This is a genomic window from Photobacterium toruni, from assembly GCF_024529955.1.
Classification (GTDB): Bacteria; Pseudomonadota; Gammaproteobacteria; order Enterobacterales; family Vibrionaceae; genus Photobacterium; species Photobacterium toruni.
In genome coordinates this window covers 518,829-576,499 of record NZ_AP024855.1, presented here as the reverse complement: position 1 = coordinate 576,499, position 57,671 = coordinate 518,829, and the positions used below count along the sequence as shown (strand labels likewise).

General features: G+C 39.4%; 12 protein-coding genes (1 of these 12 only partly in view). 11 read left to right on the top strand and 1 reads right to left on the bottom strand.

What is annotated here, in order from left to right; translation table 11 throughout:
• Positions 1–199 precede the first annotated feature (199 nt).
• Both OC457_RS16765 and OC457_RS16760 read left to right on the top strand, forming a co-directional pair.
• Entirely contained in the window at positions 200–877 is a 678-nt protein-coding gene (locus OC457_RS16765) for an ABC transporter ATP-binding protein (RefSeq protein WP_080174567.1), read from the top strand.
• On the top strand, positions 874–1,653 hold the full coding sequence (locus tag OC457_RS16760) for an ABC transporter permease (RefSeq protein WP_096777835.1): 780 nt from the start codon (positions 874–876) through the stop codon (positions 1,651–1,653). The genes OC457_RS16765 and OC457_RS16760 overlap by 4 nt, the downstream gene beginning before the upstream one ends.
• Positions 1,654–1,719: 66 nt before the next feature.
• Here the strand turns inward: OC457_RS16760 and pdxY are convergent, their stop codons facing one another.
• Positions 1,720–2,577, bottom strand: coding sequence for a pyridoxal kinase PdxY (gene pdxY, locus OC457_RS16755; protein WP_080174566.1), 858 nt, complete (start codon positions 2,575–2,577; stop codon positions 1,720–1,722).
• 622 nt (positions 2,578–3,199) lie between these two features.
• Here pdxY and OC457_RS16750 point away from each other — a divergent pair.
• The 9 genes from OC457_RS16750 to OC457_RS16710 form a co-directional block, all read left to right on the top strand.
• The gene (locus OC457_RS16750; protein WP_080174565.1) at positions 3,200–3,400 is read left to right on the top strand and encodes a hypothetical protein; all 201 of its coding nucleotides are present in this window, start codon (positions 3,200–3,202) and stop codon (positions 3,398–3,400) included.
• A 218-nt stretch (positions 3,401–3,618) separates the two neighbouring features.
• Positions 3,619–4,266 (top strand): helix-turn-helix transcriptional regulator, encoded by a 648-nt coding sequence (locus OC457_RS16745; RefSeq protein WP_080174564.1) that lies wholly within the window; start codon positions 3,619–3,621, stop codon positions 4,264–4,266.
• 245 nt (positions 4,267–4,511) lie between these two features.
• Positions 4,512–27,311, top strand: a complete 22,800-nt coding sequence (locus OC457_RS16740; RefSeq protein ID WP_144379590.1) for a GEVED domain-containing protein — start codon at positions 4,512–4,514, stop codon at positions 27,309–27,311.
• Positions 27,312–27,438: 127 nt separating this feature from the next.
• Positions 27,439–32,265, top strand: coding sequence for a right-handed parallel beta-helix repeat-containing protein (locus OC457_RS16735; RefSeq protein WP_080174562.1), 4,827 nt, complete (start codon positions 27,439–27,441; stop codon positions 32,263–32,265).
• Between the two features lie 329 nt (positions 32,266–32,594).
• Positions 32,595–42,065 (top strand): GEVED domain-containing protein, encoded by a 9,471-nt coding sequence (locus tag OC457_RS16730; RefSeq protein ID WP_262054087.1) that lies wholly within the window; start codon positions 32,595–32,597, stop codon positions 42,063–42,065.
• Positions 42,066–42,224: 159 nt separating this feature from the next.
• Positions 42,225–51,128 carry a GEVED domain-containing protein gene (locus OC457_RS16725; protein WP_262054086.1) on the top strand — a complete coding sequence of 2,968 codons (8,904 nt, stop codon included), beginning with the start codon at positions 42,225–42,227 and terminating at the stop codon, positions 51,126–51,128.
• Between the two features lie 472 nt (positions 51,129–51,600).
• Entirely contained in the window at positions 51,601–52,083 is a 483-nt protein-coding gene (locus tag OC457_RS16720) for a DUF11 domain-containing protein (protein ID WP_080176101.1), read from the top strand.
• Positions 52,084–52,174: 91 nt separating this feature from the next.
• Positions 52,175–55,441: a beta strand repeat-containing protein gene (locus OC457_RS16715; RefSeq protein ID WP_235866991.1), complete on the top strand. Its 3,267-nt coding sequence runs from the start codon at positions 52,175–52,177 to the stop codon at positions 55,439–55,441.
• A 241-nt stretch (positions 55,442–55,682) separates the two neighbouring features.
• Positions 55,683–57,671, top strand: partial view of a hypothetical protein gene (locus OC457_RS16710; protein WP_235866992.1) — the beginning only. It continues 4,500 nt past the right edge of the window; the window shows 1,989 of its 6,489 coding nt (coding positions 1–1,989); it begins with the start codon at positions 55,683–55,685; the stop codon falls past the right edge of the window.

Below are 57,671 nucleotides of genomic sequence, written 5' to 3'. Positions count from 1 at the left end.
GTTGAAAGTTTGTAAAATGCCGACATTATGTCGGTATTTTTTTATTTGTATTTTACGCATCAAATGTAATTCTCCCATCTATATTATTGATACTGCCTTGTATCGATCTGATTCATAGCGATTATTAAATTAAACTATTTGAGTAAATTTTTATTTTTTATACACTTATCATCTTCAATCGTTATTGGTGTTAATTGCCATGATAAATTCATCTTCAAAACCGTCCGCTATATTCTGCGATACTTTACGCTTTTTTCAATTACGATCAGGTTTTGAAAATGTACAAGTAGAGCCATTAACGGTTGATTTATTACCTGGGCAGCATTTAGCGTTATCAGGTGCATCTGGCTGTGGAAAAAGTAGCTTATTACAAGTTATTGCCGGACTTAAAGCGCCACAAAAAGGCTCTTTTAATTATCAGCAACAAGTTATAGATAGTGGATCATTACCATTTTGGCGTCAACAACTATGCTATTTACCTCAGCAACCTATAATGGGTGCTGATACGGTATTAGATGTTTTGTTATTACCTTGGTATATGAAAGCGATTCGATCCCCTCATACTAAACCTACAATACAACATTGCTTACAAGCATTAGCTGATGCTGGATTAGTCGTCGAACTTGATAAAAATGTTGCGTTATTATCTGGTGGCGAAAAACAACGACTAGCGATTGCACGAGCAGTGTTGATGCAACGTTCGGTGTGGTTAATGGATGAGCCTACGTCAGCATTAGATCCTGTGGCAAGAGATAAGATTATTTCATTAGTGAAAGCATTACATGTTATTTGTATTTCAGTTTCTCATGATCCAGTATGGCTCGCGACAGCCAATCAGGTCCACAATATGGATATAACATCAGGAATAGACCAATGACCGTAGGCATTAATCATACTATCGATTTGCATTGGTCAGCTATGGCGGGTTTTTATCTGTTACTACTGATTCCATTAATTCTATTTCAGCGGTGGCAGTTAGGGTTAAGTCGCACGTTGATCATGTCTGTATTGCGCATGACGTTACAGTTATCTGTGGTCGGTATTTATTTACATACATTATTTGGTTGGCAAAACCTGAGTCTTAACGTGGTTTGGTTAACCGTTATGGCTCTTTTCGCCAGTTATACTATTTGTAAGCGTTCTGATGTTAATCTATTTCGAGTGATACCAGCGGTTATTTGCGGACAAGTTATTGCATTATCAGTGGCATTGCCAGCGGTTTTAGCGGGAGTTATTCAAGTTTCACCGTGGTGGCAAGCACAATATATGATCCCTATTGCAGGGATGTTATTAGGTAATAGTTTAACAGCGAATGTGTTGGCATTATCGCGTTGGGGAAGTTTACTGAAAGATAATCATCAAGAATATCAATATTATCTAACAATGGGAGCTCCTGATCCCGCTCAACCTTTTATTCGTACTGCTTTTAAGGCTGCATTAGCACCGCAATTAGCTTCGATGGCAACACTTGGTATTGTAAGCTTACCGGGCATGATGACAGGACAAATTTTAGGTGGGGCAATGCCATTAGTTGCTGTTAAATATCAGTTAGTGATTATGGTAGCGATATTTGTATCCGGTGTGCTTTCTGTTGCAACAACACTGACACTTGTAAAACGTCGTTCATTTGATGCTTATGGCAATGTATTGTAATTTAAAGAGTAAAAACAAAAAAGCAGCGTTCTAAGCTGCTTTTTTATAATGAGGTGAGGCTGCCGTTTATTTGATTTCTGAAATTGGGAAAATTTCAGTTGGTGCGACAATTTCATCTTGAGCTGCGATTGTTTGTAGCTCCCATTCACCACGGCGGTGGGTTTCTTTTAATACGGCATAACACGCATTATGAGCATGTTCAAACGCTTGTTCTGCTGACCAACCTTTCAATAAACCAGCAGTAAATAAAGAAGAAATTAAATCACCCACGCCGACAGGCTGGTTATCAAATGCTAGATGTGGACGTTGTGCTAGGTAGCAGCCGTCTTTTGTCGCTAGCATCATTGAGAATTTATTCGCAGATAAACTATGCAGATGTTTTACTAACACCATTTTAGGACCAAGTGTTAATGCATGCTGACAAGCTTTAACTGCATCTTCTAATGTATTGATTGTCATGCCAACAAACTGGCTTAACTCAAATTGATTAGGAACGATAACATCAGCCAGTGGCATTACATCATTAATAAGGTGCTCAGAGATACCATCTGCGACGATACAACCTTTTTCAGGATCGCCCATTACAGGATCACAAATATAAATAGCATCAGGATTTTGTTGTTTAACAAGTTTTACCGTATCAATAATGGCTAAACATTGATCAGCACTACCTTGGTATCCGGTAAGAACTGCTTCACAGTTTTTAAGCTGATCAATGTTGTTGATGCCTTTAACAAGATCAATCAAATCTGATGCTGGAAAAGCTTTACCAGTCCAACCTTGTTTGTATTGAGTATGGTTAGAAAACTGTACGGTATGTAATGGCCAAACTTCAAATCCCATACGTTGAAGAGGGAATACAGCAGAACTGTTACCTGCGTGACCATAAACAACATGTGACTGTATTGATAGAATACCTTTCATTGAGGTTCCTTATAACTATCGTATATATAGGTACACTTTACATGTGCTGATATCAGAAACCTAGTCATTTTATATCGTAATTATTCCTTGCAAAAATGTAGACTACTTATTGTTCGATAAATAATGATAAGTGTGTTGTTTTTGAGTTAAAGAGGAAAAGAATTTAATTGAAATATGTTTTATTACTTTTTTGTTTATTTTTTAAGCGTTAATTGTGTTTTTATGTATTTTTTTAAATGTGATTTTTATTTTTATAATCATGATGTTATGTTTTTGTTCAGTGGTTATCCACAAATTATTATCTATTTTAATAAAAAAAATATTTACACCATCAAAAATAGACGTTAATGTTCGATTCGTCTGTTACTCAGACCTAATGTGTTTTAAATAAACCACAATGTCATTTCTAATCATTGTTATCCGTTTATGTTGCAAACGTAGTAGCAGTGCCAAGCTATAAGAAGGGTGATCTTATAGTCAAGAAGTAGTAGGTCAATGAGTAAAGCTCTATACCAAGATAAAATAAATTATTTGGTATAAAACTATTTAAACTCAAATTGATAGCCTCAAATATATATGCTAACTATAAAAGCAATATTTGGGCGTAAAGGAAATATAAACTATGACTTCACAAACAGGTATTATTCGTAGCTTCAACCCAGTTGAAAAAATTGGTTTAATTACTAGCGATCTTGGTGGCGATATTCGTTTTGATGCGTCTCAAGTATGCAGTCATTCACAACCTTCATCTGGTAGTATGGTTGAATTTACATTAGATGATTCAAGTAATAAGCTAAAAGCGGTTAAAATCCGTTTTATTTAAATAATGAGTTGAATGTTTATTAGAAATATAAGTATTCATCCATAATTAAATAAGAAATCCCGGCCTTGGTCGGGATTTTTTTATTGTAGTTATCATAATATTAATATACCAAATGAAAAATACAGATATAGTAATCATTGATATTATGTAAGCTTAAATCTTGATAAGATAATAAAGCTACTTATAAAGTGGTTTTATGCTTAGAAAAGGTAGAAAAAATGCATGAATTGACAGAAAGTGATTATGATATTCTTCACGCGATGGAAAATATTGTTGATGGTATCGCAGCAATGTGGGGTGAACATACTGAAGTCTTATTGCATTGTTTAGATTCTCGTCATCCGTCAATCATTAAAATTGCTAATGGGTATATTACTGGACGTGAAGTTGGTGCGCCGATCACTAATATTGCCTTAGTTAAATTAAATGAAGGTAACGATGTATCAGAGGCTTATATTACTAAAGCGCCTGATGGTAAAATGTTACGCTCGTTAACAACGGTGATTCGTAATAAGCAACAGCAAGCTATTGGTTTACTTTGTATCAATTTTAATTTAGACGCGCCATTTCAATCGATGATTCATAGTTTAATGCCAACAATTGGTACTTATTGTGATCATGGTGTTACTGCAGAAACGTTTGCTCGTAATAATGATGAAATGATGCATAGCTCCATTGAAAATGTTCGAGAGCAGGTTACCAGTGATACTTCTATTCCGCCTTCAAAGAAAAGCCGAGAAATTGTGACGCGTTTACATGATTTGGGTATTTTTGATTTAAAAGATAGTGCTCAAATTGCAGCTAAAGGATTAGATATTTCTATTCATACTATTTATCGCTATTTGCGAGAAATACGTGCAAATTAAATATGTAATTAAACAATGACATTATTTCATCGGATAGTGTCATTGTTTCTTATTATAAAGAATCGATAACGTTTTTATTTAAAAAAAACATATTTTTTTATATTTTTCATGATGTTTCTTTAATTGATACTCTGCTTATTTTAGACCTTCCGCTACTCATTAATCCCCATCAATAAACGTACTTAAATAACAGGCGTGGTTTTTGCATTCTTTTTCGTTCCCTGATTAACTACGTTGGTTGAGTTATGGAAAAGATGAAAATTATCCGTAGAGTATTAATGCTTGTTTGTTTTTGTGGTGGGTTGTTATTTAACAGCGCTATTGCTCAAGCTCAACAGTGTTCTCAAAGCTATGCCTCACCGACAACGTCAGGCGGACAATATTATTTTGATGGTGATGGCGGTAATGGCTGGGGAACTCGAAATATCGGGGTTTATAATACTAATTTAACCGGCGGTACTGGCTCTGGTGGTCGAATAATTATTAGTGCCAATTGGGGGTGGAACAACGGTAATCAGTGGACGGGGCGCGGGGACTACACTGAATCTATTACCATTCGATTAAAAGTTAATGGCACAACGGTAGCTCAATTAGTTACGCCAAATGACAGTCAAAATACGGCCAATTTATCTGCTCAGGGCGGCGCTTCAATGCAGAGTGGTGGTGGTAATGTTGGCGTAACAAGTTTTGGTCAATATCCTCATGGTTCGCAAATATTATTACCTTCTTGGATGACATCAATTACCAGTATTCAGATAGAAGGAACCCAAACACCAGCCTCTGGTGGTTCATCAAGCGGAGCGGGTGATGATGGTGGTGTAAGAGTAAATACTTCAGGTTATGCGTGTAACTTTGAAGCAACAGATGCACCAAGTAGTTATGGTGTTGCTCGTCATAATGTCGATCTAACTGGTCTCAATTTGCGTTTTGGGACGAATGTTAGTTTTGAAACTGCAAATCGCAATAGTGCATTAGCAAATTCCGATTCTTTTGATGATGGTATAACAGGTTTTCCTCAATCTGAAATTGATGTCGGCACAGGGGCCGTTTCAGTTTCTGCTAGTGTTTACAACAATACCGGCTCGCCGCGTACCTTTGTTGGTTGGGTTGATTGGGATCAAGATAATACCTTTCAAGCTGATGAGGGGGTTGCGATAACGGTTCCTGCTGCGGGCTCTTCTAATGCTGATTGTACTAATATATCAGGGGCGAACTTTACATGTAATGTAGATTATATTGTTGATGCTGCAGATCGAAGTAATACCGGATATTTCTTTTCTCGGTTTAGAATCTCAAATGCAGCGTTAACGACGGCAACAATTTCAACTACGGTTGATAGTGGTGAAGTGGAAGATTACCGTTTTTGTATTGGTTGTTTTGATATTAGCGGTACGGTTTATTTAGATGAAAATGGTGATAGTGATATTTCCTCTGACAGCGTAACGCCCAATGAGGTAATCGTTAGACTTTATCGTGATGATGATAATGATGGCGTTCCTAGTGCGGGGGATACTTATCTCCAGCAAGTAACCACATCAAGTGGTGCTTATTCTTTTACTGAACTACCGATTGATACGTATTTTGTTGCAACTGCGCCACCGACGAACAGTACTGCTATTTCAGAACAAACTTATGCGGCCAGTAATACCTATACCAATGCTTTTTGTGACAGTAATGGTGATGCAACCTCAGGCGATACACCATTAACGGCATCTGGTGCGTGTTATGGTGGTATTGATGGCGATCGCGCTGATGTCACCACCAACTCAACTACGCGCGAACACATATCAAAAGTTGATTTATCATTTACATCAACAAATCAGACCAATGTTGATTTTGGTTTCTCGTATAACGTCGTTACTAATACTAATACCTCTGCGCAAGGTTCTTTAAATCAATTTATTATTAATGCCAATAGAATTGTTGGTGCTAATGAAATGCGTTTTGTACCTACCGTTCCTGTCAATGATACAGATCCCTCTGGCGATTGGTGGGTTGTTTCTCCAACGACCTCTTTAACGACAATAACTGGAACAAATGGTGCGAATACTATTATAGATGGTACGGCGTACAGTAATACTGACGGCACAACGGTCATCGATTCAAACGCTGGTAATTATTCAGAAGCACAAACCGTCGGTAGCTCTGATGGATGTAGTGTTGAAACCATTCCTGCATTAGCAAAACCTGAACTTCAAATTGATATGCCAACGAATGCTAGTGCTTATGCCGCAGAGTTATTAATTATTAATGCGGATAATACCACGGTACGTAATGTCTCTCTTACTGGCGGTTCTTTAGGTATTAATATTTATTCAGCGGGAATTACTGATACGGTAATTGAACAAAACCTAATTGGTATTGATCCTGCTGGTAATGATGCGGTTATTGGACAAGAAACCTGTGGTACATCATTAGGGTGTGCTGGTATTGCGATTGCAAATGCAGGTAATGGTTCACTCAATGGTGACAGTGGTATTATTCGTAACAACGCAGTAAAAACAGCACATAATAATATCACCTTAAATAATTTAAATAGCCAAACCAATGTTGTTAATTGGCAAGTAATACAAAACCAATTATTGGGTTCTACTTCTACCACAGCAACACCGTATCACAATGTTTATATTCGTTACGGTGTGCCTGCTTATCTTAATATTGCTGGTAATATAATGCGTGATGCAACCAGCGATGCCATTTATCAACGTAATACATCAAATGTAGATTTATTCCAAACCATCACCAGTAATGATATTCAAAATGCAGACGATAATGGGGTTCATTTCCAAAGTGGTCAACTATCTGTCATTGAATGTAATATTATTCATAATAATGGTGACTCAGGTGTTGCTATTGATGGCAATACCAATATTGAAGGTTATTTAATTACTAAAAATAGTTTTGAAGGTAATACTGATAATGCTATTGACCTTCATAATGTCGCAACGGGTGAAGGCGTTTCATTAAATACTGATTTATGTAATAACGATACTGGAACGGGGGCTAATAATAATTTAGCTCGCCCACAAATTACTTATGCTTTTTTAGAAGGTGCAAATTTACGTGTTATTGGTGATATGTGTGCCACGGGTGAATTTACTTTTGAAGTATATAAAGCCAGTGTTGGTACGGGTGAATTAGGTAGTGATGGGTTAAATGCTGGTGAAGGATTAACGTATTTAGGTAATATTACGGGTCAATCAGGCTCAACGTTTGATAGTTCATTTGCAGTTGCCGGTATTAACGTTGGTGATGAAATTACCGTAATAGCACAACGAACTACGACGGGGGGTTTAGGTGAGTTGCAGGATACGTCTGAATTTAGTGCCAATATTATTGTTGATGTTGATAACAAAGACTGGGGTGATGCACCTGATACATCGATGTCAACCGCAATGGGTGATTACCAAACATTAAGAGCTAATGATGGTGCCAACCATATTGTTATTGATGGTGATACTGATAATAATCCAGATCTGTTTTTAGGGGTGTTATTAGATACTGATATTGATGGACAACCTACTAGTATCGCCGATGGTGATAATTTAGTTGATCTTGCTGATGAAGATGGCGTAGCGGCAAACGGTATTTATGTACTCAATCGTGACCGCGATATTGAGGTCACAATTGGTAAGGATCCTGATTATGCTGGAACATCTTTTCATCTTTATGGCTGGATTGACTGGAACCGAGACGGTGATTGGGATGATGCAAACGAACAGGTAATTAGCAATACAACGGCACCAGTGGGTATGACAACTTACACCATAACGACTCCTGTGAATGCTATTTTAGGCGACACCTATGCACGCTTCCGGTTGTGTTCATCTGGTGATTGTAATACGCCTAATGGCTCAAGTATTGACGGTGAGGTCGAAGATTATGGCGAAGTTATCATCAGTATTGATTTTGGTGATGCACCAGATACAGGTGTTGGAATTGGTACTGGTAATTATCGAACCACGTTAGCTGATGATGGTCCTCGTCACTCTATTGATGATGATTTATTTTTAGGTGCAAACGCAACCGATACTGAAGTTGATGGCTTACAAAATACCACCGCATCAGGTGATAATGCTGACGGTATTGATGATGAAGACAGTTTATTAATTCAACCGTTAACCAGTGGTGCAACGGCTTATAATACTCAAACAACAGTGACCAATACTTCAGGTGCTGATGCTTACTTATATGCATGGTTAGATGTGAACCGTGATGGTGAATTTGATCGTGATGAGTTTATTTCAAATGGTGCGGGACCTGGTGGTGCAATAATTGTTGCAAATGGTGCAAGTGCAACCACTATGCCGTTGTCTTGGGGGACAATTACACCACCAACGAATAATACTACGGTCTATTTACGTACCCGTTTATCACCAGTAGCCTTGACCGACGCAGTAGCAGGCGCGGTTGAAGATCCACGTTCTTATGGTTATGTTGATGGCGGTGAAGTTGAAGATTATGCACTGCAAGTTGCCGATCAAGATTTTGGTGATTTACCCGATAGCTTTGATACGCTAGGGCTTAGCGGTGGGCCTTATCATGGCTTGAGTAATATTAGTAATATTTATATCGGTAGCACAACGATTGATAGTGATGGCGATGGTCAACCAACGCCAAATGCAGATGGTGATGATGTTACTGGCAGTGATGATGAAGATGCCTTTAGTACTCCAACTCCTATTTTACCATTAACCGCTAATAGTTATTCTGTTCAAGTACCTGTTCATAATAACACTGGTGTTGATGCTTATCTCTATGGCTGGTTGGATTGGAATCAAAATAACCAGTTTGAAGCGGCAGAATATGTCGTAGTAACGGTACCAACAGGTACAACGGTGTCATCTCCTATTACCTTAACGTTTACAGGTATTACAGGGCAAAGTGACGGTAATGCAGCACTACGTTTACGTTATACCACTGCTGGATTAGCTAATACGGGTTGGGGTGGTGCTGCACCTGATGGCGAAGTTGAAGATCATTATGTGCTTGTTGGTAGCTACGACTTTGGTGATGCGCCAGATACTAGTATTGGTGTTTCAGTTAATAATCAACGTACATTATTGAGTGATAATGGTCCTCGTCATGGTGTCAATAGTCAACTATTCTTTGGTGCTTCAATTGATGCTGAGCAAGATGCCAATAATCCTGCTAGTGGTGCTGATGGTGATGATCTTGATACTAATGGTGATGATGAAGATGGCGCACTGTTAATTCCGCTTCATTCAAGTGCAACGTCATATGATTTACCCGTTACGGTTACTAATAACACCGGCAGTGATGCTTATATTTATGCATGGATTGATTTTGACCGTACTAGTGGTTTTGATCGTGATGAGTTTGCAGGTGGTGCGGCGGGAGTACCAATCACTGTTCCAACAGGTACCAATAATGGTAACGTCACTATTTCATGGAATAGTTTCCCAGGCATTGTTGTTAATAGTGATGTCTATATTCGTTTACGTTTAACCTCTGATATATTAACTGATTCAGCGACAGGCACTGCTGAAGATCCGCGTTCATTTGGTATTGCTACTGATGGTGAAGTTGAAGATTACTACTTACGAATAGATATTTATGATGGTGGTGATGCGCCAGATAGTTACGACACCTTATATACCAGTAATGGTCCATCACATACTCAAAGTAATACAAACCTTTATATTCGTGATGCGACTCATGATAATAGTCATGATACCGATGGGCAGCCTACACCTAATGGTGATGGTGATGATAACGACGGTACTGATGATGAAAATGTAGATTCTTTAATGCGTATTCCATTATTAGGCGTATTAGATACTACCTATACCTTGGGTGTGCCACTTTATAATTGGACCGGTGCTGATGCTCATCTTTATGCGTGGATTGATTTTAACCAAGATGGTGATTTTGCTGACGTTGGTGAATTTACCTCATTAGAAAATATTAGTCAGGGTACCAATACATCAAATCAAACAACGCCGACAACCGAGCTTAATTGGACCGGTATTTCAGGATTAACTCAAGGCAGCACATTTGTTCGCCTTCGTTTAACCAGTGATATTTTAACAGCCAATGATTGGGGAGGTATCGCTGTAAATGGTGAAGTAGAAGATCATCAGATATTTATTGGTGATTTTGATTTTGGTGATGCGCCAGACACTGCAAATGGAGTAAGTGCGAATAATTATCGTACTAACTTTAATGATCAAGGTGCTTACCATGGCTTAGATACAAATGTTTATTTAGGTGCTGCTGCGCCAGATACTGAAAATAATGCCAATACACCTGCTGTATTGGCATTAGGTGATGATCAAGATGCTAATGGTGATGATGAAGATGGTGTCTTTATCTTGCCTCTGCACAATTCAACGACAACTTATACACTTCCAGTGACAGCAACGAATAATAGTGGTGCTGATGCTTATATTTATGCATGGATTGATTTCGACCGTAATGGACGATTTGATCGTGATGAATTTATAGGTGGTGCTGCGGGCTCTCCGATTACTATCTCAACGGGTACAACGACGAGTTCATTTGATGCAATATGGGATAGTTTCCCTGGTATTGCGGTGAATACTGATGTCTATGCACGATTCCGTATTACCACTGACTTATTATCTGATTCTGCAACGGGAACAATAGAAGATCCTCGCTCTTATGGTGGTGTTACCGATGGTGAAGTTGAAGATTATTATATTCGTGTTGATACCTATGATGGTGGTGATGCGCCAGATACATATGACACCTTATATCTAAGTGATGGACCTGCGCATTATCATGTGAATGCCAATCTTTACATTCGCAGTGCAACCCATGATGATGCCCATGATACCGATGGTTTACCAACTGTTGGTGCTGATGGTGATGATAATGATGGTGTTGATGATGAAGATGTTGATTCATTAACAAAGATCCCACTACTTGGAGTTTCAGATACAACCTATACATTAGGGGTTCCGCTTTATAATGGAACCGGCGTGAATGCTAATCTTTATGCATGGATTGATTTTAACCAAGATGGTGATTTTGCGGATGCTGGTGAATTTACGGCATTAGAAAATATTGTTAATGGTACTAATACCTTAAATCAGGCTACACCAACGACACAATTATCTTGGAGCGGTATTGGTGGCTTAGCACAGGGCAGCACTTATGTCCGTATTCGTTTAACTAATGATGCATTGACCGCCAATGATTGGGGTGGCTTCGCCCTTAATGGTGAAGTAGAAGATCATCAAATATTTATTGGTAATTATGATTTTGGTGATGCACCCGATACCACTAATGGCGTTGCGGCAAATAATTATCGAACCACGTTAAATGACGGTGGTCCATATCATGGCTTGAATAATAATTTGTATTTAGGTGCAGCTGCACCAGATACAGAAAATGATGCCAATACACCCGCCATATTGGCACTGGGTGATGATGAAGATGCAAATGGTGATGATGAAGATGGTGTCTTTATTATGCCATTACATAATTCTGTGATTAATTATGGTGTTCGCTCGGTTGTTACTAATAATACTGGTAGTGATGCCTATATTTATGCATGGATAGATTTTGATCGTAATGGTCGTTTCGATCGAGATGAATTTGCTGGTGGTGCAGCGGGCGCGCCGATAGTTGTTAATTCTGGTGTGTCTAATTTTGTCGCCAATATTAATTGGAATAGCTTCCCTGGTATTGCTAATAATACTGATGTTTATGTTCGTGTACGTTTAACCAGTGAATTATTAAGTGATGCAGTTACAGGAACAACGGAAGATCCACGTTCATTTGGTGGTGCAGTTGATGGTGAAGTTGAAGACTATTATTTACGCGTAGATACCTATGATGGTGGTGATTTACCTGAAAGCTACCAAACATCATACAGTAACGGTGGACCTGCTCATTATCATACCAATGCGAATTTATATATTCGAGATGCAACCCATGATAATAATCATGATGAAGATGGACAACCAACGACTGCTGCAAATGGTGATGATAACGATGGCACTGATGATGAAAATGCGGACAGTTTAGTTCCACTTCCTATTTTAACATTGACGGATACCAGTTATACCGTAGGGGTTCCGCTTTATAACGCAACAGGGGCTGACGCAAATCTTTATGCTTGGTTAGATTTAAATCAAGATGGTGATTTTGATGATGCTGGCGAGTTTGCTTTACTTGAAGGGCTTGTTAATGGAACTAATACTTCAGCACAAACAGCCCCAACGACTCAGTTAACATGGGCTGGTATCAGTGGGCAAACAACAGGTAATATGGCGTTACGCCTTCGTTTAACATCTGATATTTTAACCGCCACTGATTGGGGTGGAATTGCCAAAAATGGTGAAGTTGAGGATCATTATGTTTATGTAGGTGATCCTGATTTTGGTGATGCGCCAGATACCTCTTCAGCAACAGCTGCAAATAACTATCAAACACTCTATAACTATTTTGGTCCTTACCACTTATTCGTTAATGGTTTATATATTGGTAATACGGCGCCTGATATTGATGATGGAACATTACAAGATATAACTGCAACTGCCGATGATCTTGATGCAACCGATGATGAAGGACCAATTACATTACCGCCATTATTTAATGGTATGGATTCATACAAGATTACCGTACCAGTTACAAATACGACGGGTAATATTGCCACCTTGGCTGTGTGGATTGATTTCAATCGAAATGGTCAATTTGATGATAGTGAAGGACAAATTGCAGTTGTGCCAACGGGGTCAAGTAATACGCCAGTAGAGCTTGAGTGGGCGACGATTCCTGCCGTTACCAATAACACAACCTCATTTGTGCGTTTACGATTAACTAACCGTTTAGTTGGGCAAATTAGTGATATTTCATCATTAGGCGGTGAAGCGGGTGGTGAAGTTGAAGATCATAGTATTTTCTTTGGCCTACAAGATTTAGGTGATGCGCCTGCAAGTTATTTAGTTGATCCACTGCTTGGTGGCCCACACCATATTATTACCAATAACACTAACTTGTATTTAGGTACTTCAACCATTGATGGTGATGAAATTGTATTAGCGTCTGTTGATGCTCTTGGTGATGATAATAATGGTAGTGATGATGAAAATGGTACCAGCCAACCATTAACTTCAATTCCGATTAACGGTTCAAGCCATAGCTTAGAGCTCACAGTACGTAATACAACAGGTAATGATGCCTATCTGGCGGGTTGGATTGACAGTAACCGTAATGGTATTTTTGATGAAATTGAAGGTCGAGTTGATATTATTCCTACGGCTCAGAATGGTGTTTATACCTATTCTTTCGATTCAAATCAGATGCAAAACCTTTCTGTTGGTAATACCTTTATTCGTTTCCGTTTAACGACCGATCCATTAACAGCAACTGATACTGGTGGTCGTGCATCTGATGGTGAAGTCGAAGACTTTATGATTCAAATCGGTGGTCAAGATTTAGGTGATTTACCCGATACTTCTTCAGCAACGGCGGCAAATAATTATCAAACGAATCTAACCTTTGGTGGGCCTTATCATAATGTTGCCGCTGAGCCTAATTTATACCTAGGCACGGTAGCTCCTGATGTTGATGGCGCAACCCCTCAGAGTACAGATGCGACAGGTGATAATATCACGGGGATTGATGATGAAAATGCCTTAGCAGATATTGCGTTACCTGATTTAGATGCTGGTGATAATTACGACACCAATATTACGGTGACAAATAGTTCAACTTCTATCGCATATTTATATGCATGGATTGATTGGGATCGTGATGGTAATTTTGAAAGTGATGAAATAGCTCAAGCATCTATTAATAGCAGTGGTTCAACGCAAGCGGTGAGTAATGGCGTGATAACCATTCCAGCCAGTACGGGTACAGAGACTTATACCGTTACCTTTACTACAGATACTGCATTAGTGGATGCAAGAACTTATGGGGTACGATTACGATTAACAACAGAGTTACTCTCTGATGGTGATGCAACAGCAACCGTTGATGAGCGTTCGTTAGGCGCCGCTCAAGACGGTGAAGTTGAAGATTTCTTTGTCACGGCTGAAAATACTGATCTAGGTGACTTACCTGATTCATACTTAACTTTACCTGTTAGTGGTGGCCCCGCGCATTACTATGTGAGTAACCTGTATCTAGGTGCTAATAATATTGATGATGACGATCAAGCATACCCAGATGCAGCGGCATTAGGTGATGATAATACGGGTGTTGATGATGAGACTGGATTGGTTGAGCCATTAACTACCGTTGCTACCAGTATTACTAGCTACAGTGTTGATCTTGCGGTTTACAATTACTCTGGCTCTAATGCAACGTTAGTGGCTTGGTTAGATACAGATCAAGATGGTAGCTTCAGTGCCGATGAAGTTGTTGATGATTTAAATGTCGTTGCAACCGGAACACCGTTTAGTAACTCAACCTTTGCGTCTGATAATTTACCAACCAGCAGTAATAACTTAACCAATAAAGTAACGCTGACGTGGAATGGTATTTCAGGTTTAACGCAAGGTTCAATGGGACTGCGTATTCGGGTTGCTAATACCAGTTTAACCGCCAACGATTGGGGTGGTATTGCTCAAGGCGGTGAAGTTGAAGATTACGTTGTTTATGTTGGGCAGTTTGACTTTGGTGATGCCATTGATAGTGCGGCTAACATAGGTGTTAATAACTACCGTACCACTTTGAGTGATAACGGTGCTTATCATGGTATCGATAATACGATATTGATGGGTGCTTTACTCGATAGTGAAAATGACGCTAACGATCCAACCACGGCCTTTGCTCAAGGCGATAATATTACGGGCAGTAATGATGAAGATGGCGCGTTTATTCCACCATTAAACAACACCAATACGACCTACAACATTCCTGTGACGGTAACCAATAATAGTGGCAGTAAAGGGTATCTGTATGCTTGGATTGATTTTGATCGCAATGGTCGATTTGATCGTGATGAATTCTTTGGTGGAAATACAGCAGCGCCGCGAGAAATTAATACTGGTAATACTAATACCACAACCAATCTAGGCTGGAATTCATTCCCTGGTATCGCGACAGGTACTGATGTTTATATTCGTATTCGTTTTACTACCGATTTATTAGCTGATACAAAAAATGGCACCATAGTTGAAGATCCACGTTCTTATGGTGGCGCGGGTGATGGTGAAGTTGAAGATTATTATGTTCGAGTAGAAACCTATGACGGTGGTGATGCCCCTGATTCTTATGACACCTTGTATACCAGTGGTGGACCTTACCATCGTCATAATACCGCTAACCTATATATCAGAAGTAATAATCATGATAACGGACATGATCAAGATGGTCAGCCATCTAATGGTGCGGTAGGGGATGATACTGACGGTATTGATGATGAAAATGCCGATGATCTTACGCCATTCCCAATTTTAGCTACTACTGATACCTCTTATACCGTTGGTGTTCCTCTCTATAATGCGACAGGCAGTGATGCTCATTTATATGGTTGGATTGATTTTAACCAAGATGGTGACTTTGCTGATGCTGGCGAGTTTACTGAATTAACCTCGATTGTAAATGCAACCAATACCAGTACCAGTGCAACGCCAACAACCCAATTAACGTGGACTGGAATAAGTGGATTAACCGCAGGCAGTACTTATATGCGCCTACGTCTAACGAACTCTGTTCTAACCGCTAATGATTGGGGTGGCGAAGCCATTAATGGCGAAGTGGAAGATCACCAAATATATATCGGGGCGCTAGATTTCGGTGATGCTGAAGATGGATCTGTCGGAACTGCAGCAGGATCAGGTGATTATCGTTCTCGTTTAGCTGATGATGGTCCATATCATGTTATTGATGCTGATATATATATTGGTAATAGTGTCCCTGATAGCGAAGCAGATGCGAATCCAAGTAGCGGACCAATTAAAGCTGATGGAGATGATACAACTGGAAGTGATGATGAAGATGGCGTGACATTACGTGCGTTAGATAATTCGCCTGTCCCTAGCAGTTATACTGCTGCGGTTAATGTGACTAATAATACCGGACAAGATGCGACATTGTATGGCTGGATTGATTGGGATCGTAATGGTCAATTTGGCTCTGATGAAGTGGCTGAAGTTGTTGTACCAACAGGAACCAGTGGCTCTATTGATATTACATGGAACAGTTTCACTGGTCTTACTTCTGGCTTTACATTAACCCGCTTCCGTTTAACCACTAATGAGTTAGTTAATCTCAATACGGGTACATTAGAAGATACTCGTTCGCTATTTGGTGCCAGTGATGGTGAGGTGGAAGATCATTTAATCTATATCGGTGATCAAGATATGGGTGATGCGCCTGACACGTATCAAACCTTAAGTGCCAGTGATGGTCCATTCCACGGACGTAGTAATAGTGCTTCGGTTTATTTAGGTACTGCAACGATTGATGCAGAAACCGATGGTCAACCAAGCAGTGATGCATCAGGGGATGATAACAATGGCAGTGATGATGAGAATGGTTTATCGCAACCATTAGCGAATATCGCTATTGCGGCTACCTCTTATAGTGTGCCAGTTACCTTACGGAACTCTGAACTTGCCAGTAATCCGGCAACGTTAGTCGCATGGCTTGATACTAATCAAGATGGTGAGTTTAGTGCTGCTGAAGTTGTTTCAACCGTTAATTATGATACGACAGGTGATGCGCCATTTAGCACTGATAATATTCCATACTTTAATGGCGTTAAAACCGCAGTATTAACATGGAATGGCATTTCAGGCTTAACAAATGGCTCGATGGCATTACGTATTCGAATTAGCTATCTGACAGATCTCACCGCGAATGATTGGGCAGGCCAAGCATTAGATGGTGAAGTTGAAGATTACATGGTCTTTGTGGGTGAGTTTGATTACGGTGATGCGCCTGATGAGGCTGCAAATGTCGGAGCGAATAATTATCGAACAACCCAATCAGATAGTGGTCCATTCCATGGTGTTGATAGCAATCTGTTTATGGGTACAGTGCCAGATGCAGATAATGATGCTCAAACACCAACCATAGCACTTCAAGCATCAGGCGATGATATTGCAGCTAGTGATGATGAAGATGGCTTAATTTTACCACCATTAACAACAACCCAAGGTAGCTATAGCGCAAATGCTATGGTGACCAATAATACTGGCAGTGATGCTTATATTTATGCTTGGATTGATTTCGATGGTAATGGTCGTTTTGATCGTGATGAATTTGTTGATAATGGCACAGGTACTGGTGGTGCAATTGTTACCTCAACAGGCTTAACAAATAGTTCTGTAGAGTTGGATTGGACGGCAACAACAGGATTAGCCGCTGGTCAAAACCGCTATATGCGTGTGCGTATTACCTCTGAATTATTAGCCGATAGTGCAACAGGCGTTAATGAAGATCCTCGCTCTTATGGTGGCGTATCAAATGGTGAAATAGAAGATCACTATTTATTAAGTGATAGCGTTCGATATGATGGTGGTGATGCCCCTGATTCATACCTTGTTCGTTTTGCTGACGGTGGACCAATTCATCCGATTAGTACTACGCTACGTTTAGGTACATCAGCTACTGATGGTGAAGATGCTGATGGAAGTAGTGATGCGTTACTTGATGATATTACAGCAACTGCTGATGAAGATGGTATTGCATTACCAACATTAGTTTTAGGCGCAACCAGTTATACATTGGATGCAAATGTACTGAATAATACAGGTGCAAATGCGGATCTTATTGTATGGATTGATTGGAATCAAAATGGCGTATTTGATGCTGCTGAAGGGCAAGTTATTAGTGCTACTTCAACAGGTATAAATACTGCTTATAACCCAAGTTGGAATAGTCTAACGCCTGTGACGGCGGGCTATTATTTTGGACGAGCACGTTTAGCGCCAAATAGTGATGGTTTAACCGCGACTGATGCTGGTGGCATCGCGACATCGGGTGAGGTTGAAGACTTTAGAATCTCAGTGTTAACAGCTCAAGATTGGGGTGATGCACCTGATGCTTATCATACTTTAGCAACAAATAATGGTGCCAATCATGCACCTTCAGCAAACCTTTATATAGGTACGACAGCGGCTGATGCCGATGTTGATGGTCAACCAAGTGTGGCAGCTGATGGTGATGATAATAATGCTACGGCTGATGAAACTGTCCCTACTTTCCCTGTGCTTTCTCCGTCAATGACAACATGGTCATTTGATACCACAGTAACAAATAACACTGGCGGTGCTGCAACATTGCATGCATGGGTTGATCATGACTTGGATGGTGAATTCCAACTTGATGAGTATACCAGCGTTGCGGTTGCTGATGGCGTAACGGATCTTCCAATTAGTGTCGCTTGGACTAATTTATCAAATGCTGAAGGTGGTAATGTTGGTGATAGTTATGTTCGTTTACGTTTAACAACCGATACCTTAGTTGATGATGGTGCTACTACGATTGATGAACGATCACAAGGTGCGGCGACCGATGGTGAGATAGAAGATCATTACCATAAAGTCACCTTCCACATGTTAATTCAGCAAGATTCAGGTGCGATTGAATATACGCTACCAAATACGGCAAATAATACTGTCGCTCTTATGGAAAATAATTATGGGGTTGGTTATGTAACTTACGATCTTCTTGTGCCAGCAGATAATATTACCACTGATTTCACCTTGCGTGATTATCAATTCATTCTTTACCAATCAGATTTAGCAGGCGGAACTAGCCCTGATACAACCGCTGAAATTGATGCGTTACTTGATTACCGAAATCAAGGTGGTGTACTGCTGTCTCTTGTTGAAGGTGATACGTTCGCTGATGCAACCACCACGCGTATTAATGCATACATGGGACAACAAGTAGGGTTCCCTGGTACAAGTGCTACGGGTTTTGCAGGGTATGCAGGACCAACAACACTACCTCGTTTCCACCCATCTGATGGTCCTGGCGCATTATCAACCCAAGCAACAGTAGCAACCACGGGTACGCTATCAACCATTACAGGTATTGATCATCGTAGTGTGATTTATACGCTACCAACGGTAACGGGTTCTTGTAATAACGTTGATGCGATGGCGTGGTTGATTCCATACGATCCAACCACAACCGGTGGTTATGGATATCCTCGAACGCATACAGGTCCATGGGTTGGTTCTGGTGAGCGTCAGTTCTATTTCACGCCAAATTATTATTCAAGTAATCTTACACCTTACCAAGATTTAATGAATTTCGTGTATGACTACTACGAAGATCAAAGTGCATTCTTAGCGCGTAATAATTGGTTAGCTGATGATGCCAATGTGAATGGAAATTGTTCAAATGTAGAGCTTGACTTTGATGATTTACCAGATTCAGGGGCCGGTACTGCGACAGGTGATTATGTAACAGCATTCCAATTTGATGGTCCTCGTCATCAACTTGGTGCCAATATCTTTATAGGTACGGCACCTGACGGTGAAACTGATGCGTATGCAACGGTTGCAGCCAATGGTGATACTGATGATGGTGTCGAGATATTACCGTTATCGAGTACCGCTACTCAATATTCAGTGCGTGTTACTACCACCAATACTACGGGTACTGATGGTAATGTATATGCGTGGGCTGATTGGAATAAAGATGGTGATCTAGAAGCGTCTGAAATGCAGACTATTGCTGTTGCTGATGGCGAAATTGATACTGTAAAAGTGCTGACATGGCCAATTACCACCGCGATCACTAACGGTGATACTGTTTATGTTCGCGTGAGAATTTGTAATACCACTACCGACTGTAGTACCGCGATTGGTGAAGCGACCAATGGTGAAGTTGAAGGGTATGCGATTTCTGTGTCAGACAATGTTGATTTTGGTGATGCCCCTGATACGTATTTAACCTTAGCGGGAAGCGGTGGTCCATTCCATTATGGTGATACATCGTTATTCCTTGGCGATCAAGCCAGTGATGGTGAGCCTGATGGTATACCAACACTTACCGCAGATGGTGATGATACTAATGCTTCTCCTGATGATGAAGATGGCGTTAATGTCATTTCACCGATTAACGTTAATGCGAGTGACTATAGCCTTACCGTTGAAGCGTCAAATACTTCAGGATCAGTTGCTTACCTCGCGGTTTGGATTGACTTTGACCAAAGTGGCACCTTTGAGGTTGGCGAAGGGCAAATTCAAATCGTACCTGATGCTTCTTCAGAAGTGCAATATGTATTTAATTGGACAGGGTTAACAGGATTAACGGCAGGAGTTACCTATTCACGTATTCGTATTACTAATGATATGTTAACAACATCGTCTATCGGTGGAATCGCCACTAATGGTGAAGTTGAAGATCATCTTATTGTCATGGGTACATTTGATTTAGGTGATGCGCCAGATACCTATGGAACCGATCGTACTAATGCCAGTGGTGAGGGTATCGGCCCAATGCATATTCCTAGTGCAACCATTTTCCTTGGTACAAATGCAACGGATGCTGAAGCTAACGGCTTTGTAGATGGTATCGATGATAATGGTCTTGCTCAAGATGATGATTTAGCGGGTGTTAATGACGAAGATGGTGTGACTATTCCGGCTGTCATGTCGGCAGAGCCAGGTAGTACAGAAACCCTCACAGTACGAGTACATACTGATGTTGATGCCACTGTTTATGCATGGTTAGACTTTGATCGTGATGGTGCGTTTGATGTGACGACTGAAGCGGCAACGCCCGTGAGTATTAATGCGACGAATGATGATACTGACGTTATATTGAGCTTTACGACACCTGATGATGTACTTGATGGCGGTAGTTATGTGCGTGTTCGTGTTTGTTCAACTGCAACAGTATGTTCAACGCCTCATGGTGTCGCTAACGATGGTGAAATTGAAGATCATCGTATCATTCTTGATGTTGCTTATGATTATGGTGATGCCCCTGAAACCCTAGGATACAACACCTTATTTACCAGTAACGGTGCGCGTCATCGTCTTGGTAATACGACGTTAAGCTTGGGTTCTATTGTTGGTGACGGTGATAGTGACGGCTTCGGCGATGGTATTGATGATAATGGTAATGCAACCGATGATGATACGCTAAATATTGATGATGAAGATGGTATATCGACGGTTGGTTTCTTATCTCAAGGTGCTACGAGCTTTACTCAAGATGTGATCTGTAACGATCATAACGGCACGGTTGATATTGGTGCAAATGTCTATGCGTGGGTTGATTTCAATGCTGATGGTGATTTTGCTGACAGTGGCGAATTTGCTCAAGCCGCGTGTAATGATGCTGATGCAGCGACAGACGGTAGTGCGTCATTAAGTTTCCCTTCAATAAATACCACAACTGTTGCAACTGAAACCTATATGCGTCTGCGTATCACATCAGAAACATTAACCGTAAATGATTACAACGGTACGGCGATTAATGGTGAAGTTGAAGATCACCAAATTCCAATCTTGAAAGGGCCTATTCAACCAATAACGCCAGCTGTTGTAGTCGCGCAATGTTTAAATTCAGGCAATATTGAAGGCGTTTCAGGTACTCCTGTTGATATTACGGGTGTGGTTAATACTTATTACCCCGCAACGGCAAATGCATTAACGGGCACGAATAGTATTACGCTTGGTACGGCAACGGGTAATACAACAGAAACCTTAAATCCGGGTGATCGAGTAATGATTATTCAGATGCAAAATGCCTCAATTGATACCACTAATACCGATAGTTATGGTAATGGCGTTGCCGGTGGGTATGGCAGTGGTTGGGTTGATTACGGCACAACGGGTCAATATGAATTTGCGACAGTGGCTAGCTTCACTGATCCTACGTTGTTATTAAGTGAAAATCTGATAAATAGTTTTACAGCAGATGGAAGTGGTTCTTTCCAAGTTGTTCGTATTCCAATGTATGAAGACGCACGTTTAACTGGCGCTGTTACGGCTGCTGACTGGAATGGTTCTAGTGGTGGTATTGTGTCGCTTTATGTCAATGGTACTCTAGATCTTAATGGCAATATTATTGATGTAAATGGTAAAGGTTTCCGCGGTGGTACGCTAAATACAGGAAATGGTATTGCAACTGGGCTTAATTATGTGATGTCAGCAACCAATATCGATGGTGGTAAAGGTGAGGGTATTGCCGGAACGCCAGTTAGCCTTGGTGGCTTAGGTTACACCAATGGGGATTATGGTATTGGTGCGCCAGCAAATGCTGGTGGTGGTGGTAATTATAATTCTGGTGGTGGTGGCGGTGGTAATGTTGGCCCTGGTGGTAGAGGCGGTAACTATGCAAGTTCAACCAGTTTTTATCCGGGAGAACCAGGAACAGGTATTGGGCTGGCTGATCCTACTCGCTTAACCCTTGGTGGCGGTGGTGGTGCAGGTCAAGAAAATAATGGTGTCGGTCGAGATGGTGCTGATGGTGGTGGTATTGTGTATATCAGTGCTAATACAGTAACAGGAACGGGTACGATTAATGCCAATGGTAATACCTCCCCAAATGCTGGTGGTGATAGCCCTGGTGGTGGTGGTGCGGGTGGTTCAGTATTGCTATACAATACTGATGGTGCATCTCTATCAACACTTACTGTTAATGCTGTCGGTGGTAATGGCGCCAGTTCATCTGGTGGCCATGGACGTTCTGCTGGTGGTGGTGGTGGTGCTGCTATATTTAATAGTTCAGGTGCTACTGCCAATGTTAGTGCCGGTACTGCAACGTGTTCTGGACAGTTATTGTGTGGCGATGATGGTGGTGATGGTCAAGTGATCAATACTGCGACATTACCAACCGCGCCTGCCGTATGTAGTTTTGAATTGTCTGGTTTTGTGTTTGATGACAGCAGTACTGCACCGTCAGTTAATGGTATTAAAGATGTAGGTGAAGCTGGTCTTGGTATAGCCGTTCCGGTGATTGCTTATAACACTACAACCAGTGAGTGTTTTGTCGCAACGGCAGATGCAACAACGGGTGCTTATTCAATGACCATTCCTGGTGGCAACTATGAAGTTTATGAAGCAGCGCTTGAAACTGATTTAGTTAACCCAACCTGTCCACCAACCATTGGAACACTAGATCCAAATGCTGGTGGTTATGCTGGTGCGACAATTGGTGATCCAATCAATGTCCATTCTAGCTCACCTAATATTCAATCAGTTGCGTTAACAGCGGATGTGAGTGATGTTAACTTTGCTGATTTTACCATTGTGACGTTCCCAACTTGTAGTAGTGATGGTTATCTGTTGCGTAATAGCCCAACTGATATTACTAGTATTAATTTAGCTATGGGTACAGTAACACCGTTATATGATGATGTTCTGCCAACAGGCACAGGTGTCTTTGGTGGTACGGGGTATAACTTTATTACTAACACCTTGATTGGTGATAATACTCAAGATACTGATACTGTTTTAATGGTTGATGGCGCAGGCTCTGCTTTTGTATTACCAATATCGGGTAGCACCATGGTACTTGCAAATATTAATAGTGGTGATATTGATGATAATGGTGTGCTGTTACTCATAAATAGTACTGGTACTAGTATGTATCGTATTGATGTTAATCCAAATAGCAGCACTTACTTACAGCAAATCGGTGAGGTTACAGTATCGGCTCCTGTGATGGCTGATATGGCGATTAATCCTATCGATAATATGCTTTATACCTTAACGCCTTCGGGAAATTTAGTGAAGTTTGATCCCATTACAGGAACTCGAACGAATCTAGGTTCTGTTGGTACTAATGGTATAACTACTGTTGGATGGGGTGCGGTTTACTTTGATGATCAAGGCTTTTTCTACGCTTCTCAAAATCCAAATCCTGGCCGTATTGTTCGAATTGATATTTCAGACCCAAGCCTTCCCTCAGGTAGTTACAATGCAGTCAACTTCACTCAGATGAATGCGGCAACCAGCCAAAATGATGGTGCGCGTTGTCGTTTTGCACCATTACCGTTAGATTTTGGAGATGCACCTGAAACTTCAGGTTATCCGACAACATTGGCTAATAATGGCCCTCGTCATTTAACTGAAGAAACAGGGTTATATATTGGTACTGTTGCGGCGGATAATGAAAATGATGGTCAACCTGATGCTGATTATGCAGGTGATGATAATAACGGTACTGCTCCTGATGATGAAGATGTATTAAGTGCTCTTATTACAGCAGATGTATCAAGTCCTACCGTGACGCAAACAGTACCAGTGGTCAATACAACAGGCAGTGATGCGTATTTATCAGGCTGGATTGATTTTGATAATAGCGGCTCATTTGATGATGATGAAAGTGCATGGATTATGATTCCAAGTGGAACAACATCAGCAACATTGACATGGAATAATGTGGGTACTTCTGGGGCAAATATTAGTAACAGTGTGGTGGGTTATCGTTTACGTATTAGTTCTGATTTTAATACGACAACAAATACACCATTAGACGCTGATGGTAATACCTTCCCTGATCCAATAGGGCCGGCACCTGATGGTGAGATTGAAGATTATCGTGTGCTTGTTTCAAATCTCAATGGAGATAATACGTGTGACATTATTGTTGAAACCAAAGGCGATAATACCAGTGGTTATGATTTTGCGGAATTTGATCCAACCACCAATCCTGCCCAATTAAATAATATTGTGAGTCCTATTGTTATTAATGGTTATCCAAATGCTGAAAATATTAATGCTATTGGTTTTAATCGCCTAAATGGTTTGTTTTACGGTACTTTTATTGATGGAAGCTCTACTAATGACGATGTAATTTTATTTGTAACGGATCGTGATGGCACAGAGTTTGTTTCTCTTGGCACGATTAGAGCGGATGGTTCTCAAACATTAACTCATTCCGTTAATGGTTCTGCGACCTTTAACAATAATCAAATTTTCTCTCGTTTAGGTAGCGGTACTAGCCTCGGATTCCCTGTTCGAGGTGATGTATCTCCTGATGGTCAGTATCTCTATATCATGAATGGTAATTGGGATTCATTAGTTCGAATTGATTTAAATACCCAGACCTTTACTACTATTGCGTTGTCTTCAACACCGACTATGGGGGGCGATTTCTCCTTCAGCTCGAATGACGGTATGTTATATGGTGTTGACCTACCAGGTGGTAACTATATTCAAATCAATCCAACAACAGGAGCGGTGACAATAAATCCTGTGAACTTCAACGGGTTACTTCCTGTGACGAATACCGGTAGTGCTGGGGCGGGGGGAACCATTATGGATGATGGGATTATGCTTTACGCCTTTGCTAATGGTGGTGATCACGATACCGATGGTGATAATGCTCATGATTTGATTGATAAGACGGCGGTTTATCAACTGAATGTGATTACCGGTGAGTTGATGTTTGTAACCGAAGGTATTGATATCTCAGTTCAAGGTAATGATGCTGCTGGTTGTTATTACGCTCGTGATTATGGTGATGCATCTGTCTCTTACGGTGATGCTTTCCACAATTATTCTGATACGGGTAATGATGGAGATCCAGCCCTAGATGGTGACCAAGACCTTACGTTAGGTACTAATTGGGACAGTGAGTTTGTTAGCCAGTTCTCCGCTGATGCAACAGGCGATGATCTTCAAGCTTCTGACGATGAAGATGGCGTAACTCTTCCTGCTAGTATCACGGTCGCAACATCAACATCTGTCACCGTATCAGTGCCACAAGCTGCGGGTTTCTTAAATGTATTTATTGATCTCAATGGCGATGGTGATTTTGCTGATAGTGGCGAGATGATTATTGAAGACCAATTGATTACAGCAGCCACAACGAATCTTGATTTCAATTTAGATGCAGGACTGACCGCAGGTTATAACGGTGATACCTTTGTTCGTTTCCGTTTATGTAGCACCGCTGCAACGTGTAATTCACCAACAGGTGAAGCCGCTGATGGTGAAGTAGAAGATTACCAATTTGAGTTAATTAATCAGATTGTACTAAGTGGCTTTGTCTTTGAAGATAATGGAGTGGGAGGTGCAACAGCAGCCCATGATGGCGTCTTTGATGGCAGTGAAGAAGGTATTGGTAATGTGGTGGTTCGAGCTATCTATAATGGAACGGGTGCAGGTGGGTATGCTACTGGTGATGTAGTTGCGACAACAGTGACATCAGGTGATGGTGGTTATCTATTAGTTGTCCCTGTATCACTTGCCAATGAAAATCTTGTACTTGAGGTGGTGAAACAAGCAGATTGGATCGATATTAGTGAGGCGAATGTGTCAGCGCTTACTCAAGTCACCAATACCAGTGTTATTGATAGTCAGATGTTAATTAATGCTGCCGCAGGAGATTACTTAACAGGCTTAAACTTCGGTAAAGTGAAAGAGCCGCGGATGGAACCTGATAACTTCACTGAAACTGAGCCGGGTAAAGGAGTGCTCTTTAGCCATAAATTTACAGCTGAAACCGCAGGTAGCGTTAGCTTTACCATTATAAATATCTCTACGGAGCCAGCAAATGATGGTTGGAGCGCAATACTGTATCAAGATAATGATTGTAATGGTTCAATTGATGGCGCTGATAGTCAGATAATTAACCCTGTCGCTGTAAGTGGTGATAGTAGTGTTTGTTTAATCAGTAAAGTATTTGTTCCTGCTGATGCACCATTAAATGCACTTTATCATTATGATATTCAAGCGGATATGACGTTTGAGGATAGTATTGCAACCGGGCATGGAATTACTCGTCAAGTGATAGATACTGATACAGTTCGTGCTACTTTCTCAGGTGCTGGTGAGTTGAAACTTAATAAAACAGTGGAAAATATTACTCAAGCGACAGGCGTAAGTACCAGTAATGACGGTAAACCGGGTGATATTTTAGAATATTCTATTGAGTTTACCAATGTGGGTAGTGGTCCAATAACAGAAGTCACAATATTTGATACTACGCCTGCTTATACGGATTTAAATCTAGCGATTGATTGTACATCTGGTGTTCTACCTGTTGGTTTAACTTGTAATGCATTAACACCAAATGGTGCAAATGCTGCGGGTTATGAAGGTGAGGTACGCTGGGAAATGACCGGTTCACTCAATCCAAGTGAAAGCGGTACCGTGGTATATCAAGTGGAGATTAAATAAAAAGAGTAAAATGGTAAGTAATTCTTAGCATTGATAATCTTTTTATTTTACACCTCAATAGACTTACATAAAGAGGGTGTGGCAGGTTATTTCTTGTCACTGCCTATATATGAGATAAGGACTATTTATGAACAGAACTCGATGTCGCTTATTTTGTTTTAAACGGTTTTTGGCTCTGTTGTTGGTCTTTTCTTTTTCTGTCGTTGCAGAGCAACCTTATGTTGTAAGTAATTCGGGTTTTTCTCAGGGGCAGTTTCAATCATGTGCGCCTCAAGGGCAATATGCTTGTTTTCGTGTTTTTGCTGGGCGTTACGGCGATAATTATATTGGTGGTACTTGTGCTATTCACAATGCATCATCGACGTATAATTTAGGCGATGTACAGGTTGCTTATGCCATTGTGAGAGAGTTAGCAGCGGATGATCATGCTGATTTTTGGTTTAATGGGCGTCAATTTCAAGTCGCAGGAGGAACAGGTGCAAGGCCTTGTGAATTAGGGCGTACAACGTACAGTTATCCCAATACCAATATAGGAGCGGTACCGAATCAGTTTACTATAAGTGCACGAATTTTAGTGAGTGGTATGGGGGAAGCATGGGGAACAATGGATATTTACTATATTCCCTATTTTGAAGATTTTGGTGATGCGCCGGATCCCTCAAATGGTACTGGATTAAATAATTATCGAACGAGACGTAGCGATAATGGACCCTCTCATCGTGCTATTCGAAATAGTTTTAATGTATATCTTGGCGATTCAATACCTGATGATGATGGTAATGGTTTGCAAAATGCAACAGCAACGGCTGATGATCTGAATGCGGGGAGCAGTTTTTACGGCATTGCCGCCGATGATGAAAATGGTGTAATTCTTCCCAGTATGAAGTTTTCTGATCCAGATTACACGGCAACAGCTAATGTGACCAATACCTCTGGCTCTAATGCTTACTTATATGCGTGGATTGATTTCGATAATAGCGGAACCTTTGATGTTGATGAGATGGTGACCAATGGTAGCGGAACGGGAGGAGCTATTGTTATTAATTCAGGCCTATCTAATAGTGCTCAAAGTCTATATTGGGGCTCGCTCACTGATCTCACCGCTAACGGCTATTATTTTTCCCGCATTCGTATTAGTTCATCACTCCTAACTACAACAGCAACCGGCAGTAATGAAGATAGCCGTTCTATGGGCTCTATTAATGCCGCGGGTGAAATTGAGGATTACCAAACTTGTGTCGGCTGTGTAGATGTTTTGGGTCATATATATGAGGATGTAAACGGCGACAGTGTGTTAACGGATAGTGTAGGTCTCAGCGGTATTCCTGTTTATCTTTATACTGATGATGGTGATGGGATTCCTAATGCTGCAGATGGTACGCCAACATATACCACGACAACCGATGCTAATGGTTATTACTATTTTCTTCAAATTCCAGGAGTGACTTATTTTGTCTCTCCTAATGCACCTTCATCGGGATCGATACTTTCAGAACAAACCTATACTCGAACGCTCAATGATACGGTTAATAATACTTATGTTGCTGGTTTTTGTGATGCTAATGGTGATGGAGTGGCAGATCTTAACCCTACCGCTGTTACTGGGAGTTGTTTTGGTGGCTGGGATGGCGATCAAGCAACAAATAATAGTAATGCTAATTTAGCGTTAAGGGAGCATATTTCTCGCATTGAATTTTCAGCGGATTCTGCTTCTGTTACCGCTGTAGATTTTGCATTTTCTTATAATGTCGTAACGAACACTAATAATAATGGGCAAGGATCTTTATCGCAATTTATCACTAATGCTAATGGCATTAGTGGCGCAAATAATATGCGGTTCGTACCTAGTGTGGTAGCGAATGATAGTGATCCCAGTAGTGATTGGTGGGTTGTTTCTCCAGCTACAACATTAGTAACGATTACGGGTGCCAATGGCGCTTCAACAACTATAGATGGTACCGCGTATAGCTTTAGTGATGGTATTACAGTTAGAGATACGAATGCTGGCAATGTAATGACAGCGCAAACGGTGGGTAGTAGCAATGGCTGTACGGCTGAATCAATGCCAGCGATTGAAAAACCTGAATTACAAATAGATATGCCAGTAACTGCTAGTCCTTATGCTGCCGAATTATTAATTATAAATGCTGACAATACGACAGTTCGAAATATTTCTTTTACTGGTGGATCGCTGGGGATAAATATTTATTCCGCAGGTATTACTGATACGTTAATAGAAAATAATATATTAGGTATCGATCCTGCTGGTAATGATGATTTAATTGGTGTTGATACCTGTGGTGCATCAATGGGTTGTGCAGGGATTGCGATTGCTCATCCAAGTAATAGTTCTTTAAATGGTGATACAGGTATTATTCGTAACAATGTAATTAAAACCGCTCATAATAATATTACTCTCAATAATTTAAATGGTCAGAATATAAGTCTATATTGGCAAATTATACATAATCATTTATTAGGCACAGTATCCTCTTCTGCTACTGCTTATAATAATCTATCTATTCGTTATGGTGTGCCTCGTTATTTGCAAGTCACTGGTAATATATTACGTAGTGCAACGGGAGATGCGATATATCAACGTAATACTTCAAATGTGGCCTTATTCCAGCAAGTTACTAGTAATGATATTCAAACGGCTGAAATTAATGGTATTCATATTCAAAGTGGTAACAGTTCACAGATCGAATGTAATCTTATTCATGATAATGGCGACTCTGGTGTATCCATTGACGGTAATACTAATGTTGATGGTTATTTGATTACTAAAAATAGTTTTGAAAATAATGAAAGTAATGCAGTGGACTTACATAATGGCGCAACAGGAGAGGGGGTTTCTCTCAATTCCACTTTATGTAATAACGATACAGGAACTGGGGCAAATAATAACTTAGCTCGGCCACAAATTAATCGAGCTTTTCTTGATGGTACTATTTTACGATTATTTGGTGATTATTGTGCAACGGGCGATTTTACTTTTGAAGTTTATAGCGCAAGTAGTGGAAACGGCGATTTAGGCTCTGATGGTTTAAATGCTGGTGAAGGGGTTTTATATCTTAATAGTGTTACTGCCGTGAGTGGTACTGATTTTGATCGAACCTTAACCGTTACTGGACTTACTGAAGGTGATTTTATTACTGCTTTAGCACAAAGAACTACAACTGGTGGGCTTGGTTTATTACAAGATAGTTCAGAGTTTAGTGCTAACGTTGAAATTGAAATTAATAATAAAGATTGGGGAGATGCTCCTGAATCTCTAGGGTATAACACGTTATATAGTAGTAATGGGCCAAGACATACCGTAACCAGTGATCCTATTTATCTTGGTAATATAGCACCGGACATAGAATTTGATGGTTTTGGTAATGGTATTGATAATAACGACAATGCAACTGATGATGAATCAACCAATATTGCTGACGAAGATGGTGTTAATGGCCCCGCTTACCTTAACGTGACCAATGCAAAAGTGACCTTAAATGTGGTTTGTAATGATCATAATGGCACTACTGATCTTGGTGGCATTGTTTACGCTTGGATGGATTTTAATAGTGATGGTGATTTTGTTGATAATGGCGAATTCGCAAAAGCTGGCTGTGATGATATGGATAATCTTAGTGATGGTAATACAACAATTTTATTTTCTGGAGTTCAAAATCCAGCTTCAATAAACACTAATATTTATACTCGATTACGAATCACTAATCAAAATTTAACAAGCAATGATTTTAATGGTGTGATTAGTAATGGTGAAATAGAAGATCATTATATTAAAGTCGAGTTATTATTTAGATTAAGTGGTTTTGTCTTTGAAGATAATGGGTTAGGTGCAGCTATTGCTCATGATGGTATTTTTGATAATAGTGAATCAGGGCTTGGTAATAAAACAGTTCGAGTGATATATAACGGTTCTGGCATTGGTAATTATGTTACTGGTGACATTATAACGAGTACCATAACTTCTGGTGATGGTAGCTATACCATTACTATTCCAGTTGAGCTCGCTGGTGAAGATCTTATTTTAGACGTTCTAAAAGAAGCAGCTTGGATTGATAGTAGTGAAGCTAATGTTACTGCAATGCCACAAGTGAATAATGTAAGCGTTACAGATAGTCAAATGAAAATAAATGCCGCAGCAGGAGATGATCTCGTTGGGCTGAATTTTGGTAAAGTTCGTGAACCGGTAATGGAGCCAGATAATTTTAGTTATATAGAGCCGGGTAAAGGGGTTTTACTTCAGCACAAATTCAAATCATACACACAAGGTATTATTGCGGTATCGACTATTAATGTTAATGAAGAGCCTAATACCAATAGTTGGAGTAAAGTTATATATAGAGATAATAATTGTAATGGTAAAATTGAAACAAATGAGAGACAAATTACGAATAATATTACTGTTTCAGAACAACAAGAAATTTGTTTATTAAGTAAAATATTTGTAAATATAGATGTACCTAATAACGCATTATATAAATATGATCTCATTGTTAATATGGTTTTAGATGATCATATCGGAACTGGACATAATATAACTCGACAACTTATTGATACTGATAATATTAAGACTTCATTTTTAAAAGCAGGAGAGTTGAAACTTACTAAAACAGTTAAAAATATCACACAAAACACGGCAGTTGCTGTAAGTAATGAAGCACAACCTGGTGATACTCTTGAATATAAAATTAAATTTGAAAATATTACGACAGGAACGATCAATGATATAAAGATAACTGACTCTATTCCTGAATATACTTTATTAAGTCAGCCAATAACGTGTGCAGATGGCAATATTCCTAATGGGCTATCTTGTTCTGTTATAACAAATAATGGAAGTAATTTGGCTGGTTTTAAAGGTGATTTTTATTGGGCTATATCAGATGGATTACGACCAGGTATGAGTGGGGAAGTCGTTTATTTTGTTGAAATAGAATAGATAAAATAATATTTTATCTTGTTGTTTTTGACTGTTTGGTTTTTAAATTGCGAAGAGTGAGGTTAAAACTAATACCAAAAAGCTAGCTGTTCTTCAATAAATTGAAGTCTTGATTACCATTACTTAATTCTTTCTTCTCGTGTTACTTTCTTGTTATACAAAAAATAGTCTAAAAATGAAAACCATTTTGAAATAATCATCATATGTTGCTTGTTTTATAATGATTTTTTTTTGGCATGAATGATGCTTTGTTATAGGCATGAGTTACAGAGGAAGTACATATGATAAATCGGTATTTATAAATAATATACAGGAAGTAAGGATATAGCATGTTTTATAAAAACGTAAAAAAAACAAGTCTAAATAGATTGTTGATTAGTGTTCTATTTATAACTTCAGTATTGTTTATTTATAAAAACATTTTTCATAAAAATGAAATAGAAAGAATTGTTTTAGTTGATGTTAACGTTAAAAATAAGGAATATTTTACTTTATCTGGTATAGAATATTTTGAAATAGATAGTCTTAAATTGATTAATGACAAATTAAAAGATAATAAATATGATGTGATTGATCTTGTTTCTCATGGCGAAAATGGTCAAATTATATTAGATGAAGAGATACTAACACTTGATAATATTGATAATCATAAGAAACAATTAAATTTTATTGGTGAGAAGTTATCTGCTTCTGGTCATATTAATATCTTGGGTTGTGATGTGGCAAAAAATGAGGATGGTAAAGCCTTAATTGATAAAATTGCAGAATATACAGGGGCATCTGTTGCCGCTTCAATTAATCCGACAGGAAATAAAATTAAAGGCGGTGATTGGGATTTAGAATATATTACACATCAAAAATCAAAACACTTATCCTCTCTTCCGACTATTTATGAAAATTACTCTGGCATTCTTTATGATCCGGCAACTTATGATCCATTAACTGTCGATACCGATCTTGATGGTGTTATGGATGCTGTTGATATTGATGATGATAATGATGGGATTTTAGATACAGAGGAAGGATTTAGTTGCGCTACTGTATTTAGTGAGTCATTTGAAGGTGCAAAAAGCGTTGCTTGGTTTGAAAGTGATCAAGGCAGTTTGAATAGTACGACAGGAGGTTCAGGATGGAATCAACTTGTGGGTACAGCAGATACATGGCAAGGCTCGTTTTCATTAAATGGTAGTGGTTATTGGCTTGGAGCTTTAAATGGCGTTCCCGCAACGTCAGATGGAGAGGTTTTCATGGCAATATATAATGGTTTTGTTGATGAATCAATTATTACGGAAGTCCCTGTATCTGAAGGTATTAATATTGGTGATAGTGTTGAAGTGAGCTTTATCCAAGTATTTGGTGGAGTTTTTGGCATAACCCCCATCAATACTCAAGCTCGTTTTCGTTGGACGATAGATGGAGTGCAATATTTATCTGATATATTAACTTATAATGGTAATAATTTAAAAGAATGGGAATCTGATTCATTTACATTTATTGCCACAACAACATCACCTAGTATTATATTAGATATCGTACCATTAGCTGCTACGGAAGGTAATTATTTAGCAATTGATGGGTTTGCTATAACAAATATAACTCAACCATGTATTAGTATAACGACAGATACTGATAATGATAGTATCCCTAATCATTTAGACTTAGATTCTGATGGCGATGGTATTCCTGATAATATCGAAGCGCAGACAACCACGAGTTATATTTCTCCTAATAATGATAATCTTGTAAATTACACAGCAAATAATGGTTTAAATACAGCTTATACTTCAACAAATGGGTTAACACCTGTTAATACAGATACAACAGATGAACCTGATTATTTAGATCTTGATTCAGATAATCAAGGTGGAAATGATACTGCCGAAGCGGGATTAACCTTATCTGGTACCGTAGGGACAAATGGCCTCGATAATAATTATGATAATGGCGATGATTTTGCAGATGTAAATGGTAGTTTTGATAATACCCAAGCTGATAATTTCCCTGATCTTGATGGGGATGTGAGCTCTGGAGGGGATGTAGATTGGCGGGATGCTTCAGTATTAGCTGATTATGGTGATGCTCCGGATGTTGGTGTTAGCGTGGGGGGAGGTGATTATCGGACTATCGCTAGTGATAACGGTCCATTCCATAGCGTAGTTTCAGGGGCAATTTTTATCGGTACGACTGCACCTGATGGTGAATTGGATGGAGCACAATCAACCAGTGCTGATGGCGATGACTTAGACGGAACTGATGACGAAGATTCTCTAGGCGTTACTCAACTCTATGAAACCAGTACAACTTTTTCTTATAACCAGTTAGTGAATAATTCATCAGGCTCTGATGCCTATTTATATGCATGGGTGGATTGGGACAATAGCGGTACGTTTGATAAAGATGAGTTTGTTGAAGGTGGTGTAAGTACAGGTGATCCAATCGTTATTCCGACTGGAAGTTCCAATGTTGGAACCTCTATGTTGTGGAGTACCTTACCTGCATTATCATCAATGGATGAATATTATTTACGTGTTCGAATCAGTGATCAAATTTTAACAGATAGTGCGACAGGAAGTGATGAAGATCCTCGTTCCTTTGGTAATGGTGGTGCGGGTGAAGTAGAAGATCAGATTTTAATCGCTGAAATTGAACCTACGCTTCCACAAGTTTATTGTGCGGTATCAAGTAATGCTGAAACGGGTGAGCAAATAACTCAGCTTGATGGTTATAACGATAACCCTGCTGATGGATTCTCGGGAACCAGTATTGTCGGTGACGAACTGTATTCGCAAGCAGGTAGCGGTCAACCATCGAAACGATTTGAATTGGAAATTTTAGCGCCTAACCAACAAATTACTTATCCAATTGGCATTGAGATAGAAATGCGACTCAGAAACCTAAATTCAGGGGATGGAGATGCACTATTTTGGATTACTGATCATACCAATATGAACGGAATATTGATCGGTGATAATGCGGTCTATTTAGGTGTAGATGCTCTTTGGAATGGATCTAATTCCACTGTTGCCAGTTATAGCCAATCACCTGTGACCGTGATGGGAAATTCTGCTGGTTTTATGACAACATCTTATAAACGTTATCGCTTAAAGATGTTTGTTCAAAGCGATAATAGCGTCACCATGCAAGCTATTACGATGAACGATGATGGTTCTATCATTGAAACATCGCCTGTTATTACTGGTGATCAAACCTTTGACCCGAATAATGGTATTTATTTTACGCATACTGGGCATAACAATGATCCCGCTTCTCAGCGACATATTTTTGGTGAAATAACTGTTGTTGCAACTAATGGATTAGCTTGTGACTATGGTGATGCACCTGATGCTAATGTGGGTACAACGCTAGGTGATTATAAAACCCGAGCTGCATCAAATGGACCATCTCACGCTATTGATGGCACAATTTATTTAGGAAGTACGGGTCCTGACAGTGAATCTGATGCCTTTGGTGATGGGACTGATACCAGCTTTGATGGTTCTGGTGATGATACGAAAGGGACAGTACCTGATGATGAAGATGCGATAGCGGGAACATTGAGTTTATCAGGCAGTGATTTAAGTTTTAATATTGCCTGTAATGATTTTAGTAGCGGCAGTGGTGATTTAGGCGCAACGGTTCATGCATGGGTTGATGCTAACAGTAATGGTGATTTTGAAGTTTCTGAATATACCTCAAGCACTTGTAATGATACATCAGCGACTGCAAATGGTACGGCATCACTCAGTTGGACGGGATTACAACGTGTCTCGGGTGACAGTTATATTCGTTTGAGAATTACTAATCACACCTTAACCGATGCTGATAACTTAGGCAGTGATGATCGCGCTTATGATTCGGTATCTAATGGTGAAGTAGAAGACCATCCAATTACGATTAATCCATTTATCTCTGGTTTTGTCTTTAATGATGATGGTAGTGGTGGCGGCACTATTACTAATGGTATACGTGATGGGACGGAAACGGGGCTAGGAGTTGCGGTTCCGATTATTGCTTATAATACGGCAACGACTGCTTGTTATGTGACGACATCAGATCCTACAACAGGCGCATATTTTATTGATTTACCGTCAGTTGGTACTTATAAAGTCTATGAAGCCGCAAATGAAATAGATTTGGTCTCTCCAACTTGTCCACCAATACCTGGTACACTAGATTCTGCGACCGGTACTTATATTAATGCCACTATCGGAGATCCAGCAACTTATGTATCAAGTTCAGCTAATATTGTCGAAGTTGTTGTTACCGCAGGATCTTCATCAACGGTCGATTTTGGCGATTTCGTTGTTAATTCGTTTGACACATGTTCGACATCAGCATATCTATCACAATCTGGCGAGTTAAATGCCGTAAACTTGGCTACTGGAGATGTTACGTTACTTGACCCTTCAGTGAGTCAAGGATCAACGCTGGGATATTCGATGCATTCTAATACATTAGCCGCAGTGCAAGGAACCAATACCCTAACAATTTTAGACAACGCTTATAATGTGTATTCATTACCAATATCAAATTCGACGATGCCAAGCCAAGCAAATAATGGTGATATTGATGATAATGGTATTCTGTATGCGCATAATGGCGGTAATTTCTATTTATTTGATACCAATCCAAACAGTGAAACCTATTTAACTCAAGTCGGAACCTTACCGACGACAAGTTTGAACTATGCTGACATCGCCTTTAATCCGCTCGATGGTCAGATATATGCCGTTTCGACTGCTAGTAATACGTTGTATCGTTTTGATCCTACAACAGGTACGAGAACCTCGTTAGGGGCACTTGCTGGTATTCCATCTGGACCATTTGGAGCGATGTATTTTGATGACCAAGGGTATTTTTATCTCTCAGAAAATCCAGTCCCTGGCCGCATTTATCGAGTTGATGTGTTAGATGGGTCAAAACCTGCGGGTAGTTATACTGCAACACTCTTTTCTCAAACAGGAAATGCTACTGTTGGCAATGATGGTGCCCGTTGCCGTTATGCACCGGTGCCATTAGATTGGGCTGACGCACCGACCTCAGATGGCTATTTCACTGAATTGGTAGAAGATGGACCTCGACATCAAACCGATATTGGTTTGCCATATTTAGGGGTAAATACTCCTGATAATGAGAATGATGGTCAGCCGACAGATGCTGCTGATGGTGATGATAATAATGGTTTGACGGCAGATGATGAAGATGGATTTATTCAACCGACAATAAATAATATTCTTGTTAGCGGTGATACGTTGTCGTTAACCGTCCCTGTTGTTACTTCTGGCAATGATACCTTATACGGCTGGATTGATTTTGATAGCAGCGGCACCTTTGATGCTGATGAAAGACAAACTATTAATGTTACTGCTTCTGGTAATGTGTTACTTAATTTTACGGTCCCTGTTGATGTACAAATTATAGATACCTATGTACGTTTACGGATTTGTTCTAGCGGTGAAGTTTGTGATACTCCAACAGGAAGTAGTGGTGATGGTGAAGTTGAGGATCATTTGATTTTACTTAAACCGTTAGGCGATCTTGCATTGATGCTTGCTCTCGATCCTGGTGTTAATGTTACGTTAGGTATTCCATTTAATGTCGTTGTTAGTGTTGAAAATATGGGAGCAACTATTGCTTATAACACTAAGGTGACGTTGCCTATACCAGTAGGATACAGCTTTGTTAAAGCTTATGCTGGTGATGGTGTTACAGAAATAACCACGTATGATCCATTAACGGGAGAATTAGATCTCGGTGCCATAGGGTTAGGGTTTGATGATTATGCGGTTATTCGTTTAGCACCTCAGTCACTTACGGCACCTGCCATTAATGCTGAAATTCTAGAAACTGGAATTACGGATACCGATTCTACTCCAAATAATGGTTTTGGTAATGGTGAAGATGATACCGATGTTGTCACACCTATTATTTCTAATGTCGTCCAACCGAATATCTGTGATGCACCTGTAGTTTTTGAAGGTGGAGATGCTTATCTAGCAGCGAATGGTGAATATATCGTCACGCCTAATACGACTAATCAACAAGGGTATTTATGGAGCTATGGGTATATCGATTTAAATCAACCCATGTATGCCGAACTGGCAGTGTATTTAGGTGATAGAACTTGTAATACTGGGTGTCCAAATGGCATTGAAAGTGGTGCTGATGGCATGACGTTTGTTCTATCTGCTGATTCACGAGATCTCAATGCTTTTGGTGCTTTTGGTGGTGGATTAGGGGTTGGTGATATTTTTGGTGCAACGCCTGTTTCACCATCGGTCGTGTTTGAGTTTGATACCTTTGATAATACGTATATTGGCGCGACAGATGATGCTGTGGGTGGGCAATATATAGACCATACAGCCGTTTATCTCAATGGTGATGTCTATACGCCTGACGCTGCTAATACCCTTATTCCTGCCACATCTGTTGCTGGAGGTGAGTTAGAAGATGGGCGTTATCATATTGCGCAATTTGAATGGGATCCTACAACCAATCAATTTACCTACTACATGGATGGCGTAATGGTGGGGCAGTTTACGCGTAATATTCGTAATGATATTGGTAATAACATGGTGCGGTTTGGTTTTACCGGCAGTACTGGTGATGGTTATAACCTTCAAAAAGGCTGTTTTACTAAAGCACCCAATGTGTTAGGGAGTGATTTAGGTGATGCACCTGATACGACGGTGAGTACTGGCACTAACAATTATACTACCACTTATGAAAATGATGGTGCTCAGCATGTACAGGCCGATAGTGATGATAATGGCTTGATCGATTTACGTATGGGTAATGAATGGGATGCTGATTTAGGTGATTTGCAGAATATTGGTGCGATAGCTGATGATAATAACAATTTTGATGATGAGGATGGTGTTTCAGTGGTGCTGTCGGCAACAAAAGGTGAGAATTTTGATATTGCAGTCAATGTTGTTGAAGATGCTGCGCGTACCAGTACAGGGCAACGGATATACGCCTGGCTTGATTTTAATTTAGATGGCGATTGGGATGATGCGGGTGAGCAAATTATTGCCGATACCAGTGCTGTAATAGGCAATAATAATTATAGTGTCTCGATCCCAGTGAGTGCTGTTGTTGGTTACAGTTATTTACGGGTTCGCTTATGCAGTGATGTTGGTTGTGATAGCCCCATTGGCTTAGCTAACGATGGTGAAGTCGAAGATTATCGCGTATTGATATCAGATCTGGTCGGAAATAATCAGTGTGATTTGATTGTACAAACACGTTTACCTGTTGCGGCAACAGACTATAGCTACAATTCATTGAATGTCACGGTCGATCCGATCACATTTACTGATATCGTTAATCCTATTGTTATTACAAATCAGATAAATATAGATAATATCAATGCGTTAGGGTTTAATCGAAGCAATGGCTTGATTTACGGTACCTTTACCGATATGTCACAAGCTGATCGGATTCATCATTTATTTGTAACGGATAAAACAGGCACCAGCTTTATTGATTTAGGTGACATTCGCGCTGAATCAGCAACAACCATTCGTCGCCTGCAAGATGGCGAAAGTTTTGATTTTTCAGCTGGTGATGCACTGCGTCATAGCGGATATAGCTCTACTTCTAAAGTGTTAAGTTCACCAACAGCGGGTGATGTCACCGCCGATGGTAATTACCTAATTGTATGGCGCACCTCTTGGGATTCATTGGTTAAGATTGATCTTAATACTCAGACATTTACGACGGTTCCGTTAGACATAGCAACCATGGGGGGATCGTATGGCGGTGGTTCAATAGATGTTGGTGCAGATTTGGCTATTAGTAGTCAGTCAGGGCTGGGCTATTTGGTTGATTTGATTGGCGATAATCTTTACACCGTGAATCTATCGACGGGGGCTGTTACAGCACAACCACTGACTTATTTTGGTGCAGAGCCAACCTTAGATACGAATGGCAAACTACAAGCGGGAGCCTTAGTTATTGATAACGCCATTAGTCTTTATGCAATGACAAATGGCGGTAATCATGATACCAACCAAGATGGTACCATCGATCTTAATGAGCGTGCGGTGGTTTATCGCATTAATGTAATGACGCAAGAGGTGGAGTACGTTACAGCATCAAATGAAGGTAGTTTGCAAGGTAATGACGGTGCAGGTTGTTATGATTCGACCGATTATGGTGATGCTGCGGTTAGTTATGGTTTAGTGAGCCATGGTTATTTAGATGCGGCATTAGATGGTACGGCAGATTTAGCCCTTGGCTCTCGTTGGGATCCTGAATTTACACAGTGGATCAGTGCCGATGCAACAGGGGATGATACCCATGGACAGGATGATGAAGATCTGAATATTCCTGCTCAAATTATTGTAGAAACCAGTACTACATTGCCGATTCAAGTGGTGGGTAATGGCTTTGTAAGCATTTGGGTTGATTTAAATAATGACGGTGATTTTGCTGATAGTAATGAATTGTTGATTAACGATCAGGCAGTTACGGCAGGTAATAATAATATAGCGATAACGTTAGATGCTGCCAGTGCCGAAGGCTTTAACGGTAATACCGTAATGCGAGTACGTTTATGTTCAGCTGCCAACAGTTGTAATACATTTGATGGTGCTGCCGTTGATGGTGAAGTCGAAGATCATTTATTTGAATTGCTCAATCGGATTGTTTTAAGTGGCGTGGTGTTTGAAGATAATGGTGTTAGTGGTGCAACGGCTGCGCATGATGGTATTCAAGAAGGCAGTGAAATTGGGTTAGGTAACTTTACCGTCACCGTTACCTTTAATGATACGGGGGTTACAGGGGTAACAACGGGGGAGGTGATCGCTACAGATATTACATCGGGTGATGGTAGCTATAAATTTATTCTTGGTGTTGATTTTTCAGGTAAAAACTTACTACTTGATGTCATTAAACAAGCGGATTGGATAGATATCAGTGAAGCTAATGTTACCGCTATTCCACAAGTGACCAGTACCAGCGTGATTGATAGCCAGATGACAGTAAATGCTAATGCGGGGGATGATATCAGTGGTCTTGATTTTGGTAAGGTACGTGAGCCAAGAATGGAGCCGGATAATTTCAGTGAAGTTGAGCCTGGTAAATCAGTGTTATTTCCACATAAATTTACCGCAGCGACTGCGGGTAGTGTGAACTTTTCCATTATTAATCCAGAAGCGGCTCCAGCTAATGATAGCTGGAATACTGTTCTTTATTTAGATAATGACTGTAATGGTGAAATCGATGGTGCAGATACACAAATAATTAATCCAGTTGCAGTGAATGGCAATACGGCGGTTTGTTTACTCAGTAAAGTGTTTGTGCCTGCGGATGCGCCATTGAATGCTCAATATCATTATGATATTGCTGCTGATATGATTTTTGCGGACAGTATAGGTACTGGACATGGTATTACGCGACAAGTGCTAGATAAAGACACCGTCAGAGCAACATTCCGTGGTGCTGGAGAGTTAAAGTTAGAGAAAACGGTACGTAATATTACTCAAGGAACGGCGGTAGGGATAAGTAATAATGGTCGCCCTGGAGATATATTAGAATACGTTATAACCTTTACTAACGTTGGAGATGGAGATTTAACGGAAGTGAGTATTTTTGATAGTACACCGAGTTATACTGAATTATCTCAAGCAATAGATTGTACCTCGGGTAGTGTACCAGCCTCGCTCACTTGTGCGCCCGTGACTGTAAATGGAATAAATGCAGTGGGGTATGAAGGTGAAGTGCGTTGGAATATGACTGGCTCTTTAGCTCCAGGTATTCAAGGATCTGTCATTTATTATATTGCGATTCAATAAAAGAAAGATATTGGTTTAGTTTTATTTTGCAATGTGATTTTAAATAATCATTCTTAATAATAAGTATATGGCAAAAGGGATACAGTTATTTTATATACATTAGTTAAGTTGGCGTTATTTATGCAATAGACCTTTTATGTTCATTGATGGATAAGTGACATGAAAAAGTCTATATATTCTTTGTTTATAATACAATTGATCTTGGGTTACTTTCTATTTAATAACAATAATAATGAACTGCCCTTAAAAACGGTTATTGTTGATCAAGAATTGATATCTAATGATTTCTTTAGTAATAATTCGTCACAGTATTTAAAAATGAAAGATATATCTGATTTTATTTTTCAATTAGAACAAAATCCACAATCACAAGTTATTGACTTTTGGGCTCATGGAATGGCAGGCCAAATTAAATTTGGTCGAGATATTATTACATTAGAAAATATCGAAAAATATAAAAGAGAGATAATAAAAATAGGCTCATTATTAGGTATTAATGGTGTTATTAATTTCTTAGGTTGTGATTTAGCAAAGGATGAAAAAGGGAAAAAATTATTATCAAAATTTGCCGAAATATCAAAGATTTCTGTACGAGCATCTATTGATAAAACAGGGCATAGCAGCCAAGGTGGTGATTGGGATCTAGAAATGACGTTTGGTTATCAAAAAACTGTATTTACACCATTATCTTGGTATTTTGATTATTCAGCTGTTTTAGCAGATACCGATGGTGATGGAGTTGATGATGCAATTGATATTGATGATGACAATGACGGTATTTTAGATACTGATGAAATAGTGTGTGAGGTTGATGTACCTCTTAATTTATCCGGTATTACAGCTGGCTTGCCGGATGAATCAAATACGCCGCTATTAACAACAATGTTTGATGGTGTCTTAAGTGGTACGAGCACAGGTTCACCAGAAGGAACAAATACAGGGCAAATAAGATTATCTGTGGCAGGAGGAGTTGGCGAACAGATGGTTTATACCATTACTTTTGTTGATCCAGTTAAGTTAATTCTATCTCAATCGGACAGTTTTTCTTGGTTTGATAGCTCAGATGAGTGGTCAGTCAGCGTTATCGGCGCAACTTTGTCAGTTTATAATCCTGCCATTACCCATGCCCGATTAGGTGGGACTTCACCAGAATTACAAAACATTGTTGGTGATAATACAAGTTCTGTTAGTTTTCAACCCTTAGCAACAGGTGGACACATTCCTGCAGTTGATTCTCAATGGTCTATTACGTCTAGTAATTTTGTTTCCAGCGTGACATTAACTTATTCTAATTCTAGTTTCCCAACAAATAGCTCTCCGATTAAATTACGTACAACTTGTGTGTCTGATGATGTTGATAATGATGGTATTTATAATCATATCGATTTGGACACTGATGGTGATGGTATCCCTGATAATATTGAAGCACAAACGACGGTTGGCTATTTGGCTCCTAATGTTGATGGTGTCGCAACGTATACAGCAAATAATGGTGTTAATAGTGCTTATATTGGTGGTTTAGCACCAGTAAATACTGATGGTATGGATGAGCCAGATTTTAGAGATTTAAATTCAGATAACCAAGGCGGCAATGACACTACCGAAGCGGGATTAACGTTATTGGGAAGTGTTGGCATTAATGGTTTACATAGCAATTTAGAATCAGCCGATGATTATTTGGACGTTAACGGTATTTTCGATAATACACAAACGGATAATTTCCTAGATACTGACAATGATGTCACAGGTTATGGTGATGTCGAATTTCGTGATGTTGTTGCCAGCTGTGATGTTTCAGGATTAGCAGGTGCAACAACAAAAACGGCTACCGAATTTGTCACTATCAATGGTACGCCGCTTCGAATTGATCACATTGCATCAGGTGGTAATGGGGTTGGATACAATGGTGGTCGTCAATCATATCAATATACGTCTTATTCATGTGGTGGGACATTTCCTTTTATGCATGTTAATGATGGTAGCAGCGGAGAATATTGTAATTATAAAGACTATCTAATTAGTAATGTAACGGGTAGTGGAGCACCGGCAGATCCTTATGTTATATGGTCATCACGTTATTGGGATCGTGATGGTAATAACCTGTTTGATAATAGTGATATTCGTATTGTGACGAAAATTACTTACATCAATGGAGACGAATTTTTCGATCAACAATATTGTGTTGACTCAGCAGATGGTTCAAATAGTTCAAGTATTGGTTTAGCGCAAGGGTTCGATACCTATTTAAATGGTGGTGATGCAGGTGCAGCATTTGCTATTCCATATAATTCAGCAAATTATCAACCAGAGACAGGGCCATATTCATTAGTCGGTGTAACCAAAAACTATAGTGCGACTGATCAATTTATGGGATATATGGAATTAGATAAGTCTTGGGATCGTTATTTTTCTGGACCATATTCCACTATGATTGGATCTAATTTAAATGCGGCACCATTTTTACTCGATAACACTTTAAATACTAATCCCGGCACCGATAATGGTATTGGAGTGCAATGGGGGCTTGGTGTTATTAATGATGCTTCTGTTCATTCTGTTCGTTTGTTATTTAGTACATTAGGTGGTGCGATTTTTCAGGCAAATGATTATGACTTAGGTGATGCACCTGATACCTCAACAGGTACAGGTTCTGGTGATTATCAAATAATTTACGACAATGGTGGAGCCGGACATGCGTTTAATGATACTGATGGTGACAGCCAAAACGACATTGTTTTAGGTCTCTTATGGGATAATGATGATGGAAATTTACAAAATATTGCAGCAACGGCTGATGACCTAGATGGTTCTGATGATGAGGATGGTGTGATATGGACTGATAGTTTTGTACGTGGAGGATCTGCCAATACATCAATAACGATAACAAAAGATCCTGAGTCAACACTGACTGGCTTAAGATTATATGCTTGGGCAGATTGGAATCAAGATGGCGATTGGGATGATACTGGCGAACAAGTAATCATTGATACCTCTGCTCTTTCGGGAACACAAAATTACCCTATCTCTATTCCAGCGACAGCATCTTTAGGTAATACCTACGTACGGGTTCGGGTTTGTTCTGATATTGATTGTAATTCTACTACAGGATTAGTCGATGATGGTGAAGTCGAAGATTATCTTATTTCAGTAATTGCGCCTCAAATTTCGGGTTTTATCTTTAATGATGATGGTAGTGGAGGCGGCTCGGCAACTAACGGGATTAAAGATGGTTCAGAAACAGGTCTTGGTGTAGCAGTTTCTGTTGTAGCTTACAACACAACAACAGGACTATGCTATGCAACTACATCTGATCCGACAACAGGAGCTTATACGATTACAGCAGGCATTGCTGGTACTTACAAAGTTTATGAAGCAATAAATGAAACCAATATAGCTTCACCAACCTGTCCTCCAACGGCCCCAACCTTAGATACGAATACGGGCAGTTATGTCGGAGGAACGATAGGGGATCCCTCTACTTTCCAATCCAGTAGTGCAAATATTGTCACTGTTACCGCAGGGGTGGTCACAAATGTTAATTTTGGCGATTTTGCGGTAAGTTCGTTTGATATCTGTTCGTCAGCTGCATATTTAACTCAAACTAGTGGTGGTGTTACTGAGCTTAATGCAGTGAATTTAGCGACAGGAAGTATTGATCTGTTAACTTCCCCTGTTATAGCAGGTAGTGCTGTTGGGTATTCAATGGTTACCAATACATTAGCGGGAATACAAGGAACAAGCACTCTTAATTTATTTGATAGTGCTTATAACACCTACTCGTTATCTATAACTAACTCAACCATGCCAAGCGGTTCTAACAATGGTGATATCGATGATAATGGGATTTTATATGCGCATAATGGTGGTAATTTCTATTTATTTGATACTAATCCAAACAGTGAAACCTATTTAACTCAAGTTGGAATTTTACCAACAACAAATTTAAATTATGCTGATATTGCGTTTAATCCAGTTGATGGTCAGATATATGCGGTATCGACCGCCAGTAATACGCTATATCGTTTTGATCCCACAACAGGAACAAGAACTTCATTGGGGGCTCTAGCTGGTATTCCGCCGGGTCCATTTGGTGCGATGTACTTTGATGACCAAGGGTATTTTTATATCTCTGAAAATCCATCCCCAGGTCGAATCTACCGTATAGATGTCTTAGATGGTTCAAAACCAACTGGTAGCTATACCGCAACACTATTCTCTCAAACCAATGCATCTGCATCAGGTAATGATGGTGCACGTTGCCGTTATGCACCAGTACCGCTAGATTGGGCTGACGCACCGACCTCAGATGGCTATTTCACTGAATTGGTAGAAGATGGACCTCGACATCAAACCGATATAGGTTTGCCATATTTAGGGGTAAATAGTCCTGATAATGAGAATGATGGTCAGCCAACAATGGCTGCTGATGGTGATGATACTAATGGGATTACACCCGATGACGAAGATGGATTTATTCAACCAACAATAAATACGATTCTTGTTAATGGCGATACTGTGTCGTTAACTGTGCCAGTGGTGACTTCAGGCAACGATAATTTATACGGGTGGGTTGATTTTGATAACAGTGGTACTTTTGATGCTGATGAAAAACAAACGGCTAACGTTATAGCTTCAGGTAATGCATTACTTAACTTCACCGTCCCTGTTGATGTACAAATTATGGATACCTATGTACGTTTACGTATTTGTTCTAGCGGTGAAGTTTGTGATACTCCAATAGGAAGTTCAGGTGATGGTGAAGTTGAAGATCATGTGATTTCATTAAAACCACCGGGGGATTTGGCATTAATGTTAGCGATGGATCCTAGTGTGAATGTAACCTTAGGTATTCCATTTAATGTCGTTGTTAGTGTTGAAAACATGGGTTCAACGGTAGCACTTAATACCAAAGTAACGCTTCCTATTCCGGCAGGGTACAGCTTTGTTAAAGCTTATGCTGGTGATGGTGTTACAGAAATAACCACGTATGATCCATTAACGGGAGAATTAGATCTCGGTGCCATAGGGTTAGGGTTTGATGATTATGCGGTTATTCGTTTAGCACCTCAGTCACTTACGGCACCTGCAATCAATGCCGAAATCATAGAAACCAGTATCAACGATAATGATTCAATCCCTAATAACGGTTTTGGTAATGGTGAAGATGATACCGACATAGTAACCCCTATTATTTCTAATACAGTCCAGCCTAATATTTGTGCAGCCCCCGTTGTATTTGAAGGCGGCGATGCTTATTTGGCTGCAAATGGTGAATATGTTGTAACCCCTAATACGACTAATCAACAAGGGTATTTGTGGAGCTATGGGTATATCGATTTAAATCAACCCATGTATGCCGAACTGGCAGTGTATTTAGGTGATAGAACTTGTAATACCGGGTGCCCAAATGGCATTGAAAGTGGTGCTGATGGCATGACGTTTGTTCTATCTGCTGATTCTCGAGATCTCAATGCTTTTGGGGCTTTTGGTGGTGGATTAGGGGTTGGTGATATTTTTGGTGCAACGCCTGTTTCACCATCGGTCGTGTTTGAGTTTGATACCTTTGATAATACGTATATTGGCGCGACAGATGATGCTGTGGGTGGGCAATATATAGACCATACAGCCGTTTATCTCAATGGTGATGTCTATACACCAGATGCTGCTAATACCCTTATTCCTGCTACGTCTGTTGCTGGGGGTGAGTTAGAAGATGGGCGTTATCATATTGCGCAATTTGAATGGGATCCTACAACCAATCAATTTACTTACTACATGGATGGCGTAATGGTGGGGCAGTTTACGCGTAATATTCGTAATGATATTGGTAATAACATGGTGCGGTTTGGTTTTACCGGCAGTACTGGTGATGGTTATAACCTTCAAAAAGGCTGTTTTACTAAAGCGCCCAATGTCTTAGGGAGTGATTTAGGTGATGCACCTGATACGACGGTTGGTATTGGAATAAATAACTACACTACCACTTATGAAAATGATGGTGCGGCACATGTACAAGCCGATAGTGATGATAATGGTTTTATCGACTTACGCATAGGTAATTTGTGGGATGCTGATTTAGGTGATTTGCAGAATATTGGTGCGATTGCTGATGATAATAACAATTTTGATGATGAAGATGGTGTGACGCTTGTACAATCAGCTACCAAAGGTGAAGACCTTGATATTACTGTTAATGTTGTTGAAGATGCGGCGCGCACCAGTACAGGACAACGTTTATATGCATGGCTTGATTTTAATCTTGATGGGGATTGGGATGATGCAGGCGAACAAATTATTTCTCAAGCTTCAGCATCAATAGGCAATAACAGTTTTAGTGTGCCAATACCTGCGAGTGCTGTTGTTGGTTACAGTTATTTACGGGTTCGCTTATGTAGTGATGTTGGTTGTGATAGCCCAGTCGGCTTAGCTAACGATGGTGAAGTCGAAGATTATCGCGTATTGATATCAGATCTTGTGGGCAATAATCAGTGTGATCTTATTGTACAAACACGCTTACCTGTTGCGGCAACAGATTATAGTTACAACTCTTTGAATGTGACGGTCGATCCGATTACTTTCACTGATATTGTTAATCCAATTAATATTACGAATCAAAGTAATATCGCAAATATTAATGCTCTGGGCTTTAACCGTATCAATGGTTTGATTTACGGTACCTTTACCGATATGTCCCAAACTGATCGAATTCATCATTTATTTGTGACAGATAAAACGGGTACCAGCTTTATTGATTTAGGTGAAATTCGCGCTGAATCAGCAACAACCATTCGTCGCCTGCAAGACGGCGAAAGTTTTGATTTTGTAGCCGGTGATGCACTGCGTCATAGCGGATATAGCTCTACTTCTAAAGTATTAAGTTCACCAACAGCGGGTGATGTCACCGCCGATGGTAATTACTTAATTGTATGGCGAACTGTATGGGATTCATTGGTTAAGATTGATCTTAATACACAGACATTTACGACAGTTCCGCTAGACATAGCAACCATGGGGGGATCGTACGGCGGTGGTTCAATAGATGTTGGTGCAGATTTAGCTATCAGTAGTCAGTCGGGGCTGGGTTATTTGGTCGATCTCAATGGCGATAACCTTTATACCGTGAATCTATCTACGGGGGCTGTTACAGCACAACCACTGACTTATTTTGGTGTAGAGCCAACCTTAGATACCAATGGCAAACTACAAGCGGGAGCCTTAGTTATTGATAACGCCATTAGTCTTTATGCAATGACAAATGGCGGTAATCATGATACCAACCAAGATGGTACCATCGATCTTAATGAGCGTGCGGTGGTTTATCGCATTAATGTAATGACGCAAGAGGTGGAATACGTTACAGCATCCAATGAAGGTAGTTTGCAAGGGAACGACGGTGCAGGTTGTTATGATTCGACGGATTATGGTGATGCTGCGGTTAGTTATGGTTTAGTGAGCCATGGTTATTTAGATGCGGCATTAGATGGTACGGCAGATTTAGCCCTAGGCTCTCGTTGGGATCCTGAATTTGCACAATGGATAAGCGCCGATGCAACAGGGGACGATACCCATGGTCAGGATGATGAAGATCTGAATATTCCTGCTCAAATTATTGTAGAAACCAGCACTACATTGCCGATTCAAGTGGTGGGTAATGGCTTTGTAAGCATTTGGGTTGATTTAAATAATGACGGTGATTTTGCTGATAGTAATGAATTGTTAATTAACGATCAGGCAGTTACGGCAGGAAATAACAATATAGCCATAACGTTAGATGCTGCCAGTGCTGAAGGGTTTAACGGTAATACTGTGATGCGAGTACGTTTATGTTCAGCTGCCAACAGTTGTAATACATTTGATGGTGCAGCCGTTGATGGTGAAGTCGAAGATCATTTATTTGAATTACTCAATCGGATTGTTTTAAGTGGCGTGGTGTTTGAAGATAATGGTGTTGGTGGTGCAACGGCTGCGCATGATGGTATACAAGAAGGCAGTGAAATTGGGTTAGGTAACTTTACCGTCACTGTTACCTTTAATGATACGGGGGTTACAGGAGTGACAACGGGGGAGGTGATAGCCACCGATATTACGTCGGGCGATGGTAGCTATAAATTTATTCTTGGTGTTGATTTTTCAGGTAAAAACTTACTACTTGATGTCATTAAACAAGCGAATTGGATAGATATCAGTGAAGCTAATATTACCGCTATTCCACAAGTGACCAGTAGCAGCGTGATTGATAGCCAGATGACCGTTAACGCCAGTGCGGGGGATGATATCAGTGGTCTTGATTTTGGTAAGGTACGTGAGCCAAGAATGGAGCCTGATAATTTTAGTGAAGTTGAACCCGGAAAAGCAGTGTTATTCCCACATAAGTTTACCGCAGCGACGCCTGGTAGTGTGAACTTCTCCATCATAAATCCAGAAATTGCTCCAGCAAATGACGGCTGGAATACTGTTCTTTATTTAGATAATAACTGTAATGGTGAAATAGATGGTGTTGATGCTCAAGTTGTTAATCCGACAGTAACAAATCAAAATACACTAGTATGTTTACTTAGTAAGGTGTTTGTGCCTGCGGATGCGCCATTGAATGCTCAATATCATTATGATATTGCTGCTGATATGATTTTTGCGGACAGTACAGGTACTGGACATGGTATTACGCGACAAGTGCTAGATAAAGACACCGTCAGAGCAACATTCCGTGGTGCTGGAGAGTTAAAGTTAGATAAAACGGTACGTAATATTACTCAAGGAACGGCGGAAGGGATAAGTAATAATGGTCGTCCTGGGGATATATTGGAATACGTTATAACCTTTACTAACGTTGGAGATGGAAATTTAACGGAAGTGAGTATTTTTGATAGTACACCAAGTTATACAGAACTATCTCAAGCTATAGATTGTACCTCGGGTAGTGTACCAGCCTCGCTCATTTGTGCGCCTGTGACTATAAATGGAACAAATGCTGTGGGGTATAAAGGTGAAGTGCGTTGGAATATGACGGGCTCTTTATCTCCAGGAGATCAAGGAACCACTATTTATTTAATAAAAATAAAATAATATTGTCATTGACTAATATTTTAGGAAAGAACCATTCGATAAAATATCGGCATGGTTCTTTTTTATATTGATAAGTTTAGTATTTATCAATTGTAAAACATTTGTTCTTTAATTAAGAATTAAGCAATAATTTATTCATCACAGTAATGTTTGATAATTATTTTACGTAATAAATTGATGTTGAATATACTTCAAATCAATTTGTTATTTGTGTGATATGCGCTATAGCATATAAAAAACATTTAAAAAATTATTCCATGGTTAGATAGTTATAACGTTATATATTTAAGTTAGATCTGTTTTATTTTGCATTTAAATAATGATTCGCAAAATTAAAATTAATTTTCCATTTTGCTTTTAAAATAAACCAACTTGTTTAACCTATTGTTTTTTTTATTATGTAAAGATGATTATTGTTGGCATGCTTATCGCATTAGTTATATTTCACGGATCATAAAAGATGAGGTGTAATATGAAGAATTTATTATTGATAGTGATTGGCTGTTTGATGATGTCTTTTTCTGTTTATGCGGAAGATGATAACTTATTAGTAAGTAAAATGGATGCATATATAGTTGAAGTAAATAACAAAGGAGAAGAAAAATTAGTAAAAGCAGAGAAAGCAGTACCAAAAGATAAAATCGAATATAAGTTAACGTATACAAATAATAGCGAAAAGCCTTTGAATGGCTTAATTATCACAGGACCAATTCCTGAAAATACTTTTTATATTGCCAATACAAGTAACACAAAAATCAAATCGAATTTTTTAGTTAGTATTGATGGAGGTAAAACATTTGAAAAAGAGCCAGTGAAACGCGAAATAATGAAAGATGGGAAAAAAGTTGAAATTATTATTCCACCTGAGAAATATACCGCTGTTCGCTGGATACCATTAACGCCTATTAATGCTAAGGAAAAACAAGTTTTTGCTTATCGCATCGAAGTTGAATAAACGTTAAGTAAATGTACCGCCCTACGCTTTTGCAAGGGTATTTATACACATCTAAGTAATTAAATTAATGACCTTAAAAGGTAACCACTTTATGAATACGCATTTAAAACCTATAAGTGTATGGGTTGCAGCGGGGCTCATAACGGTAGGTGCAGGTTTACTATCTAGCCAAGCCCTTGCAGCTACTGCCGCCGGAACCGATATAAAAAACTTAGCAACAGTAACCTATGAAGATGAGTCAGGAAATAGTTACACCGCAACATCTAATGAAGCGATTGTAACTGTGGCTCAGATTTATAGTGCAACGATTGAGCAAGATCTCAATACTACTGGTTCTCCAGGTCAAACGGTATATTTGCCTCATGTATTAACCAATACCGGTAATGGTGCTGATACTTATACATTGACATTCGCGCAGAATCTACCAGGAACAGATACACGAGGAACGGATACGATTGATGCGACAACATTGAAACTCTTTAATGATGCTAATAATAATGGTCAACCAGATGCGGGTGAAACAGAATTTACTTCTGGTGATACCGTCACCTTGAATGCTGGTGAACAAATGAACTTAATGCTTGCCGCTGCGGTTCCTACAACGGCGGTTCCTGGTGATACACTTGGTGTGACATTAGAAGCTGAAGCTCATGATGGTACAGCTGCTCCTATTGATGGCTCGGTTACTGATATTGGTGATAACAATGATGCTTTACCTGATACTAACGCATCATTAATTACAGTAACAAATGATGCTGTGGTGAATATTACTAAATCAGCGACACATTTAGAGAATGTTGGTACGGAAACCGCTTTAGGTATTGATTTAGATGGTGATGGTGGTACTGATCGAGAGCTGAGTTTAATTCGTTATACAGTAACAGTGTCAAATACAGGTAATACAGACGCTAAAGATGTCACTATTTTTGATGGTATTCCTGATGGAACCATATATGTAGCGAGTAGTACTGGTGGCTTGTATGACGCATCAAGCAGTGGTTTGTTAACTGTTAATGGTGATACGCCTATTAATTTTGCTGCTAATTTAGTGGATGAATCTACACATGGTGTTGATTTAGACCAAGATGGTACTAATGATACTGCGGAAAATCAAATTGATGGTGGACTAGATCTCAATAGTAATGGCTTGACAACCGATACTGCAGTACCTGGCGTATATGCTATAGATAGTCAATTAGCTTCTAATACAACCATTTCAATGACTTTTTATGTAGCGTACTCTCCAGAAACAATGGAAGGTGATACTGAAATTGGCAACGTCGCTTATTCATGTTCAGATCTTAATGGTGATGGTGATTACGATGATGCTGGTGAATGTAATGATCCGAACCCTACAACAGCAGGTCCCGATCCATCAAACCCAACCACAACAACCACTACAACGACTACTGGTGTAGGTATTATTGATACTGGTACTGAAACAGGTACATCAGGCGGTGGTGATTCTGATGGTACTGATAATAATATTCAGACAGTAGATACTGCTGCGGCTGGTAGTGAAGTGTTCTTCTATAACAAGATCATTAATAACGGTAATACTACCGATAGCTTTGATCTTTCAACTGTAAATGTTAGTTTCCCAACAGGAACAACATTTGAATATTGGAATGCTGATGGTACAGCGCAACTTGTTGATACTAATGGTAATGTTACTCCAGATAGTGGTCCTATTGATCCTTCAACATGTACAGATGCCGCTGTAACTATCGATGGTATTACTGTCAATTGTAATGAGACATTGTTCCGTGTCGTTGCCAATCTGCCATCAGATGCTGCTGATTCTCCAACACCATTTGAAGCAACAACAACGGCTACTTCTTTTAATGATGCAACTAAAACGGATAGTAAAACTGAGCGTTTAGATAATATTACAGGTCCTACTGTTGATATTGCTAATACGCCAATTACTACCATTGACCCTGCCGTAGATGTCGATCCTGTACTTCTTGCGGGTGGCGTTCTTACTAGCGCAGATGTAGCAACTGTCTTTAATGATGAGCCTTTAGGTTCAACAGTTATAGCACCTATTTATATTGCTAATGAAGGCGGTAGTTCAGATTCATTCCTATTAAGTGCAGAAGGTAGTTATAACGGCGCAAGTTGGGAAACAGCATTACCAACTGGCTGGACTGTAGTATTCAAGCATAATGGTATTGATACTGATGCAGATGGTACGGTAGATATTGCTGCGACAGGCAATGTTATTACATCGACACCAACTATTCCTGCTGGCGCTGTATTATGGGTAAATGCTGAAATTACTATTCCATCGGATCCAACTCAAGCTTTAGCTGACAGTGATCAAACGGCAGCGATTGATGCTAATAGTGATGGTGATATGGATTATATCATTTCACTTGTTGCTACCTCAGACGCATCTAATGCATCTAACCGTAAGGTTGAAGCATTTGATGTCGTAACTGATGCAAGCATTGATATTACGCCTGCATCATTAAGCAATCAAATCGAACCAGGTGGTAGTGTTACTTATGACCACACGCTAGGTAATAATGGTAATACAACTGAGACTGTTGATTTAAGTTCAGGTAATAATATGACTGGATTTAATAATACAATTACGATTGATACTGATGGTGACGGTACGCCTGATACTGAAGTTGGTAACTTATGTGATGCTCCTGTCACAACACCAATTATTGTACAGCAAGCGGATGGTTCTACTGCAAATGTAGAAGTAACGTGTGATGCGACAGATGGTACAGATACGGTTCCATCGTTAACACTAGAACCAGGTGAAACCATTCCAATGGAAGTGACCGTATTTGCACCAACAGATGCAACATCTGGTACAAATAACCTAACAACAATTACTGCTGTATCAACAACAGATCCAACAGTGACAGCTCAAGGTCAAGATAACTCTGAGGTTGTTAAAGGTCAGGTCCGTCTTTATAAGTATGCTGATTTAGATACTGATTGTGATGGTGTGGCTGATACAGATAAGACCTTCTTAAAAGAGCAAACAACGAATGTTGAACCTGGACAGTGTGTTGTTTGGAAACTGATTGCTGTTAATGAAGGTACATCAGATGCGCTAAATACTGTTATTACAGACCAATTAACTGAGTACTCTCAATTCCATGCGGGTGGTAGCTTAGTAAGTTGTCGTAATACAACAGATGCTGGTGCTGTTGTAGCATTAGCTGACGCAACATATCCTTTACAATCAGATGACTTAGGTCCTTTATGTAATCCTGATGGTACAACGGGTACTGATGTTACTGGTGCAGTAAGTGGTAACACAGTGACCTTTACAGTAGGAACTCTTGTTCCTGGTGATAAAGCTGTCGGTGATTTCGTAGTAAAAATTGATTAAATCTAACCTAGCCTCCTTACATTAGTAGGGGGGCTTATTGAGCTTATTTAAATAATATATTTAGATATCATTCAATCAAGTAAGTTCAATAAGCCTATATCCATATCTTTGAATTATTAGCCTTTGGAGAGTGCTTATGGCCCTCTTAGATGTAATAACTAAAATGAAGTACTTAATTATTTTTATATTATTGAGCGTAAGTTCAACCGTTTTTGGATTGACAGATGCGGGTACAAAAATAATGAACCAGGCCATCATGACATATTTTGACTCGATTACGGGAGAGAATATTCGTGTACTTTCGAATATATCCCATATTAAAGTTGAAAAAATATATGATGTTTCATTATCTCCTGAAACATCAGATGATAATCAAACAGAGAAAAATGTTGCTCCTGGATCAATACTTAGTATCCCTCATACCGTGACTAATATTGGTAATATCAAAGATGGTTATATTATTAATATTAATAATCTTGATGATGATAATGGTGATCTAACTTCTCCTGGTGAAGATAATATTAAAGTTTATTTTGATACTAATGGAAATGGTATTCATGATCCTGGCGAACCAGAACTTAATAAAAATAGTAATAATGAATATTTTATTGAACAATTAAAACCAGGTGAATCTATTAATTTGGTTTATACAGTAGAAATCCCAACAATAGATAAAAATAATGATTTTTACGATTTATCTACAGTTGTTACATCAATCAGTGAACCTTCAGTTATAAAAACAAGCATGACTAAAATTACAGTGTTTGATGGACCTGTTGTTAATTTAACTATTGAAAATTCGCCAATTTGCCAACAACAAATAACATCACTTTCTGAGATTGATTTTAGAGTAAATTATACGAGTGTTGGTCGAACTAAGCCTGAGTCATCAGCCAAACCTTATGATATTTTTATTCAGTCTAAAACAACAGGCACGCAAGTTAAAGTTAGCCATACGGGAGTATTAATTACAGTAACGCTGCCTGCTAATATTTCGTTATTACAAGATAAAATTATTAATGGAAAACCAGCACAAGATCATTCACCTATAACATTAGTTTCTCCTGAATTTAATTTTGATGGTGGTATTGTATTAGTTGGAATTAATAATAATTTTGTTTTTGAACAAGATGATCATGATTTAGATTGGTATGAATATAGCTCTTGGGATGGTTTGGGTAATGTAGCAAAAATGGGTTTTTTAGTTAAGCCTGACTATATGAAGCCAAATGCATCAGGCCATTTCACTTATTATGCTCAAGTTAATGACGTACGTGGAACCGAACCCTTTAAAATATATAGTGAAGCTGAAGTAAATTTATCATCAACAACAGATAATATATCTAGAAGTGGTGAAGTCTGTAATACCTTAGTTGGTAAAGAAGAAGACAATTTAATTGATTTCGAGCTTCTTGACGATAAGGTATTAGATCCAAATAGTGAATTTACAATTTTATACAGTAATCATGAACATTTTATTCCTACAAATTATTATTATCATGCAAGTTCAGCTGGTTTTGATTCACAATTTGATGGTATCCATGCTCAAATAATTCTTCCTCAGGGAAACGAGCATGCTTCAACCATTGATATTATTGGTCCAGCTTCGTCTAATTATCCGGTAACATTACGTTCGACTCAAGGTGATTACTTCCATTGGATTTTTGCCGAAACAGGACCTAATACGGGGATTTTTAGAAGTGTTATTCCTGTTCATGCCGTATCACCAAAGGATAACTATATTCGTTCAAGTACTAATCACTGTTTAGAAGAAATTTCAATTCCATGGCGTACAGGTGAAATAACACGCCAAGAATTATTATCTAATATTGATAAGACTATTAATTTCAGCGGTTTTAATCTTAATGGCTCGACTACTGATGACTGTGAAATTCAATCCAATCCTAATGATGAATTAGTGATTGAAGTATTTGATCCTCAAAATAGTAATAAGATAATTCTGACGGATTTAGCTTATATAAGCCCTCAATTTGTAGTATTTGATGCAACCAATTTTAATGGTATTGAAAATGCGGTAGTGAAGTTTTATCAGACAGAAAATAATGTAGCACCAACAGCTAAAGTACGAGTGCCAAACGTTGATGGTTTAGTCCCTGTTGCTGAAGCGATCTCAGATGCTGATGGTCGTGTATTATTTCCTAAATTAGCCCCTATTAATGGTGACCAATATTATATTTCAGTCGAGCCACCACAAACACATGTTTGGCCT

Excerpts from the sequence above, each read along its gene's own strand:
- OC457_RS16750 (WP_080174565.1), top strand. The coding sequence starts at position 3,200 with ATGACTTCACAAACAGGTATTATTCGTAGCTTCAACCCAGTTGAAAAA.
- OC457_RS16745 (WP_080174564.1), top strand. The coding sequence starts at position 3,619 with ATGCATGAATTGACAGAAAGTGATTATGATATTCTTCACGCGATGGAA.
- pdxY (WP_080174566.1), bottom strand. The coding sequence starts at position 2,577 with ATGAAAGGTATTCTATCAATACAGTCACATGTTGTTTATGGTCACGCA.
- OC457_RS16740 (WP_144379590.1), top strand. The coding sequence starts at position 4,512 with ATGGAAAAGATGAAAATTATCCGTAGAGTATTAATGCTTGTTTGTTTT.
- OC457_RS16765 (WP_080174567.1), top strand. The coding sequence starts at position 200 with ATGATAAATTCATCTTCAAAACCGTCCGCTATATTCTGCGATACTTTA.
- OC457_RS16720 (WP_080176101.1), top strand. The coding sequence starts at position 51,601 with ATGAAGAATTTATTATTGATAGTGATTGGCTGTTTGATGATGTCTTTT.
- OC457_RS16730 (WP_262054087.1), top strand. The coding sequence starts at position 32,595 with ATGTTTTATAAAAACGTAAAAAAAACAAGTCTAAATAGATTGTTGATT.
- OC457_RS16725 (WP_262054086.1), top strand. The coding sequence starts at position 42,225 with ATGAAAAAGTCTATATATTCTTTGTTTATAATACAATTGATCTTGGGT.
- OC457_RS16735 (WP_080174562.1), top strand. The coding sequence starts at position 27,439 with ATGAACAGAACTCGATGTCGCTTATTTTGTTTTAAACGGTTTTTGGCT.
- OC457_RS16715 (WP_235866991.1), top strand. The coding sequence starts at position 52,175 with ATGAATACGCATTTAAAACCTATAAGTGTATGGGTTGCAGCGGGGCTC.
- OC457_RS16760 (WP_096777835.1), top strand. The coding sequence starts at position 874 with ATGACCGTAGGCATTAATCATACTATCGATTTGCATTGGTCAGCTATG.